Annotated in this window: 44 protein-coding genes and 1 pseudogene (2 of these 45 cut by a window edge); 25 read left to right on the top strand and 20 right to left on the bottom strand. The window is 48.7% G+C overall.

Translation table 11 applies throughout. The features are described from left to right. Nucleotides 1-1,696, top strand: the 3' portion of a protein-coding gene (prsT, locus tag G441_RS0110795) for an XrtA/PEP-CTERM system TPR-repeat protein PrsT (protein ID WP_026376366.1). It extends 1,076 nt beyond the left edge of the window; only the last 1,696 of its 2,772 coding nucleotides appear in the window; the start codon falls outside the window, past its left edge; it ends in the stop codon at nt 1,694-1,696. Between the two features lie 29 nt (nt 1,697-1,725). Here prsT and G441_RS0110790 read toward each other — a convergent pair whose 3' ends face one another. Beyond that, on the bottom strand, nt 1,726-2,556 hold the full coding sequence (locus G441_RS0110790; protein ID WP_026376365.1) for an ion transporter: 831 nt from the start codon (nt 2,554-2,556) through the stop codon (nt 1,726-1,728). 140 nt (nt 2,557-2,696) lie between these two features. Continuing rightward, nucleotides 2,697-4,016, bottom strand: a complete 1,320-nt coding sequence (tolC, locus tag G441_RS0110785) for an outer membrane channel protein TolC (protein WP_026376364.1) — start codon at nt 4,014-4,016, stop codon at nt 2,697-2,699. Between the two features lie 245 nt (nt 4,017-4,261). Between tolC and nudF the strand changes: the two genes are divergently transcribed. The 5 genes from nudF to parE all read left to right on the top strand — a co-directional run bounded on the left by nudF (nt 4,262) and on the right by parE (nt 8,636). After that, the gene (gene nudF / locus G441_RS0110780; protein WP_026376363.1) at nt 4,262-4,885 is read left to right on the top strand and encodes an ADP-ribose diphosphatase; all 624 of its coding nucleotides are present in this window, start codon (nt 4,262-4,264) and stop codon (nt 4,883-4,885) included. Further along, entirely contained in the window at nt 4,878-5,318 is a 441-nt protein-coding gene (locus G441_RS0110775) for a DUF1249 domain-containing protein (RefSeq protein ID WP_084407348.1), read from the top strand. Before nudF ends, G441_RS0110775 begins: the two co-directional genes overlap by 8 nt. Nucleotides 5,319-5,327: 9 nt before the next feature. Next, on the top strand, nt 5,328-6,077 hold the full coding sequence (locus G441_RS0110770; RefSeq protein WP_026376361.1) for a metallophosphoesterase family protein: 750 nt from the start codon (nt 5,328-5,330) through the stop codon (nt 6,075-6,077). A gap of 9 nt (nt 6,078-6,086) precedes the next feature. Then, the gene (locus tag G441_RS0110765; protein ID WP_026376360.1) at nt 6,087-6,671 is read left to right on the top strand and encodes a YqiA/YcfP family alpha/beta fold hydrolase; all 585 of its coding nucleotides are present in this window, start codon (nt 6,087-6,089) and stop codon (nt 6,669-6,671) included. A gap of 72 nt (nt 6,672-6,743) precedes the next feature. Beyond that, a complete protein-coding gene (gene parE / locus G441_RS0110760; protein WP_026376359.1) occupies nt 6,744-8,636 on the top strand; it encodes a DNA topoisomerase IV subunit B in 1,893 nt (630 codons plus the stop codon). 23 nt (nt 8,637-8,659) lie between these two features. Here the strand turns inward: parE and G441_RS0110755 are convergent, their stop codons facing one another. Together G441_RS0110755 and G441_RS0110750 are read right to left on the bottom strand one after the other, a co-directional pair. Next, on the bottom strand, nt 8,660-9,544 hold the full coding sequence (locus tag G441_RS0110755) for an ROK family protein (protein ID WP_026376358.1): 885 nt from the start codon (nt 9,542-9,544) through the stop codon (nt 8,660-8,662). 196 nt (nt 9,545-9,740) lie between these two features. Continuing rightward, complete coding sequence (locus G441_RS0110750) at nt 9,741-13,526, bottom strand: PKD domain-containing protein (RefSeq protein WP_026376357.1); 3,786 nt, start codon at nt 13,524-13,526, stop codon at nt 9,741-9,743. Nucleotides 13,527-13,828: 302 nt separating this feature from the next. Here G441_RS0110750 and G441_RS0110745 point away from each other — a divergent pair, with 302 nt between their 5' ends. After that, nucleotides 13,829-14,491, top strand: a complete 663-nt coding sequence (locus tag G441_RS0110745) for a hypothetical protein (protein ID WP_156896349.1) — start codon at nt 13,829-13,831, stop codon at nt 14,489-14,491. A 23-nt stretch (nt 14,492-14,514) separates the two neighbouring features. Continuing rightward, nucleotides 14,515-15,567 (top strand): flavin monoamine oxidase family protein, encoded by a 1,053-nt coding sequence (locus tag G441_RS18490; RefSeq protein ID WP_051275529.1) that lies wholly within the window; start codon nt 14,515-14,517, stop codon nt 15,565-15,567. Here the strand turns inward: G441_RS18490 and G441_RS18485 are convergent. The 4 genes from G441_RS18485 to putP form a co-directional block, all read right to left on the bottom strand. Beyond that, nucleotides 15,552-16,433, bottom strand: a complete 882-nt coding sequence (locus G441_RS18485) for a mechanosensitive ion channel family protein (RefSeq protein ID WP_051275527.1) — start codon at nt 16,431-16,433, stop codon at nt 15,552-15,554. The genes G441_RS18490 and G441_RS18485 overlap by 16 nt on opposite strands. Nucleotides 16,434-16,511: 78 nt before the next feature. Next, nucleotides 16,512-17,759, bottom strand: a complete 1,248-nt coding sequence (locus G441_RS0110730; protein WP_026376355.1) for a glutamate-5-semialdehyde dehydrogenase — start codon at nt 17,757-17,759, stop codon at nt 16,512-16,514. After that, nucleotides 17,756-18,862, bottom strand: a complete 1,107-nt coding sequence (gene proB / locus G441_RS0110725; protein WP_026376354.1) for a glutamate 5-kinase — start codon at nt 18,860-18,862, stop codon at nt 17,756-17,758. Before proB ends, G441_RS0110730 begins: the two co-directional genes overlap by 4 nt. Before the next feature lie 13 nt (nt 18,863-18,875). Then, a complete protein-coding gene (putP, locus tag G441_RS0110720) occupies nt 18,876-20,366 on the bottom strand; it encodes a sodium/proline symporter PutP (RefSeq protein WP_026376353.1) in 1,491 nt (496 codons plus the stop codon). 348 nt (nt 20,367-20,714) lie between these two features. On the opposite strand from putP, the gene G441_RS0110715 reads away from it, so the two are divergent. Then, nucleotides 20,715-21,200 (top strand): MarR family winged helix-turn-helix transcriptional regulator, encoded by a 486-nt coding sequence (locus G441_RS0110715; RefSeq protein ID WP_026376352.1) that lies wholly within the window; start codon nt 20,715-20,717, stop codon nt 21,198-21,200. 40 nt (nt 21,201-21,240) lie between these two features. On the opposite strand, the gene G441_RS0110710 is transcribed toward G441_RS0110715, so the two are convergent. The 3 genes from G441_RS0110710 to G441_RS18480 form a co-directional block, all read right to left on the bottom strand. Continuing rightward, entirely contained in the window at nt 21,241-22,323 is a 1,083-nt protein-coding gene (locus tag G441_RS0110710; protein WP_084407347.1) for a glycoside hydrolase family 17 protein, read from the bottom strand. Between the two features lie 102 nt (nt 22,324-22,425). Continuing rightward, complete coding sequence (locus tag G441_RS0110705) at nt 22,426-23,217, bottom strand: LytR/AlgR family response regulator transcription factor (protein WP_026376350.1); 792 nt, start codon at nt 23,215-23,217, stop codon at nt 22,426-22,428. 21 nt (nt 23,218-23,238) lie between these two features. Then, nucleotides 23,239-24,414: a sensor histidine kinase gene (locus G441_RS18480; protein WP_240485124.1), complete on the bottom strand. Its 1,176-nt coding sequence runs from the start codon at nt 24,412-24,414 to the stop codon at nt 23,239-23,241. A 228-nt stretch (nt 24,415-24,642) separates the two neighbouring features. Here G441_RS18480 and G441_RS0110695 point away from each other — a divergent pair, with 228 nt between their 5' ends. Continuing rightward, nucleotides 24,643-25,272: a peroxiredoxin-like family protein gene (locus G441_RS0110695; protein WP_026376348.1), complete on the top strand. Its 630-nt coding sequence runs from the start codon at nt 24,643-24,645 to the stop codon at nt 25,270-25,272. Nucleotides 25,273-25,309: 37 nt separating this feature from the next. Here G441_RS0110695 and G441_RS0110690 read toward each other — a convergent pair whose 3' ends face one another. From G441_RS0110690 to G441_RS0110675, 4 genes are read right to left on the bottom strand one after another with little or no spacing between them, the layout of a single operon-like run. After that, nucleotides 25,310-26,257 (bottom strand): glycosyl hydrolase family 17 protein, encoded by a 948-nt coding sequence (locus G441_RS0110690; protein ID WP_051275555.1) that lies wholly within the window; start codon nt 26,255-26,257, stop codon nt 25,310-25,312. Between the two features lies 1 nt (nt 26,258). Then, complete coding sequence (locus G441_RS0110685; protein ID WP_026376346.1) at nt 26,259-27,146, bottom strand: glycoside hydrolase family 17 protein; 888 nt, start codon at nt 27,144-27,146, stop codon at nt 26,259-26,261. A gap of 9 nt (nt 27,147-27,155) precedes the next feature. Continuing rightward, the gene (locus G441_RS0110680) at nt 27,156-30,641 is read right to left on the bottom strand and encodes a hypothetical protein (RefSeq protein WP_240485123.1); all 3,486 of its coding nucleotides are present in this window, start codon (nt 30,639-30,641) and stop codon (nt 27,156-27,158) included. Between the two features lie 29 nt (nt 30,642-30,670). Then, on the bottom strand, nt 30,671-32,098 hold the full coding sequence (locus tag G441_RS0110675) for a malectin domain-containing carbohydrate-binding protein (protein WP_026376344.1): 1,428 nt from the start codon (nt 32,096-32,098) through the stop codon (nt 30,671-30,673). Nucleotides 32,099-32,519: 421 nt separating this feature from the next. Between G441_RS0110675 and G441_RS18475 the strand changes: the two are divergent. The 6 genes and pseudogenes from G441_RS18475 to G441_RS0110640 form a co-directional block, all read left to right on the top strand. Then, nucleotides 32,520-35,201: pseudogene (locus G441_RS18475) on the top strand (family 16 glycosylhydrolase); the annotation flags it as partial. Between the two features lie 644 nt (nt 35,202-35,845). Next, nucleotides 35,846-38,842, top strand: a complete 2,997-nt coding sequence (locus G441_RS0110660) for a TonB-dependent receptor (protein WP_026376343.1) — start codon at nt 35,846-35,848, stop codon at nt 38,840-38,842. Between the two features lie 169 nt (nt 38,843-39,011). Beyond that, the gene (locus G441_RS0110655; RefSeq protein WP_026376342.1) at nt 39,012-41,234 is read left to right on the top strand and encodes a glycoside hydrolase family 3 N-terminal domain-containing protein; all 2,223 of its coding nucleotides are present in this window, start codon (nt 39,012-39,014) and stop codon (nt 41,232-41,234) included. After that, nucleotides 41,234-43,111, top strand: coding sequence for a glycoside hydrolase family 3 protein (locus tag G441_RS18470; RefSeq protein WP_051275525.1), 1,878 nt, complete (start codon nt 41,234-41,236; stop codon nt 43,109-43,111). Before G441_RS0110655 ends, G441_RS18470 begins: the two co-directional genes overlap by 1 nt. A gap of 48 nt (nt 43,112-43,159) precedes the next feature. Next, nucleotides 43,160-44,719, top strand: coding sequence for a sugar porter family MFS transporter (locus tag G441_RS0110645; protein WP_026376341.1), 1,560 nt, complete (start codon nt 43,160-43,162; stop codon nt 44,717-44,719). 208 nt (nt 44,720-44,927) lie between these two features. Beyond that, nucleotides 44,928-46,202 carry a YfiM family lipoprotein gene (locus G441_RS0110640; protein ID WP_026376340.1) on the top strand — a complete coding sequence of 425 codons (1,275 nt, stop codon included), beginning with the start codon at nt 44,928-44,930 and terminating at the stop codon, nt 46,200-46,202. 11 nt (nt 46,203-46,213) lie between these two features. Here the strand turns inward: G441_RS0110640 and G441_RS0110635 are convergent, their stop codons facing one another. Continuing rightward, nucleotides 46,214-46,555 (bottom strand): hypothetical protein, encoded by a 342-nt coding sequence (locus G441_RS0110635; protein ID WP_026376339.1) that lies wholly within the window; start codon nt 46,553-46,555, stop codon nt 46,214-46,216. A gap of 86 nt (nt 46,556-46,641) precedes the next feature. After that, the gene (locus G441_RS0110630) at nt 46,642-46,956 is read right to left on the bottom strand and encodes a hypothetical protein (protein ID WP_026376338.1); all 315 of its coding nucleotides are present in this window, start codon (nt 46,954-46,956) and stop codon (nt 46,642-46,644) included. A 133-nt stretch (nt 46,957-47,089) separates the two neighbouring features. Between G441_RS0110630 and G441_RS0110625 the strand changes: the two genes are divergently transcribed. Then, a complete protein-coding gene (locus G441_RS0110625; RefSeq protein WP_026376337.1) occupies nt 47,090-47,281 on the top strand; it encodes a hypothetical protein in 192 nt (63 codons plus the stop codon). Here G441_RS0110625 and epmB read toward each other — a convergent pair whose 3' ends face one another. After that, nucleotides 47,282-48,307 (bottom strand): EF-P beta-lysylation protein EpmB, encoded by a 1,026-nt coding sequence (epmB, locus tag G441_RS0110620; protein WP_026376336.1) that lies wholly within the window; start codon nt 48,305-48,307, stop codon nt 47,282-47,284. A gap of 42 nt (nt 48,308-48,349) precedes the next feature. On the opposite strand from epmB, the gene efp reads away from it, so the two are divergent. From efp to G441_RS18465, 3 genes are all read left to right on the top strand, one after another. Beyond that, nucleotides 48,350-48,919, top strand: a complete 570-nt coding sequence (efp, locus tag G441_RS0110615) for an elongation factor P (protein ID WP_026376335.1) — start codon at nt 48,350-48,352, stop codon at nt 48,917-48,919. Between the two features lie 60 nt (nt 48,920-48,979). Continuing rightward, nucleotides 48,980-49,954, top strand: coding sequence for an elongation factor P--(R)-beta-lysine ligase (gene epmA / locus G441_RS0110610; RefSeq protein WP_026376334.1), 975 nt, complete (start codon nt 48,980-48,982; stop codon nt 49,952-49,954). 276 nt (nt 49,955-50,230) lie between these two features. Beyond that, nucleotides 50,231-50,857: a hypothetical protein gene (locus tag G441_RS18465; protein ID WP_051275523.1), complete on the top strand. Its 627-nt coding sequence runs from the start codon at nt 50,231-50,233 to the stop codon at nt 50,855-50,857. A gap of 17 nt (nt 50,858-50,874) precedes the next feature. Here G441_RS18465 and G441_RS0110600 read toward each other — a convergent pair whose 3' ends face one another. After that, the gene (locus G441_RS0110600) at nt 50,875-52,281 is read right to left on the bottom strand and encodes an ATP-binding protein (protein ID WP_026376333.1); all 1,407 of its coding nucleotides are present in this window, start codon (nt 52,279-52,281) and stop codon (nt 50,875-50,877) included. After that, nucleotides 52,278-52,970, bottom strand: a complete 693-nt coding sequence (locus G441_RS0110595; RefSeq protein WP_026376332.1) for a response regulator transcription factor — start codon at nt 52,968-52,970, stop codon at nt 52,278-52,280. Before G441_RS0110595 ends, G441_RS0110600 begins: the two co-directional genes overlap by 4 nt. Nucleotides 52,971-53,113: 143 nt before the next feature. Between G441_RS0110595 and G441_RS0110590 the strand changes: the two genes are divergently transcribed. The 5 genes from G441_RS0110590 to G441_RS0110565 form a co-directional block, all read left to right on the top strand. Next, on the top strand, nt 53,114-53,773 hold the full coding sequence (locus G441_RS0110590; RefSeq protein ID WP_169726075.1) for a Spy/CpxP family protein refolding chaperone: 660 nt from the start codon (nt 53,114-53,116) through the stop codon (nt 53,771-53,773). A 110-nt stretch (nt 53,774-53,883) separates the two neighbouring features. Continuing rightward, the gene (locus G441_RS0110585; protein WP_240485122.1) at nt 53,884-55,113 is read left to right on the top strand and encodes a cytochrome-c peroxidase; all 1,230 of its coding nucleotides are present in this window, start codon (nt 53,884-53,886) and stop codon (nt 55,111-55,113) included. Between the two features lie 569 nt (nt 55,114-55,682). Then, entirely contained in the window at nt 55,683-55,820 is a 138-nt protein-coding gene (locus G441_RS19685) for a hypothetical protein (protein ID WP_156896348.1), read from the top strand. 128 nt (nt 55,821-55,948) lie between these two features. Then, nucleotides 55,949-57,229, top strand: coding sequence for an amidohydrolase family protein (locus G441_RS0110570; protein ID WP_084407345.1), 1,281 nt, complete (start codon nt 55,949-55,951; stop codon nt 57,227-57,229). A gap of 219 nt (nt 57,230-57,448) precedes the next feature. Next, a protein-coding gene (locus tag G441_RS0110565; RefSeq protein WP_026376327.1) for a type II toxin-antitoxin system Phd/YefM family antitoxin crosses the window boundary here: on the top strand, nt 57,449-57,671 show its 5' portion. The gene runs 35 nt beyond the window's last position; the window shows 223 of its 258 coding nt (coding positions 1-223); the start codon lies at nt 57,449-57,451; the stop codon falls past the right edge of the window.

Genomic DNA, 57,671 nt, shown 5'->3' with positions numbered 1-57,671 from the left:
CGTATTAGGCAGAATTGAGCAACTTGATCAGACTGATGCGCCGTTATTCTCGCGTGCAGGTTATGAGTTGCTGCGCAGTGGTGATGTCAAACAGGCACAGCAAGTCGTTGAACGGACCTCACAGATCAGTACGACGGCTGAAGATCTTACCCGTCTCGGGGTGTTGCAACTGTCACTGAACAATATTGAAGGGATTGTCAATCTTGAACAGGCAGTTGAGCAGGCACCAGAATCAGTGACTGCACAGTCGACACTGGCCACCGCTTATCTGGCGACCGAACAGTTAGATAAAGCGATGGAGCTGGCGCAGAGTTGGAAGCAATCTTCTCCTGACTCCGTGCGCCCTTATCTACTGGCAGGACAAGTCTATATGCGTCAGCAGAATTTCACTGCCGCAGAATCAGAGTTGAATGCAGCGCTTAACATGCAGCCAAACAATCCTGAAGTGCGTATGGGATTGGCTAATTTGGCATTACTGACAGAAGATCAGGCGTTGGCGCAGCAGCGGCTAAGTGATCTATTGAATGTACAAAGCGATTATGTGCCTGCCCTGGCGGCCAATTATCTGATCAAACGTGAACAAGGCCAGGCTGAAGCCGGTATTAAACCGATAGCTGACGTGCTGGCCAGAGACGCCAATAATGTTACCGTGCGCTTATTATTGGGTCGTATTTATTTGTTTGAAGGAAATGTGGCGCAGTCGCTAGCCACCCTCAACCCCATTAAGCCAGATAGCACAACGCCCTCAGCATATTGGCAGACCAGAGGGCAGGCGTTGTTACGAAGTAACGATATGGCCGCCGCTGAAACCCATTATGCAGCATGGTTGCAGGCTTATCCTCTGGATTTGGGTGCAACCCTGGGACAGCTTACGCTGTATGATAATCAGGGCGAGTTTGGTAAAGGGTTGGAGTTAACCCGCGCGTTTCTGGATAAACGCGACGATGTGCAGGTAGCGGTGTTACACACCTACTTTCTGGTCATGAATCAACAGGTTGAGGAAGCAAAAACCGCACTGAATAATCTCCCTGAACAAGCCCGTGCACTGCCCTTTGTCAGCGGTGTTGAGGCGCGTTTATTGATTCTGCAGAATAATTTCGAAGACGCCTTACCGAAGGCAAAAGTGGCGTTTGAGAATCTGCCCAACACCCGCAATTTAGTATTGTACGTGCTGGCAATGGACCGCACTGGTAATCAGGCGGACGCCATCACTATTCTGGAACGATTTGTTAGCGAGAATCCTAATGATATTCGCGCTGCGATGCTGTTGGCCGAACGTCAGATTGGCGTGGACACGCCAAGTGCGATTGCCAGTTACGAGAGAACGCTTGAACTCAACCGTAACAACTATGTAGTGCTGAATAATCTGGCATTCTTGTATTTGCAGGATGGAAAGGTTGATGAAGCGATGCAACTTGCCGAAGAGGCCGTTGCGATTCAACCCAACAATGTTGCTGCCGTCGATACGCTTGCGCAGGTTTACATTGCTGCGGGTGAGTTGGATAAAGCGGTGGATAGCTACGCCAGAGTGATGAATCAGCCTGTCGACAATGAAGAAATTTATCTGAACTACGTTGAAGCCTTGTTCAAAACAGGTAAATCACAGCAGGCTAATCGTCGACTGGAACAGCGCGAGTTCGCGCTGCCTGAGTCACAAACAAGGGCCGCTGCATTAAAGCAGCAATACGGCTCATAACTGCGGGTTGATATGATGTAAGCGACCGATTAAGCCCGGTCGCTTTTTTTATCCTGCTGCAAACTAGCCAACTGTGACTGGATTTGTTGTAACTGCAGCGTAATGTCTTTAAGGGTGGGCTCTTCATTGCCTTCCTGTGACAGTTTTTCTGCTCTGGCCTTTTCGTGTTCCTGTTCCATCACATTGACCACGATGCCAATCACCATATTCAGGAAGGCAAACGCGGACAGGAAAATAAAGGTTAAATAGAAAATCCAGCTGAGTGGATATACCTCCATGGTTTCATACATCACGTCAGTCCAGTCTTCAAACGTCATTACCCTGAACAGCGTGAGAAGGGCAAGCGCAATGTCACCCCACAGTACAGGGTTGATTTGACTGAAGAAGGTCGCACCGACTGCCGCGTAGATATAGAAAATGATAAACATTAGCAACATCACGTAACCGAGCTGGGGTAAGGCTTTAACCAGGGATACCAGCAATATGCGTAGCTCAGGAATGATAGATATCATCCTCAAGACCCTGAATACCCTCACCAAACGTGCAATGACTGCGGACTCACTATTATCGATGGGGATAATACTGACCAGTACAATCAGGGTGTCGAACACATTCCAGAAATTTTTGAAAAACTGTGACTTCTTCTCTTCGGCGACAAAGCGAATGGTGATTTCGGTTAGGAAAAACAGGGTGATGAAAAGATCCATCGCTTTCAGTGCCATCATTACGCTGGGCGGTTGCTCAAACGTCTTGGCACCAACCAGTACCGCACTCAACAGGATCACACCTATCACAAAAAGCTCAAACGCTTTATTCGAACGGATCTGAATAAATTTCTGTTGTAATGATGAAGCTTGCATGACGTTGTTGCTCAATAATTTGTAACGGCTGGCCGAAGCAGGATTATGGGTCCATTGCGACGTAATGCAACCTCATAGATGCTTAAAAACAGGCAAAAAAAACCGGCGAAACGCCGGTTCATGCAAAACCAGTTGAGCCGCTATTGTGCCGCGGCTAGTCCTTGGTTGATCGCGACTACGTCGCTTTCAGCTAGCGTTCCGGCAGCCTGCTTAAGACTCATCATATTAATGACATAGTTATAGCGAGCACGAGACAGGTTGCGACGGGCATCGAACAGGTTGCGGGTCGACTGCAACACATCCACTATGGTTCGGGTGCCGACTTCAAAACCTGCTTCAGTGGCCCGTAGCGCACTTTCCGCAGATACGACGGCCTGCTCAAACGCCTTGATGCTGGAAATGTTTGCTGTCACGTCGTAGTAGTTTGAACGCACGTTTCTGGTTGCCTGACGACGCAAACGTTCTCTGTCTTCACTGGCATTAACGAAATCAAAGCGTGCGGCTTCAGCATTGTTAGATACTCGTCCGCCCTGATAAAGCGGCAAACTCATTTCAACACCGATAAATTGCGTGTTCTCTCGAATGCCGTTGAGAAATGCCCGCGGATCGCCTGCTTCGATATTATTGATTGTGCGTTTGCCGGTGTTTAAACGACCGCTAAGGTCAAACGTCGGATAGTGACCAGAGGTCGCAATGTCAATGTCTTCTTTGGCAATATCTACAGCAATGTTGGCGACCAGTACCTGCAGGTTCTGCTCTTCCGCCATGCGTTGCCATTCGTTGATATCTGTCGGGCTGGGTGATGCTGTGCTAAAACGGCTGGTATCCAGTTTTTCAATGTCCGAATAATAGTTGCCGGTTATCTCGCGCAGCGCTTCTTTTGAAATTTCAACTGCATTGAATGCAGCAATTTCATTGGCAACCGCGGTATCATACTGTGCCTGGGCTTCATGTACACCTGTGATAGCTGTAAGGCCAACTTCAAAACGCTGTTTGGTTTGTTCCAACTGTCGCTCGATAGCGCGCTTTTCTGCCTGTGCAAATTCTAAATCGTCTTTTGCACGCAACACGTCAAAATATGCCTGAGTAACACGCAAAATCAGATTTTGTTTGGCCTGACCATAGGCGGCGTCGGCCTGATTAGCGACGAGTTCTGCACGATCATAGCCAGACCAGTTGGCAGCGCTCCAGATAGACTGGCGCAATGACAGCGTGGCGCCTTCATCGTCGAAATCAGCATCACCACGGGTGAGTCCATACGACATGGAAAGGGAGATTTGTGGCAACAGATTGGCACGGCTGATATCGACGGCCGATACCGCGGCATCACGACGGGCTTTGGCTTGCAGCGTGGTAGGATCGTTCTGTTGAGCTTCCTGATAAATTTGCAGTAAGTCTGCGCCTAGTGCGCTGGTGCTGCTGCCCAATGCAACGAGCAGCGCCAAAAGTGTTTTTTTCATGCGACGTTCCTTTAGTGAATGTGTGTCGATGATGGTTTCGTATTTGTTGTTGTTAAGTGTATAAAAATCAAGGCATAAAGCGCGACGTATTAGTCGTAACAGTGCTCGTTCAAGTGTAACAGAATATGTGTCCAGGCTGATTATTTTCACTGTTGTTGGGTGCGAATTACGCAGTTTGATTGAGAACCGACAGAATAAATGCCACTCTTTAACGCTATTTCGGCCGCTCAAGATCAGGACGTAAAGTGGAAAAAATACAGCAGTTTGGCAAACAAGACGCTGAAGTATTACACACGGAAACCCTGTTTCAGGGATTCTTTAAAATGGTCAAGTATCAGGTACGTCATCGTCTGTATGCCGGTGGGTGGAGCGATACCGTGGTTCGGGAGATTTTTGAACGCGGACATGCCGTTGCCGTTTTACCATATGACCCTGTGCTACGAGAGTTTGTGTTGATAGAGCAATTTCGGGTTGGCGCAATGGCAACGTCTGAGACGCCGTGGTTGCTGGAGGTAGTGGCCGGAATTATTGACCCCGGTGAGTCTCCTGAACAGGTATGTATGCGCGAAGCGCAAGAAGAGGCTGGGCTGGAATTACTCTCGTTGCACCATGCGCTGAGTTACCTTTCCAGTCCGGGAGGGACAACGGAGCGCTTACATATCTACATTGCCAGGGTAGATGCGAGCAACGCAGGCGGTATACATGGGCTGGAATACGAAAATGAAGATATACTGGTACATCGAATCAAGGAAAATGACGCCAGACAGCTGCTCGAATCGGGCAAAATCGATAACGCAGCCAGCGTGATTGCACTACAATGGTTTTTCTTGCACCGGCAGAATTTGATAAATGAGTGGAAGGTTGACTGAACGACAAGCTAAAAAATATGTACCAAACGTACCGGGGTTGCACGCCATATGCGACAGCAACTATGCCGGTTTGATGCGCTTGTTGCCCGACTGTGATACCGAAGATTTGAGTTATCGCTTCAGCGTCAACGACACCTTGCAGTTTCAGATTAAGATCATTGAGTCCAGCCGCTACACCAGTACCCTGGAAGTCACCCAGATTAATACGCTGAATAACCAGATACCAAATGCACAGATGCAGGTGCGTCTCTACCACGATGCAAAAATGGCCGAAGTGATAAGCAGCCAGCGGATATCGGCATTCAAGGCAAGCTATGCGTATCCTAATCGTAATATGCATCAAAAGAATGAAAAAGAAATGGTTAATGTGTTTCTGGCTGACTGGCTAAAATTCTGCTTATTACAACAGCGCACCACGGTCTCCCGCGTATAAACATTCTGCATGCAATCGATCACTATCGCGCAGCTTAGCGACTGCCACCTGTTTGAAGATGAGCAATATTGCGGATATGGCAACACCAACCCCTATCGCTCACTGCAGCAGGTCGTCTCTGTTATCAAACGCCATGTGCCTGACATGGTTCTGGTGACCGGGGATATTAGCGGTGATGACAGCCGTGACAGTTATGCGCATTTTCTGCATCTGATTGAGCAATGCGTATCGCTTAAAGATATGTATGTGATCGCCGGAAATCATGACCAGAATCCGTGGTTTGACCGTATGTTAGAACGCCATATACTCAATCAGGACAGACCTCTGCAGTTGCCTGGCTGGGTTTTACACGGTGTGGATAGTCGCTATCGCGGTACATTGGGGCAGGTGTCAGAAAATGCCATGCAGCGACTGATTAGCAGTATTAAAAATCTGCCAGAGTTGCGCCATTGTGTTGCCGTACACCATCACCCACTGGCCTGTCAGGGATGGATTGACAAGCACGCTTTGGTCAATGGTGAAGAGTTTATGAGCGGGCTGGCCACATGCCAGCAGGCAACTCTCGTGCTGCATGGACATGTACATATGCAACGCCAGCAGGCACATGCGCACCTTGAGGTGCTGGGTGTACCGTCCACCTGTTGGCAGTGGAGTAACAGCAAAGGTTTTGCTGTATCGGACGAGAAGCCCGGATTCAGGCTCATTACACTGTTTGAAGACGGGCGTTATAAAAGCGAAGTAATCAGACTATCTGAATAGGAGAAAATCTTGTCCACAGTCGTTGTCTACCTGCATGGCTTTCAGTCATCACCGCAGTCTGAAAAGGCGCAGCAGACGCTCGCGTATCTCTCCAGACACCATCCTGATATTGATGTACACATCCCTCAGCTAGCGCCTTACCCAGAAGTGGTAAAAGCCCAGCTATTGCAGCTTGTTGGTTCATTGAATGGTCAGGAGCTGCGCTTCATTGGAAGTTCGATGGGCGGTTTTTTAAGTACCTGGCTGGTTGAGCAGTTTGGTGGTAAAGCGGTACTGATTAACCCTGCAGTACGGCCGTTTGAACTGTTTAAAGACTATCTGGGTGAACATGAGAATCCGTATACTGGCGAACGCTTTACGCTCCAGGAAGCCCACATTGACCAGTTGAAAGCGATGTATTGCGAGACATTGCAAACGCCATCACGGTATAAGGTACTGCTGCAGACCGGCGACGAAACGTTGGACTATCGGCAGGCACAGGAAAAATATCAGGGTGGGGAGTTGATTATCGAGCAGGGCGGTGACCACAGTTTTCAGGATTATGCCCGGCATTTGCCCGACATCATGGCGTTTCTGGAAGTGACGAACGACTAAGGTCTTGCTAACATCATCCAAGTAGCTTGTTAGGCAAATAACGATAACCACAACTAAAGCGCCGTAGCCATTATGAGTAACCAATATACCGCTGATGCCATTGAGGTCCTGAACGGCCTTGAGCCAGTCAAACGCCGTCCCGGCATGTATACCGACACAACCCGTCCCAACCACCTTGGACAGGAAGTCATTGATAACAGTGTGGATGAGGCACTGGCCGGGCACGCATCGTCGATAAAAGTCGTGCTGCATGAAGATCAGAGTCTCGAGGTCATCGACGATGGCCGAGGTATGCCGGTAGATATCCACCCTGAAGAGGGTATTTCGGGTGTTGAATTAATCATGTCGAAGTTACATGCCGGTGGTAAGTTCTCGAACAAAAATTATCAGTTCTCAGGCGGTCTGCACGGTGTGGGTATCTCGGTTGTTAATGCGCTGTCTAGACGCGTAGAAGTTACCATTCGACGTGATAGTAACGTCTACCGTATTGCGTTTGAGAACGGTGACAAGGTAGAAGAATTAAATATTATCGATAGCTGCGGGCGTCGTAATACGGGCACTGCGGTGCGCTTCTGGCCAGATTCACAGTACTTTGACTCTGCTAAATTCTCCGTCAGTAAGATGAAGCACGTGTTGCGCGCCAAGGCCGTGCTGTGTCCGGGTTTGCGCATTCGTTTTGACGATAAAATCAATAAAGAGTCGACAGAATGGCATTATGAAGACGGTCTGCGTGATTATCTGTATCAGTCAGTCAAAGACTTCGAAACCTTGCCGCAGGATGAGCCATTTGTCGGCAAATTTTCAGGCAACCACGAAGAGGCCGATTGGGCTGTAATGTGGCTGCCAGAAGGTGGTGAGATGGTTACCGAAAGCTACGTCAATTTGATCCCCACAGCTCAAGGCGGGACCCACGTTAACGGGTTACGTCAGGGCCTGTTGGAATCTATGCGCGAGTTTTGCGAGTTTCGCAATCTGCTGCCCCGAGGCATCAAGCTGACCCCTGAGGACATCTGGGATCGCTGTAGCTATATTTTGTCGACTAAGATGCAGGATCCACAATTTGCCGGACAAACCAAAGAGCGTTTGTCTTCAAGACAGGCGGCAGCATTTGTTTCTGGCGTAGTAAAGGATGCGTTTAGCCTGTGGCTTAACCAGCACACCGATGTTGCCGAGCAACTCGCGGAAATGTGCATCAACAACGCGCAGCGACGTTTACGACAGAATAAGAAAGTGGCGCGCAAGAAGGTCACCCAAGGCCCGGCGTTACCGGGGAAACTGACTGACTGTTCGTCGCAGGATATCACTCAATCAGAACTGTTTCTGGTGGAAGGGGACTCGGCAGGAGGCAGCGCCAAGCAGGCCAGAGACAGAGAGTTTCAGGCTATCATGCCGCTCAGAGGAAAGATCCTCAATAGCTGGGAAGTGGACTCTTCACAGGTGCTGGCATCACAGGAAATCCACGATATTTCTGTGGCATTGGGCATTGACCCTGACAGTGAAGACTTAAGCGGTCTGCGCTATGGCAAAGTATGCATTTTGGCTGATGCCGACTCGGATGGTTTGCACATCGCCACGCTGTTGTGCGCACTGTTTGTCAGACATTTTAAATCCCTGGTTGAGCACGGCCATGTGTATGTGGCTATGCCACCTCTGTTTCGAATCGATGTCGGTAAAGAGGTGTTTTATGCGCTTGATGAAGGAGAGAAGCAGGGAATACTGGATCGCATCGAAGCAGAGAAAAAACGCGGTAAGGTCAATGTGCAGCGCTTCAAAGGGCTGGGTGAAATGAATCCACTGCAACTGCGTGAAACCACGATGGATCCCAACACTCGCAGGCTGGTGCAGCTTACCGTTTCAGATGCACAGGACATGATGGAACTGATGGATATGCTGCTTGCTAAAAAGCGGGCGTCGGATCGAAAAGACTGGCTCGAGACCAAGGGCAATCTGGCGGTCGTGGCATAGTGTGTTCAGGTGTAACGGTCATGTTACTGCTCCATCGCTAGCGCCAATGCACCCAAAAGGCCTGACTTATCTTTCAAAGCTGGCATGACGACAATGTCCTGAAACGATCTATGCTGTGGAAGGGTAATGTAACCAGCCAAGCTCTGTGCAAGATAGTGCTGAATGCTTTCAAGCAGAGAGCTCTGCTGCATGACGCCTCCACCGAGGATAATGCGTTGCGGACTGAATGAAAGCATCAGGTTATGGCATAGTCGGGCCAGGACCTTCGCTTCAACAACCCAGGCTTCGTGATCTGGTTGCAGAGACTCTGCTGAGCATTTCCAAATTTTTTTCATAGACGTCCCGGAGGCAAGACCTTCGACACAACAGCCATGGAACGGGCAGGTACCACCGATACCCTCTATCTCTCCTATCAACATGTGACCTATCTCTGGATGATTCAAACCATGCAAAGGACGACCATTTATAATGACGCCGCCTCCAACGCCTGTCCCCACAGTCACATAAATTGCGACATCACATGCCTTCGCAGCACCCCACTTGTATTCAGCAAGGGCTGCCGCGTTGACGTCCGTATCTATACTCACTGAACAACCAAGCTCGTCTTGTAAGATGTTCATGATAGGCGTATTTGACCAATGTGGCTTCGGCGTGTTTGCTATATACCCAAATTGTAATGAGTCAGGGTTGAGATCAAGCGGTCCAAAACAGCCAAGGCCCAATGATGTGAACTGATGGCCTTTTACTTTCTGTTGACTAAAAAAATCTACGACCTGTCCTAGGGTCTCATCAGGCGTTGATGTGGGAAATCGCTGCTCTGCTATGATGTTGCGTTCGGCATCTATAATTGCACAGTTAAACTTAGTGCCACCACCTTCAACGGCTGCATAGTATTGTCTTTCGCGCATGCGCTGCCTTTCAACCAGCATGTTATGCAGCGTGATAACTCGTGAACTCTATAAGCATAGGTGTTCTCAACACGCCTTTAACAAAACGTAAAGTGTCGGAGGAGCTATCATCATCCCTGTTCAAAAAAGCAGCCCTCAACATCGGAACGACGGTGTTAGCCGCCAGTGGCTAACACCATTGCGATATTTCAACTTTCTACGGGGCGCAATTTCCTTTGTTTGTTTCAGCAGCTGTCACCTCGAATGTGCCAGATGTATCACCTGATAATTCAAGATACTGACTGGTGGGGCTGTACAGTGCTGAAATAATTTCAAAATTGTATATCCCGTAGCTATAAATATTGAGCAAAAAGTAAGCTGTAAACTGCGCGGTCAGATAGCCTTGTAACACTACTGGTGAGCTACCTGGCGGGGTCACTTCCAATGTCAGATAAATATTGTTTGCGATAATCTGATTTAGTACCGCAAACGTGATGAGATATTCCAATATGCTGGGCGAGCTCTGGCCATGATCCGTATGATTAACGCAGTTTTCGACTTGCGTTGCCTCCAACACAGGAAGGGGAGTCTCTACGGTTCCATAATCGACCATGGTATAGCCAAGTCGGTCGTGCTGCTGATCAGTATATTCAACGCGTATATCGACATCGCTTTCCAAATCTGTTCCAGGTACTTCAAACTCAAGATACACGCCATCAGGAATGGGGGAGTCACTGTAAACTCTGATGCCGCCGCCTATGGTCTCTACCATCATGCCTTCAGGAAGATCATTTAAGAATGCCATGCTTGGCCAGCGCGGTTTTTGTAAGCCGTGTATAAACTCGAAATCGTAGATTGTGCCAACTAAATTATCAGGCAGGTCGAGTTGAAGTTTATATTGGTCTGTTTGGCCGTCTAGCTCTTGCCACAACGAGCTACTGTCGAATGTGGGTGTTTGCGTATGAGTCAGGCTGTTGCGCGAAAAGTTACGTGCATCGGCTTGCGCGTTATCGGCAGCAATTGCCGCTTCAACTGCCATATTCCAGCTCTCAGGATCAATACCGGTAAGGTTCGCAAAGAAGCTTAACTCAGCTACAGAGAAGTGCTCTTTCTTGGCTTGGTCGTACCCGAGGCTTCCGTGAGTTTCCTGCTCATTTGAGCCTGCAAAGTACGATTCGACGATCCCGTCTACATTGCTGGCAAAACCGCCACTAAAGCAGGTAATGTTCTGGAATAAAATATGGACACCTTTATCAGAAAGCGTTTTCAGCCAGGTGGCCATTTCATCATCCCAGAGGACTTCGTTGCCCCACAGATTAATGCCCTCATGGAATGCAACTTTGTCGGCCTTATCACCGTCCATGTTCCAATCAACGCCACCGTCAATTATATCAATGTAAAAATCACCATTAGTGTCGCGGCCGATTTCCGTCCAGGTGTCGCCGTTCTCTCGATCAATAACAAAGCGGACGCCATCCCACCTGAGTCGGACGTCATCGCTGCCATCACCATCCGTGTCCCAACTGTTGGTTCTATAGGCGACAGGATTGGCTGAGAGTTTGTCGGCAAAGTAAGAAATGGCAAAACCATAATCGCTGGTTAAACTTCCATCATTATTTAAATCGATACCAATATCAGTCTCGGGGAAAATATTACTGTCTCCTGCATCTACGCTGGATTTTAATTCCCACTTTCCAGACTCTCCGTTCGTGCCGGGAGTCCACTGATACAATCTGGAATCACCCGTACCAGTTTGGTTATACAGCCACAACTTGTCGCGAATTGTCTGTTTAGCAGCTGCATAAATGACTTTCTTGCGCGCATCTATTTTGAATGTATTCTCATCATATTGAAGTCCTTCTGTAGCTTCAGCACTGCCCGGAGTAGCAATACGAGCGCCGCGATAGCCTTCTTCTGGTGAGTACCCTGTGCCGTGGTCACTGACAAATATCGTCAAAGTGCAGCTGCCAGGCATATTTGCAGCCAACTCATCCAGGTAGGCTTTTATTTTGCTTTTACCTGCATCAGAGTCGACGATGTTACTGTTATTAACGTTTATTGTGCCGCCATTGTTGTAATACACACCTATCTGGTCGTCGCCAAATCCAAGCTCTTTGAGCTTTTTGAATCCCTCAGCGACACCATTCTGATACTCCTTGCTGTTATTCAGCGCGTCAATTCCTCCGCTGATGATCAAGGCACGGTCACAAGCCTGGGCCTGATTTGGTGTGACGTCGTTTACGTGGTAATACACCGGTGGCAAAGGTTGGATATGATTGTGAGTCGGGTGCGAGGCTCTGGAAGTACTATGATAATCATCATCGCCTGAACCCTGTACAGTATTCGGATCTACACTGGGGACGAACAAGTCAAAATCCCAGGTATCACGTGTCCTTGCCTCTTCTATTTGAGTGAACTTCTCCACGTTAATAAGAGGTATAGAGTCGTCAATACTAGTGTCATCAGTATCGGAATAGTTCGTCACTGTGCCGTAAACCATAATTAGACTTTCATTCCAGTCATCTGCAGGTAACACACCGGTGAGCACTGCTACGGAGTGATGATCAAAGCCTTCACGAACCGTTAACCGCAAGGGGTGATCGACAAGCATGCCTTCTATTGCCAGGTTGTATTCGCTATTACCGAAATAACCTACAACCCACACTTTCTCCCCAACGAAGTCATCTAACACAAGTGCGAGCTCGTGAACGAATATGGCAGTTTGTATTTCTGAAGCGGGGATAGAGTTGTCGATGATGGCGGTAACTTGCACATCTACTGAGTCAGTGTCACTTGCGCCTTCATTATCTGTGACAGTAAGTTCAAATGTAAGGGTTTCATCTTCGCTGATGTCAGGAGCAGTAAACGTCGGGTTTGCAACGGCTGAGTCAGAAAGTGTGACATCCGTTCCGCTCGTTTGCTGCCATTCGTAGCTATCAATATTCCCATCGTCATCACTACTTCCAGAGCCGTTTAACGTGACTTCTGATTGTTCATCAACTACCTGATCAACCCCTGCGTTCGCAGTGGGAGCATCATTAACTGGTGTAACAGTGATACTTACGCTGTCGCTCTCGCTCGCACCTTCGTTGTCGACTGCAGTCAACTCAAAGATTATTTCATCCACTACCGTCAACACCGGTGAAGTGAAAGTAGGATTTGTGATGCTCGTGTCAGATAAGGTTACCGTAGGACCATCGAGTTGATTCCAGTCGATGCTGGTTATTGAACCGTCACTATCACTTACCACCCCATCTAATGTTACCGTAGTCTGCTCGTTGACAGTCTGGTCGATACCTGCATCTACTGAAGGACTCGCATTGACCGGATTAACTGTCACTGAAACACTATCAACGCCACTTTCGCCCTCATTGTCGGTCACGGTCAAATCAAAGGTTAATGTTTCGGCTACCGTTAACGTCGGCGCGGTGAATGTCGGTTGAGAGTCTGATGCATCGCTTAATGCGACGTTACTACCACCAGTTTGCTGCCAGTTGTAATAATCAATGCTGCCGTCGTCGTCGCTACTTGCTGACCCGTCCAGTGTAACTAATGATTGTTCACTGACAGCCTGATCTGGCCCAGCTATGGCAATTGGTGGTGCGTTAACCGGGTTGACTGTAACATCTACACTGTCCGTGGAAGTATCTCCATCGTCATCAGTAACGGTTAATTCAAATGTTAATGTTTCAGCTACAGTAAGTGTTGGCGCTGTGAATGTAGACGTTGCGGCAGAGTCAGAGCCTAACGTGACCGAGCTTCCTGCCGTTTGACGCCATGAGTATGAAGATATCGTGCCATCACTGTCGTTACTTCCGCTACCATCGAGTGTTACTGTGGTCTGCTCATCAACATTTTGGTCGCTGCCAGCGTCAGCATTGGGCGCTACATTACTAGGTGGCGTGTCGTCGTCATCGTTGTTGTCATTATTACTGTCACTGCCGCAGGCGCTGAGGATAAAAACAAAAATAATTAGTGACAGTAGTTTGGCTAGTTTTGTCATAGTGATGGTCTCATTCAATCGAGGATTAACCAACACAACTGGCTATTGCATCCAAGCTTTAGTATCTCTAAAGCTTAGTAGAGCGTTGTCTCATTGCACAATTTTTTGTTTCTTGCCAGTAGCAAGAGTACGAATTTCATCCCGAAGATACTGACAAATTGTCAACGTCAACCTACGCTTATAGGGATACATCATTGCATGGATGAACTTCTCCAGAAACTATGGATACAGTGCGGATCATACTCAGCGGATTAATCTTGACGTTATGCGCTGAAAATATTCAGGCAAGAAAGCAGAATACAATGACTGACGACGTCGCTGTGCGCATCTATCTGGATTCTGTATCAAGAGATAGCTTTGAGTCTTCTCCGGATATTACGCCTTTTAAGCGATTGTCTGAGCTTATGAAACGCTCTGAACTCGATTATAAAATTATTTTTCTGCCATGGAACAGAGCTTTGGCTGAGGTGCAATCTGTTCCCAACAGTCTTATCTATCAGCTGCTTAGGACGGACCAGCGTGAGAACCAATACATCTGGATTATGCCTGCCACCGATATGGAACCTATGCTGCTGGTTGGGCGGTCCGGCATGACGTCAGACTTATTAAAGACAGAGGTGGTAGACGGTAGATTTTCCGCCGCGTGCTTCATGGGCTCAGCGCAGTGTGAGCAATTACTCGCATTTGGGTTTCGGGAAAGCAATTTACTGCGCACATCTCGCGTCGAACCCTTTCATTTAGAAAGCCTGCTGGTAGGTGAAAGAGTAGATTTTATTGCTGCATTTGAATCTTCGTTGCAGCAACCTCTTGCAGATATAAGTGATCTGCATGGGCAATATAGCAGTTATGCAATATTAGACGATTCTGTGGATTACCTGGCTGCAGCAAAAGGCATGGTTAAACCAACAATTATTCAGCGCCTTAAATTAGCGGCAGTTCGGCTCGGTAAGGACTCTGGCGAGTAATCCTTAACAACACGCTTTCAGGCATGCATAAAAAGACTCATGTAACCATCGTCGGTGCCGGTATCAGCGGCCTCTATCTGGCCTATTGTCTGCAACAGCGACAGGTCCCATTCACCTTACTTGAGATGCGAACCCGCACTGGGGGGCGCATCTATTCCCCCGGCGGCTATGATTTCGGTCCAGCGTGGTTCTGGCGTGGTCATAATCGCGTTATCGCATTGTTGAATGAGTTAGACATTGACTACTATCTTCAACAGGACGATGGCTTTGGTCTGTATCAAGCGCCCGACCGAATTCAACGTCTACCACAGGGATACACTGGCGAGGCGTTTAGGATTGCAGGCGGATGGCAGAGTGTAACTGATGCGCTGGCAAGGCAGATAGATAGCAACTCTGTTTATTTAGGATGCACAGTACGAGAAATTCACAAAGACGCAGAGCAATTTACGTTGCACATCGAACAAAGCGAGCAGGCAATGTTCGCAAGCCATGTTGCGCTAGCCATTCCCCCAAGGCTAATTGCTCAGAATGTGGCGTTTTCTCCGCCTCTATCTGATGCATATATTGATGAGCTTGCCAGCACCCCTACCTGGATGGGCAGTCATGCGAAGGCCATGATTCGTTACGACAAACCATTCTGGCGCGAAAAAGGCTTCAGCGGCACTGCCTTGAGCGCCACAGGTCCGTTAATGCAAATACACGATGCCTCCTTACCTGAGTCATCAGAAGCCGCATTATTCGGATTTATCGGTTTGTCTGCCGATGAGCGCAATACACTCGCTGAGCAACTTGAAGTGGCCATTGTTGAGCAACTCAGCAGCTTATTTGGTGATCACGCTAGACGGGTTAAGGCAGTTGAGATAGTTGATTGGAGTAATGAGACCGCCACGTCCGCAGTGAGCGACCGTGAGCCGCTCAATCACCATCCAGTTTATGGACTCAGTCAGACTGAGTTTTTCGATGGCAGGTTGCACTTTTGTGCAACCGAAACCGCCGACCACTATGGTGGCTTTGTGGAAGGTGCGCTGCAAGCATCCCTGCGCGCCTTTCAGCGCATTATTCAGGACACTGAATAAATCGGCTGCGCTGCCTGCGAGGATGGCGAAGGTTGATAAAGTCTCGCCATAACCTGTTGAGTGATCTGTTGTTGGATCCTGGCCGCTTCGTTAGTGGGGCAGAACATCGCAATAGTCAGCGTGGTTTTAGCATACTGGTTGGTGTCCAGCGCAACAACTGGATCGATAGCGATAAATTCAATATCCAGATGCCGTTCAATAAGTGATTTATAACGCTCAGCGATATCACGAAAATGTTCACAGCGCTCTTTGGCCAGCTGCTCAATCTGACGCAGATATTGAAAAACGGGTACAGAAGGCTCAAACGTCATCGTGAACTCATGCATGGTATAGCGGCGCAGGAAGTTCATGTTTTTCACGGTTTGTGTAACAAGCTGGCTGTTGGGTATATAAACATGCTTGCCCGTATAGTCCAATGTCTCTTCATCCACCTCAAGCAAGGCTGTTTTGGCCCAGTCAATGGTGACCACTTCGCCCATAATATTGCCTCGCAGATGGATCCAGTCTCCGACTCGAAACGGCTTGGCACCCAAATAGTAAATAAACCCAAGAAAGCACTGAATAAACTCTTTGGTGGCTAGCACAATAGCGACCGTAAATGCCGCAATAGAAATGGCAAAATGTTGCACTTCACTTGACCAAATCGCCAGTATCACCAACAAAATAAAGGCATTGGAAAGTTGTTTGAAGGTATTGATATGGTGACGTTTGTCTTCACCTTTCAGCTTGCTCCGGGCACGCATGCTGCGGGCGATAAGCTGATTTATTAGTATAAGCGATGCGATGACAACAAGTGTCGTGATCCCTTTGTAGTTAGTGGCGAGCTGAGCAACAACGTGAAGCTGTTGGGTGATTTCAGTTAACAATGTTCCTCCATGTTTTCATTCTGGCAGTAAAGCAAAACGGAGCCAGATGGCCCCGTTTATAATGTGTAATGTTGTCCGTTATGCGCGGATCTGTCCGGTGCCCGAGACCAGGAACTTCTCTGTTGTCAGAGATTCCAGCCCCATGGGACCATAAGCATGCAGCTTGGTTGTGGCGATACCTATTTCGGCGCCAAGACCAAGCTCCCCGCCGTCTGAGAAACGTGACGATGCATTCACCATCACCACAGACGCGTCAACACTACGCTGGAAGCGCTTGGCGGCAACATCATCTCTGGTGCAGATGACTTCAGTGTGGTTACTGCCAAACTGGGCAATATGCTTAATTGCACCATCCATATCCGGCACCGTGCGCACGGCAATTTCAAGATCCAGATACTCCTGACCGAAATCTTCGATGTTGTAGCGGGTCGCTTTATCGAAGTACGTGTGCGACTTATAGCAGGCGTTCACTTTCACGCCGTGCTCTTGCAATGCCTTCGCTGCCATAGGTAAAAAGTCACCGGCGATCGCTTCGTGAACAATCAGCCCCTCCAGTGCGTTACATACACCGGTGCGCTGTGTTTTACCGTTCACCAGCAGGTTCAGTGCGGTGTCCAGGTCTGCATCTTTGTCGACATACAAATGACACACCCCTTTGAAGTGCTGGATCACAGGGATTTTACTGTTATCCGTCACATACTGAATCAAACCCTCGCCACCGCGAGGAATGATCACGTCAATATGATCGCGCTGTTCCATGAGCTCCTGCATCAGCTTTCTGTCAGCATCGGGTACGACACTGATAAGCTCTGCTGGCAACTCGTGAACACGCAGTACGCTTTGCAAAATCTCGGCGATAACTTTACTGGTTTGCAGTGCTTCTTTACCACAGCGCAAAATGACTGCGTTACCTGATTTAAAACATAACGCGCCAGCGTCGGCGGTGACGTTTGGACGCGCCTCGTAAATCATACAGACAACACCGAGCGGAACCCGCATTTTACTGATATGCAGACCATTCGGACGCTCTTCCACTAAACGCTGCTGTCCAACTGGATCAGGCAGAGAGGCAATCTTCTCTATGCCCGCTGCCATCGCTTCTACGCGGTCTGTGTCCAGCGTCAGGCGGTCAATCATTGCTTCAGCAAGATTGTTTTTGGCTGCTTCGGCGACTTCTTTCTTGTTTGCTTCAAGAATGAATACGGTGTTTTCGCGCAGTGCAGCAGCCATGTCCAGCAGTACTTTGTTTTTAAACTCAGTGTCTGCGACAGACAGCACCTGGGCTGCCTGTGCTGCATCTTTAGATAGTTCTGTAATTAAACTCATGAATCCTCCAGTACTGCGATATTTTTATCTGAAATAATTGGGCCGGTCTTATCCTGGAACGCGCTGGCAAATTTCTCGTCGTCCTGTTCGGCCAAAAAGTTAAGCAAGCAACTGCTGTAATTCGACTTTGCTTTGGCGAGTTTGGTGCCATCATCTTTACGCACAAGAATAGTGTCGCCGACTGCAAAGTCCCCTTCGACTGACACAATCGATTCCGGTGTCAGCTGCTCAGTTTCTTCGTTCAATGCGGCATCAAAATCATTATTCACAATGACCGCGCCTTGCGCTTTGGATGTATGTGTCATCCAATGTACCGCTTCCTGCATAGGCTCATCATATGGCTGAAAGTGCGTGCCGGGGTTTTTGCCTTCCAGCAGCATATTGAACGAAAGCTCCGTAAAGCCATTGATAATGAACGTATTAATGCCATGTGAGGTGGCCTTCTCCGCGGCCTGAATTTTTGTTTTCATGCCACCGGTACCTACATCACTGGTGGCACCACCCGCCATGGCATAAATTTCATCATCAATTTCGTTTACCCACGACAACAAAGTTGCATCATCGTTGGTATGTGGGTTTTTATCGTACAAACCATCAACGTCAGAACAGATGATCAGCGCGTCAGCGTCGGCTGCGGCAGCCACCATGGCTGACAAATTGTCGTTGTCACCCACCTTCAGCTTGTCCGTAGTGATGGTGTCGTTTTCATTAATGATCGGCAAAATACCGTTGTCCAGCAGACTGAAAATAGTGTCTTTGACGCTCACGTAGCGGTCGCGATGACGCAGGTCAGCGTGGGTCAACAGTACCTGTGCTGATGGAAAGTCAAACAGCTTATCCCAGGTGGCCATCATTTCCGTTTGTCCGGCCGCTGCCATTGCTTTCTTTGTTGTGATATCTACCTTGTCAGTGTCGGGAAACAGGTGCTTACCTGCCGCCACGGAACCAGACGAGACCAATACCACCTGCACGCCCGCTGCACGACAGCGCACGATAAATTGCGCAATGCTGAGCAGGTAATGACTACTGCAGCCTTGTTGATTTGGGGCGATGAGCGCACTGCCCACTTTGACGACAATGCGCTTCCAGTTGTACTTATTCATTTGAATACCTTAATTATGAGCGGCTTTCCGCTAATACCTGATTTGTTTCGTCGACCATTGATGTAACAGGGTGCGCAGGTGTTTCGTCAAAATGTGACACCACCCAAATCACCACGCTGCTGACAATAAAGCCGGGAATAATTTCGTATATGACACTGGTCAGCGCTTTGCCGTCTGCCAGCACTGGCGCATAAATCCAGAACAACACCGTTGCTGCGCCAGAGATGATGCCGGCGATTGCCGCGCTGTGTGTCAGGTTGCGCTTGTACAGACTGAACAGTACCAGCGGCCCGAATGCGGCACCGAACCCTGCCCAGGCATTACTGACCAGTGATAAAATCGTATTGTTGCTGTCCAGGGCTAACAGTAGTGCCGCAATCGCAACACCTGCGACGCCCATACGGCCAATCATTACTGATTTCCTCGCTGACGGCGCTTTGCCAGAGGCAGCGCGATAGATGTCTTCAGTTAGCGAACTGGCTGAAACCAAAAGTTGCGAGGAAATCGTACTCATGATCGCAGCCAAAATGGCAGCCATTAAAAAACCACTGATAATCGGGTGGAACAACAGCTCCGAAAATATGATGAAGATCGTTTCAGGGTCAGCAACCTGCATATCAAACTTGTTGGCATACGCAACGCCCACCAGCCCAGTGCCTAATGCGCCGATGATGGTGACCGTCATCCAACTCATTCCGATATTGCGTGCAGCAGGGATGTCCTTGACTGAACGAATCGCCATGAAGCGTACGATAATGTGTGGCTGTCCAAAGTAACCCAGACCCCAGGCCAGACTCGACGCTACCGCGAGCAGAGTAAGCTCCTCAATAGACGACGAGAAACTTGGGATAGTCTGATAAGCACTTTGCATCATATCGCCGGTGCCGTTAAATGCCTGATAAGCAACCACGGGCACCAACACAAGCGCGATGAACATAATGCAGCCTTGCACGAAGTCAGTCATGCTGACTGCAAGAAATCCTCCCAGCAGGGTGTACGAGACAACGACTACCAGCGTTACGACCAGTCCTAGGTGATAACTCAGTCCAAACGCGGATTCGAACAGTTTACCGCCGGCAACCAGACCCGCCGACGTATACAAGGTAAAAAACAGCACGATGATCGCGGCTGAGATCATTCTCAGGCTACTGTTGTTGCGATCAAATCGCTTGGAAAAGAACTCCGGGATCGTCAGAGAGTCGTCAGCGACTTTAGTGAATACGCGCAGACGAGGCGCGACTACCAAATAGTTAACGAGTGCACCGAGTAACAAGCCGATCGCAATCAGTACTGCATCGAATCCCATTACAAACATGGCGCCGGGCAGACCCATTAGCATCCACCCACTCATGTCCGATGCACCTGCAGACAATGCAGTGACGTGAGGTGATACGTTACGACCGCCCAATATATAGTCAGACATGTTGCTGGTTGACTTCCTATATGCGAACACGCCGATGCCCAACATGACGAGAAAATACAATCCCAGTGAAAAATAATTCATAGCTTTTTCCTGAAGATGCCCTTGAGGCAATCAACTCCTTACGCTTTTTGTTAGGTTAGTAAAGATTTAGCTCTAATGAATACACTGCTAATAATTAGTGCACGAATGATATTATTGCTGATCTTGTAGTGGCACATCAAGTTTTAAGCGTAAAAATATCAATATACATATGTTTTTCGTAAAAATATCTTTCCAATATGATTAGTCATGCTAATTAAAATGGTCGATTATGGATAAATAATTGTCTATTATTGTAAGTAAAGCTAAATGTTAACACGAGGTTAATACGTGCTGGATGAAGTAAAAATGGTTGAGTTCGAACATTCAGGCGGCGAGCGAACGGACGCTATCCGAAAGTATGACGTCTTGCTCGTATCACTGCGTCGAGTGATACGAGCGATTGACTTACATTCAAAAAAGTTAAGCAAAGAGACCGGCCTGACTGGTCCGCAATTGATCGTAATGCAGGAGATTGCCGCGCACGACGGGCTGTTGGTAAAAGAAATTGCAGAGAACATTAACCTAAGCTCCGCAACCGTGACGAATATTCTAGATCGCCTTGAAACCAAGGGATTTGTTTACAGAGAGCGTCACACAACAGATAAGCGTAAAGTGAGCCTGCACCTCACCGAAAGTGGTGAAGATATTCTTAACGACTCACCTACGCCGTTGCAGTCGCACTTTATTGAGCGTTTTGACCGGCTTGAAGATTGGGAACAGACGCAGCTGATTGTCACCATGCAACGCATTGCCACTATGATGGATGCGGACCACATCGATGCTGCGCCATTACTGGAAGTAGGCTCGCTGCCAATCGCCTCATCCGCAAACTAGCGAAAAAGCTCTGCGCAGCGGCCTATGATAATTGTCGTGATTATTGTGCGTTGTGCTCAGCAAGTTGCTTGGCAACTTGTTTCGGTGAACGGTCAACAAAGAATAATCCCCAGTGCTTTTCAGCCCCGTTTGGATTGCCCGGATCACCTTTCCACGGTTCATCGAACGCTTCAAAAAATAGCACAGTAGTGTTAGTGCTGGCCGCCCAGTCCGCCAACTCATTGTAGTATCGGGTCTGATTTTCCTGATTGGCCTGTTCAGCAAATTCCGTCGCAGTGGTTGCCCAGCCCGCTTCCAGGATTGCAATGGGTTTATTCGGGAGTGCCTTACGTACGTCATGGATATTTTGAATGGTATAGCTAAGACCTTCATCTATCGGTTTGCTTTCCCACACCGGATAGGTGTGAATACCGAGAAAATCGACTTCTTTTGCTAACGGTGCGCCGTCCCTGATCCACCATTCATAATTATCCGCCACGGTGACCGGTTGTGAGGTAGCTTGTTTGACTTGACGCACATAAGCAATCACTGCGGGTAATGTCACCATATGGTCGTTCCAATCAACCAAGGCTTCATTGCCAACGTTAATCGCCACAATGATATCTTTATATTGATTAGCAAGGTCGATAGCCCGTGCGACTTCTTGCTGGTTCTTTATGATGTTTGCTGCCAGTTTGGGGGCGGGTATAGGCTCGTCAAGCCAGGGACAGCCTTCATGGTTACTCACTTCTGCGTCGAGCCAGATACCCTGCATGACTTTAATCGGCAGGTTATGTTTGGCGATGATTCGCAACGTGTCCTGACTATTCTGACCAGCATCATAAAGTCTTATTAGAGTGAATCCATGGTCGATAAGAATATTCAGATCTTCGAGAATTTGTTCATCGGTTGGGTTATTGGCACCGTTGCCGCGATCGGGATGTTGACCCTCACGAAAACCAGAGTAGGCAATGCCCATAACCTGCCCATTCATTAGGTCGGCTGGGGTTTGTTGATAAGTGGTTTTTGCCATGGTGAATCCTGCATGAGCACCCAGAAGAAGCGCCAGTCCTATAACGGATAGTGCGCGCCGCCATAGCACATGTGATGTGTTCACAATTGAGTGTTGAATACCGAGATTCATAATCGTCCTTATTGGTTTAACCGTGCTGACGATCACAGCCTAGTTTGTGTGTGTCTGTCAGAGGAATGCGCTGAAACGGGACAAGGGTGAGATAATCTGGTCTCAGGCGCCTTCATCTAGATAATGTTTGATGACTTCCCGATAATTGCGACTGACTTTGACTTTGTGATGCTCACCGAGGATCAGAAAAAACTCTCCCTTGGTGTGCGGAATGACCTTCTCTATATAGTTTAAATTTACAATAGTAGAGCGGTGAACACGCTTAAACAGGCTCGGATCTAAATCCGAAAGTAGCTCCTTTAGCGTGCTGCGTTTAATGTGTGTTTCACCATTGGCATGCACACACACATAGTCGCCTGCCGCTTCCAGCCATGCGATATCCTCCTGCTTCAGAAGGGTGATTTCCTCGCGGTCTCGGATCACAATCTTACGTGCACCGTTAGACGTGTCATCACCGCCATCTTGCTGATGAGACATGCTGTCGATAGCACCAATGATCCCAGGTTTATCCTGACCCCTTTCTCCCTGCGTTAGACGCACCTGTGCCCGCTCGACAGCTCGGTCAATACGCTCCTGATCGATGGGTTTGAGGATATAGTCGACCGCATGCAGGTCGAATGCAGTGATAGCATACTGTTCATAAGCGGTCGTGAATACCACCAATGGCAGCTCATCTGATTGTAACTCTTTGACCACTTCAAGTCCGTCAATGCCCGGCATCTCTATATCCAGAAACATCAGGTCTGCCTGAGTGGAAAGTGCTGTCTCAATGGCTTCTCTGCCGTTTTTGCACTGTGCAACTATCTCGATGTGAGGGTTTTTTTCGAGTTTAGATTTCAGTAGCCCGAGTGCAAGCGGCTCGTCATCAACAATTATGGTCTGGATAGTTGTCATCGTTATTATTGTCCAGTCGCGCTAATCTTGTGCAAAAGGTTGATAGGGTATTTTAATATAGGTCTGTAGGCCACCGTTCGGTGAAGTGTTCAGGTCAAATGTATAATTGTCGCCGTACACGACCTGCAGCCGCTCATCGGTATTTTTTAATCCTACACCACGCCCAATCACGCTTTGAAGTTTACTTTTACCTATCTTCACTCCGGGTCCAGAGTCGATAATGGTTACGCACAGCATGTTACCCTCAACTTTGGCTTGCAGAGAAATAGTGCCGCCATCTTCGCATTTTGCAATGGCATGTTTCATTGAGTTTTCAATAATGGGTTGTAGCAAAAGGCTAGGAATTTGCGCTAGACGAGCTTTGTCTTCCACGTCGAAATCCAGGTTTAATCGATCTTCAAAGCGGATTTTTTCAATCTGCAGATACAGATTAAGTGCATTTAATTCATTTTCTAAAGTGATTTTTGAGTTAGGAATGTTATCCAGAGAATGTCTTAAAAACTGACTCAGCTTAACGGTCATCAACTGTGCTTTTTCACTCTGTTCGCATTCGATTAGCGCATTAATGGCATTGAGTGTGTTACACAAAAAATGCGGGTTAAGCTGATATCGGAGCATTTTCATCTGGGCGTCACGCGCGGTGGCTTGCGCGCGCATTTTTTCCAATTGCTGCTCTCTTGCATCGGCCTCTGCGCGTAGCATAATGCGGTGCTCCGTCTGCAGCATATGGTAATACTGTACCCCATAAAACAGCGCCGCCCAGCTAATGAAGATGAAGATACTGCTGAAGTACCAGCCACCGAACTCGCCCCAGATATGGAACTCTCCGGTGAGCACCTCATACACCCACATCCGGGTAATGGTCCATAACGAGGAAACGACGGCGACTAATAGAAAGCTGATAACGGCTTTAAGAACGGGGGGCTGATGCCAAACCCGCAAAATACCGAATTGCACGACCAGCGAGAAGAGGAAGCCGACCGCGGATTCAATGACAATGGGCGCAACGTATGACCAGGAGGGTTTGTTGTACCACAGCGTCAGAGTAAAAAAACTGACGACCAGCAAAAATCCCCAAAAGCCTGCCTGCCAGTACCATATTGGCGCATCGGGTTCGGCAATGGGATCATCAATATTTCTAGCAACGCTAAGCTGTTTGCTATCAGACAGCATTATGTCCATGGCACGTAAGAACATTTTGTTAACATCTAAGATAGTATTGCATAATACTTTAGTGGGTAATAGATGTTCTAACGGCTTTAAGAATGCGCTAACCGAATGCTACGCAAGTGCGTCGCCCGTCTTATTCTGATGCCAAGCGCTTTGTCATGCTATCGCAAAAAGCATTGAAAGCATTTAATGACCTCGCCGGTCCATGCTCATACTCATACTCATACTCAGTAAGACACCATCCAGAGAACATTGATGAAAACGCTTATAGCTACCCTTTTAGTGCTATTTTTATGCTCAAACGCACACGCGCTAGATCGCACACAGATCGCTGACAGCGCAGATAACGTTACGCCTTTACTAAACGGGCAGAACATACCGAATACCACCCTTAAAACTGCTGATGGGTCGCCAGTAAGTCTACATGCGCTGACCATGCAAAAGCCCTCTATCGTTATTTTTTATCGGGGCGGGTGGTGCCCCTACTGTAATCGTCAGCTTGCAGAGCTTAAAGACATTGAGAACGAGCTGGTTGAATTAGGGTATCAGGTATTAGCGATTTCACCAGAGTCACCGACAAAACTGCAGGAGCAAAAGCTTGAAACCGAGTTTGCAGTCACCTTGTTGTCTGACGAGACATTACAAACGATTCGTGGTTTTGGCGTAGGGTTTTATGTGCCAAATGATACCCGTGACAAATATAAATCTAACTGGGACATATCACTGACCAGCGATAACACAGACAGAGCCGTATTACCCGCTCCTGCGGTCTTTATTGTAGATAAGGAAAATCTCATCCAGTTTAGCTATGTGAATCCGAATTATAAGGTACGCCCTTCGGCTGAACTGGTGTTGGAGGCTGCGCGGCTGACGTTGGCGAAGTAGGAGGATAGGTCCCCGCCCGCGCGGGGATGACTATTTTTTAGCTAAACAGTGTGTCCAGTACTGGTTTAGGCTGGCGATTTAATCGATAAATGCCCCAGTGCTTTTCCGGTTCAGCCGGATCATCAGAGCCTTTCCAAGACTCGTCAAACGCTTCAAACAGGAACGTCAATATACCCTGTTCCTGGCTCCAGTTAAGTAGCTGCTTGCAATACTCAGCCTGCCACTGCTCATTTGCAAACTCGGCGGGGAATCCTCTGCCATTGGCATTGGTTGACCATCCAGCCTCGGTGATAATGACAGGTTTATCCGGAAAGCGGTGCGCCACATCATGATAGTTGAGCTTGGTGTATTCAAGTGCGTCATAAATGGGACGTGATTCCCACAATGGATAGGTATGTAGCGCAATCCAGTCCAACTCATGGGCCAAAGCATCCAGGTCGCCCCGAGCCCATGGCACATAGTTTTCACAGAACGTGATAGGCGCATCGGTTTGCGCTTTCAACTCGCGAACAAAGCTCAGTAATCTGGACGTGCTGATTTTGTGATCGGTCCAGTCTACGGTTGCTTCGTTACCAACAGAAATACCCATCACATGCTCGCGATACTCTGTTGCCAGACGAATAACTCTCTGTAATTCGGCATCGTTGTGGCGCATGTTGGCCGCCAACTCGTGATCCGGATATTCCTGCAACCACGGACAGCCGGGGTTACTTTCCTCGGCGGCTATGTCCATACCCAATAAGACTTTAAAGTGCAGCTTCTCACGCTTTATCACTTCAAGCAACGTATGTGCATGAGGCCCCGCATCATAAACACGCAGGCACTGCCAGTCGTCTTTGAGCAAAAGCAGATCTTCGAGAATTTCAGAATAGCTGGGATAGATCCCCAACGCTGGATTCTGTCCATCACGGTAGCCTGAATAACAAATGGCCCGACCGTAGTTAGCGGGAGACAGCACCGTTTGGTTTTGAGTGTTATTTGTCATATTACTCATCCCAGTATTTCGGTTTGCCGTCTTTGTCCCACAAGCCCCAATAGGCGCCTACATCACCCTCTTTTTCGACTTTCCATGCTTCATCCAGCGCAGCGAAGTAGAATACTTCAACGCCAAGCTGATTGGCCCACTGATAAGTTTGCGTAAAGTAGCGGATCGCATTTTCTTCACTAGGAACGGCATTGCCTTCCGCTGTGCCTAGATTCGGCCAACCGGTCTCGCTGATGATCACCGGGCGTTCACCTGCTACCGCTTTGGCACGATAATACATGTCTTTCATGTACACATGGGCGTGTTCGATGGAATAGCCTTCCCAGAACGGATAACAGTTGGCGAATACCACATCACAGGCATCCGTGACTGCTCGGTGGTTTTCAAACAGGTAATAGGCATCGACGTAGCCTACCGGAACTCCCGGCGCTGCTTCTCTTACCCGATTCATATAGTCAATAAGCTGCTGTTCGGAAAGTTCTTCTCGAAGCAGTACCTCGTTGCCAACAGCGACAAGGTCAGCATAGCCCGCTTTGGCTAGCTCAATGCCCTTAGCCATTTCCAGCTCATTGTGCTCGAGATCTTCGTCCAGCCAGATGCCTACCATGGTTTTTAGGCCCATGCGTTTGGCAACCACCGGAATATGTTCGTTACCTTCAGTACAGGAAAACGAACGGATCCATCCTGTATGTTTGGCAATAATCGACAGGCGTTCTACAACCTGCTGTTCAGATAATTCTGTTCCTGGACCTTGTCCTTCAACATAGGGGCTGAAACACAGACCGTGAATGTTCTGTTTGATTAACTCACCCACCGTTTCACGACTGGGTGCTTTCTGATTGAGATAATCCTGATATCGACGAGAGTAAAGATTCGCTAACTTTGACATGCCAGTCTCCTACTTTGAACCTTTGAACAGCATGCCAGCCGGCACGACAACATTTATCTGACAAATGGCACCATCACGCTCAAATACGTGACGACTATCGGCTTCATCGAGCTGATTGCCATCAATGGAGCGATTTTCACCGTCTGCGGTAAACAAGGTTATAGCCAATTCGTCCGCATCATTATCCACAGTGTAAATCACCGGTACCTGACACCAACTAAAGCCAAGACTGCCGACAGGCATATCGATCTGTTGCCAGATATTGTCTACATCCAGATAACGGAATGGCGTTGGCTCGCTGGTAAACTCCTGTTCACGGAGCATAAACGGGTTCAGGGTGATCTTGCCCTGCTCGACAAAACAGCCGAGTTCGCGCATGCGTGCAATCAGCTCTTCTTTGACCTGACCGGTCATGCCAGGCTGCTGTGCGCCAGCGTGTTTCGGCGTGTGAGAATAAGGATCGGCCGGGAATGCCCCATATTCATCGGGCGTTTTATTAAAGCCGATTCCGTGCCTGACCTTGTAATACTGGTCGATTAGTTTTTGTGAGGTTGCAGTCATGCCTGCGTCGTTGACGCTATCTACGGCAATTTCCTGCACGGCAAGTAGTAGCTTAGAAACCATGTGCCAATATATGCAGCCCAGCCCTTCGAAGCCGAACATGCCGCCAGAACGGCCGGTGAAGGCGCGATGATTAAACACGCCTTCGTACATATCCAACAGGTCTTTCAATGCTTCATCGGTGGCCAGGTCAAGGTAATCCTCTTTAACCTGTGCCCATTTCTGACGCAACGCTGCAGCATTGGTTAGATCGCTATTGAAGCGATACTTGCCATGCTCGTCCAGTTTGACAAGACGGGTGTCGTGATTGGCCAACATTGCTTTGAGCAATGCAATGCGCTCGACGTCATCATTGCTGACTTGATTTTTATCCAGAAAACGCTGCTGTTCGCGGTCTGGATACAGCATGAACGTGTGCTGGTCCTCGCGATAGATGGCACTGTCAAACAGCGTGTCGATCACTTGCGCTGCATGTTCCGGACTCAGTGCCCGCGAGCTTAGTGCGGCAACCTGACCTTCCAGCATGTCGTACAAATGGCCGACAGACAGCGAGGACTCGTCAATAGCAAGCGTGTTGTAGGCATGATACAAACCGGTACTATCAAGGTTATGGTCAATACTGTGTGCAATCAGCTGTTGAGCAGGCGCCAGCATGTTAGCGATGGCATCAGACGATACCTCTACCTGTTTAAAGTCGCCTGAATGGTTATACATCGCCGCGCGATAATCACTGGCTACGCGACCCAATCGAGCAAGCGTATCGTATTGTAGCTGCGCTGAAGCTGGACCATCGTCCAACTGGCTTGCGGCATCAGTCAGGATGGATGCAGTGTCATGCAGCCATGTTGCTACTTCCTCGGTTAGCTGGAATGAACCTGATTTAGCTGAAGACAGCAAATTCTGCATAAAGCTGACATAGCGGTTCATGTAATACAGCGTCACCATGGACAGGCCCTGACCAACCAACGCATTGTTAGCATCATTCCATTCCGGACGCTGGGTGTTCAGCCAGATACCCCCATCAATCACTAGATTGCTGAGTTTGCTCAGCAGCGGTACCAGCAATTTTTCCATCAGGTTGACCTGATAAACCTGCTGCTCAGCGGTTAATAGCATCTTGCCGTCAGCACCGATGGTTTCAACCCGATGGTCAATCAGCTCGGCCAGTTCGTTATCGAACATCACGGTGTCTTTAGGGTTAGCAACCAGACCGTCAAAGTCTTTTATTCTGTATGGGACGTTAGCATAGCTGAACAACGGATGTGTCAGCAGGCTTGATAATAATCCCGGGTGGAAGTCAGCCGACTCTTCTAGCAGCTTGAGCAGATAGATAATCTGATGATCGCCCCAGTAGCCGATATAGCTCCATGGATCGTCTGGCTCCTCGACTTCCCAGTCAATTCCCTGTTTGGTAATGCGATAAGGGTTATAGCCGTCAACGGTAGAAGCATTCACAAATTTCGCGATCACTGATTCAATAAAATCAGGATAGCTGAGGAGCAGGGCTTCCCAGTTCTGGAAGATGTCTCGCCAGTTGCCCTGATAGGACAACAATGGATTGCCCAGCTCATCCTTCAGTTCGATAGCAAACTGATTCCACGGGCGGCTCGGATCACCGTGACGGCGACCGAAGGTGATGGGGAGATACTCATACACAATGCGCTGTAATTGCACATCGCCGGTCGATTCGGCAAAGCGGCGCACCTCATTGAAATTCAGTGTTTCCGGCAATGCGCTAATCGCATCGCGATGCGCAGCAAAGACTTTGCTGTTGAATATCTTTATTGTGCCAAGCAAATCTGCTCGGGATATGCGGTACTGGTCGGCGAAGATGCCGCCGCGCATTACGTTGAAAAGGGTATTCGCGTAGTGGTGTAGACCGACAATAGGCTCGCCAGTTGTCTGAAAGCCATCCGAAGCGGCCATGATACGCGCCAGCTTATCACTGCCTTCAGCACAGGATTGCTTTATCTGTTCTGCAACAGATGCTTTATCTTCTAACGCTTGTTTTAGCTCAACAACCTGTGCCTGATCCTGCTCAATATCAACGACAATATTCCAATCCTTGTCAGCGCCTGGCGCCAGAGTGAAATCGCTGGCGATGAAATATGCACCTCTGACACCACGACTGCTGTACTGTGTTTGCAGTGGTTTGTCTGCTTTGAACGCCGCGACGCAATCTGCATTCAGCAGCAATGCCTGGTGGTCTAAACCATAGCTGAAAACGGTGTTTGCCCGTAACGCTTCAACTGGCTCGGCACGATCGGTAATGGCTGAATAAAGCGTGTAGAGCGCCAGACCGGTACTATCGTCCAACTCCGTCCACTTATAAGCATCCACCAGATTACTTGAGGCGGTCTGGGTAAAGCGAGGCGTGCCCGCGGGCAGCACATTCTGCAGGCCGTCAAGCAACGACACATGCTTATCCGTATTGGACAAATTGCTTAACCGGCACTCGCGTACGATGCCGAATTCATCTGAGAATCGCCACATGTAGCGAAATGAAAGCTGTAAATCGTGATTAATCTCTTCAAAACACAGCACATTGCCCAACACGCTCTTATACAAATTACGAGTCAGGGAGAATCGGTCGTCATGTTCTCGATTGAAGGGCTCCCAACGCACGTTGGCACCATCTTGCGAGATGACCTTGAGTAACGTCCTGGGGCCAGTATGCAGCGTACTTTCATAAAGCTTATCAACGGTTACATAAGGAAATACTGCCGTTTCCGGTGATACGCGTCCCATTGTCAGGCCACCTTGCGACCCGGAAAAAAGCCAATGGTCCTGATCAGAGACAACGCTGATAAAAAACGGTGGCATTTGATCGACGTTAGTGATCTTGTAAAAAGATTCACCGTCGAGCTGTGTAAACACACCGCTTATCATGTGAGTCGTCTGGCTGTCAGTAGGACGTTGATTATTGTCCATCATAAATTACCTATTCAGTTAGCTGGCTACTGTTATTGTTGTTTTTCGGCCAATTGATAGATGCGCACATAGTCGACTTCCATCTGTACTGGGAAAATGGAGTCGTCGATAGGACCGCCTGCACGGCCCCATGCTCCGCCTATGGCAAGATTAAGAATGACGTGATACGGATGGTCGAAAGGCCATGCCTGCCATCCCGTTCCCTCATTCTTGTAGTAAAAATAGGGAACGTCGTTAAATAAAATAATGATGTAGTCTGGTGTCCACTCTAATGAGTATTCGTGGAAAGCCTCATCTACATTGCGGCCCTCAAGGCTAGCTTTGCGTTGCTGCCAGTTACGCCAGTAGTAGGCTTTGTTATGAACGGTGCCGTGCAATCTTTGCATGTCGTAACCGACGTGCTCGAGGATATCTATTTCGCCAGAATTGGGCCAGGCATCACATGTTGCGCTGCCTTGCCAGTCGGCACCTTGTTCACAACTTGACGCATATTTGAATGGGTCTGAAGGCAACATCCAGGCCGCCGCCCAGGTTCCCTGACCGGCAGGGACGCGTACGCTGATATCCACCTTGCCGTACAAGAAGTCACCGGTGCCCATATTGTGCAGGCGAGCTGACGTGTACTCAGCATTATCGTATTGTTCTTTGTGCGCTTCGATAATCAGACGCCCGTCTTCGACGCGGGCATTTTTCAAGCGGTCCGTGTAGGCCTGATCTTCATCATTTACTTTGCGCGCAGGCCAGATGTTGTAGCGCCATTTGCTCTCGTCTGGCTTACCTTCATAGTCGAACTCGTCGCTCCATACCAGTTGCCAGTCCCTTGGGTCATCTTCTATGCGGCGCACGACCAATGCATGCAGCAGTGGTGTATTGACGCTACCATCCAACAAAATGTCCAGTTGGTTGTCTGCGACATTGACGTTTGTCACGGATCGAGAAAGCTCTGATAGTATTTTGCCGTCACGAGCGAGACGCACATCTAAATCATCGATGACGGTCTCACCCTCTGCGACAACATCAAACACGCGGTCGCCAACATCTGTGGACTCTGGCTCTGCAAATTTGAAGGTGACCGCATAGGTGCCATTGTCGACTGGAATCGACAGTGACAGTTGTCCGTTGTTATCCCCGAGTCTGTAGGTTTCAAATAACGTTGGGTCCTGGCTGCCGAGGATATCTGAAGACTGGTTTTTCTGGTATGGAAGGTCGAATGTGTCTGCCTGATAGACTATGCCATCGCTGCCCTCGTATACGGGGCCGCCAAAATTAATGGCTGCGACCACGCCTGACACATACGGGTCATAATCTGGTTGCTCAGGCTGAGGTGTCGCCTCAATAACATATTGTTTAACTGATGCCTCGCTGGTGTCTTGTGACGGTTGCTGGGCAGGGTTGCACGCGGTCAATGTGATAAATGAAGCACTCACCAATAGTGATGAAAATAAACGGTTTGCGTGCATGTTAGTTCCCCTGTTACATAGTTGTTATCGGCCTTACCGTGCTCGCACAGTCGTAGGGCAATGTCACGACGCGCGGGAATAACTACGCAAAACTAGACAAATTGGCCATCTTTACAACTTAAACAAGACAAGACGGACTTCCACCGCGACTAACCGTTCATCGACCTGACTGAGGGTGACAAACTGTCCATAAGCCCTTTGCAAACAGCGTGTTAACAAGGATCACAGCCTATTGTCCGCTTTATCTCTCACAGATCCCGCCTTAACGCATTTGCAACATCTTTTCTAACAACTGTGTTACATCTGATATTCGCTAAAGTCGCGCGTCATGTTTATGGCGTCGATGTTAACGGGGACACGATTGAAGAGCACAACAACATCACGGCCACTCTTCAATACGGACATTTTTTCGGAGAACACCATGGTCAAACCAAGCGTTAAGTCGCTGTCACAACTTTTCTCAGCAAGCGCACTGTCGCTGGCATTACTGGGATGCGGTGGAGATATTACTGCCGACACTGACACAGATGCTGTCAATCCCGCTGTGCCTGTCAGTGATTGGCAACTAGTCTGGAGTGATGAGTTCGATGGCGATGAAATAGACACGAGCAACTGGAATTTTGAAGAGAACTGCCAGGGCGGCGGAAACAATGAGAAGCAGTGTTACACTGCAGATCCTTCAAATGCCTATGTTAGCGATGGCATGCTAAACATCGTTGCTCGACCTGCCGAGCCTGACTCACAACCATTGCCATACACGTCGGCCCGTCTGACCACGCAGGGTAAACAAGAGTTTACTTATGGCCGCATTGAAATGCGCGCCCAACTGCCGAGCGGACAGGGTACCTGGCCAGCATTCTGGATGCTGAACAGTGAAATCGATGGAGTGGGTAGCGATCGCTGGCCTATCAAAGGCGAAATTGACATCATGGAAGCGGTGAACCTTGGTGAGCCAAAGCCTGATGGCGGTGTTCAAACTGATATTTTCGGTACGCTGTATTACGGTAATCCGTTCCCTAACCAGAGCAACACAGGTCGCGGATACACGCCTCCTGATGGTGTCAATCCTGCTGACGGATTCCATACTTACGCTATTGAATGGCAGGAAGGTGAAATTCGCTGGTACATGGATGATTATTTGTATGCTACACAGCGTCAGTCAACAGTACGCTATAACAGCCAGGGCGAGGCTATTGGTCTGAGTCATAAAGGCTGGTTTATGCCTGGTTTCGATCCAATTACCGGTGAAGAAACAAACTTCTACACTGCTGCGCCATTTAATGAAGACTTCTACGTTATTCTGAATCTGGCCGTGGGCGGTGATTTCCCAGAAAACTTCAACCGTGGTGGCGTTGACCCAGCGGTATTTGAAGAAGGTCAAAAGTTCGTCATTGACTACGTACGTGTTTACGAATGTTCTGTTGACCCTGTAACAGGCAAAGGTTGTGACACCGTGCGCGGTGGCTATGCTAACGACTATGAGGCGGGTGCACCAGATACCGCAAGCTCTGGCTCATTGCTAGAAGGTGAAGCGCCTTCTCCGACGCCTCCTGCACCACCTGTTGCACAGCCTCTGACCATTTTTGACGATGGCGAAAACCCAGATTGGCCTTTATGGGACTGCTGTGGTGGTACTACGCCTGAAGTCGTGATGGACGACGCTGTACATGGCGCTGTGGCTGAATTCCAGATCCTGGATAACGCCGGAACGGTGCTAGGTTTCAACAGCCGTCTTGGTGAATCAGGTGAACCCTTCAATGCAGGCGGTTTCCTTGATAACGGCAATTTGTCGTTTGAGATGAAAGTGGTCAATCCTCCAACGGCTGCAACAACATGGTTGCTGAAAGTCGAGGCAGATGGCAATACATCATTCGCGGAAGTGCCGCTGAATACTTCTTTAGAAGGTCAGGACCCAGTTGCTGGTGAATGGCAAACTTATACATTCCCAATTAAAGACCTGTCAGATGCGGGTCTGGATGTGGGCGCAATTGACGTAATTATGATCTTCCCAGCCTGGGCAACCGGTGAGGGAGCACAATATCGCGTCGACAACGTTAAGATTGGTGCGGACGAATTCAGCTTCCCAAGTCTGGTGCTGTTTGAAGATGGTGAAAACCCAGAGTGGCCTCTGTGGGATTGCTGCGGTGGTACCACACCAGCGCAAGTCGAAGATGATGCAGAACATGGCACGGTTGCTGAGTTCCAGATTAACGACAATAACGGTACGGTCCTTGGTTTCTATAGCCGTGACGCCGGCCAGCCGTTTGACGCTTCAGCACTGCTAACCGAAGGTGTGTTTGAATTCGAAATGAAGGTGGTCAATCCACCAACAGCAGACACTACCTGGTTGATCAAGCTTGAAGCGGGCGGCAATACCTCGTTTGCTGAAGTACCAGTAACAACAAGCGTACAGGGCGAAGCACCTCGTGTTGGCGAGTGGCAGACCTACACCTTCCCGCTGATTGATTTGTCAGATGCTGGGCTAGACGTAAGTGAAATTGACGTCGTGATGATCTTCCCTGCCTGGGCAACGGGTGAGGGTGCGGTTTATCGCGTCGACAATGCCAAGATTTACAACCCTAATGCGTCTGGTGGCCCAAGCGGTCCACTGCTGGAAGTCTTTGCTGACGGTCCAAACGAAGGCTGGCCTCTGTGGGATTGCTGTGGTGGCACAACACCAGAAGTGGTGATGGATGATGCCGAACACGGTGCAGTGGCTGAATTCCAGATTCTGGATAACAACGGTACGGTACTGGGTTTCTTCAGCCGTGACGCTGGCGAACCTTTCAATGCCAACTCTATTCTGACCACGGGTGTATTCCAGTTCGAGATGAAGGTAGTTAATCCTCCGACGTCTGACACCACTTGGTTGATGAAAATAGAAGCGGACGGCAATACATCTTTTGCAGAACTGCCTCTTAGCAGCAGCCAGGAAGGTGTTGCCCCAGTCGTTGGTGAATGGCAGACCTATACATGGTCACTACTTGACCTGTCAGATGCTGGCCTGGACGTTGGTGCCATCGACGTCATTATGATGTTCCCGGCCTGGGCTACAGGTGAAGGTGCGGTGTATCGCGTCGACAATGTATACATCGGTAATCCGTCTGATATCAGCGGTGACAGCAGCGGCGGCGGAAGCGAGGCAGCACTGACTCTGTTTGCTGACCAGGTTAACGAAGGCTGGCCACTGTGGGATTGCTGTGGTGGCACTACGCCGACTGTTGAAATGGACGATGCTGAACACGGTGCAACGGCTGAATTCCAGATTCTGGATAACGCTGGCACAGTGCTGGGCTTCTTCAGCCGCGATGCAGGCGAACCGTTTAACGCAGAAGACATGCTGACAACTGGAGTATTCCAGTTTGAAATGAAAGTAGTCAGCATGCCAGATGCGGCAGATACGCCTTGGTTGCTGAAGATTGAAGCAGACGGCAATACGTCATTTGCTGAAGTTAATCTCAACACGAGCATCGAAGGCCATGTTCCAGTCGAAGGTGAATGGCAGACCTACACGTTTGACCTGCTTTCACTGTTTGACGCTGGCCTTGATTTAAGCGCTATTGATGTAGTGATGGTCTTCCCCGCGTGGGGTACGGGTGGCGGTGCTGTGTACCGTCTGGATAACGTGGTGTTCAAAGAACAGTAAACCACAGACCTGAAAACGGTGTCCCGGCTCACTGCTGAATTGCAGTAGGCAGTGAGCAACCTCCGGGACGGGGAAGAAATTAGACATTGAGTAGGTCAAGAATGAGACACACTAACTTTTTGAAAAATCGCTTATCAGTAGCCATTTCCATGCTGCTAAGCACAACGGTACTTGCACCTGTGCATGCCCAAGAGGCGCAAGCTGACGGTGCCGGTGAGGTTGAAGTTATTGAAATCCAGGGTATCCGAGGCAGTTTGGCTCGTTCCCAGGACATTAAACGCGGTTCAACAGGTGTGGTTGACGCCATCTCGGCGGAAGAAATGGGTAAATTCCCGGACACCAACCTGGCAGAATCTCTACAACGTATAACTGGTGTATCGGTAAGCCGTGCCAACAACGAAGGTAGCCAAATCACGGTACGTGGTTTTGGTCCTGAGTTTAACCTGGTGACCTTAAACGGTCGTCAGATGGCAGGTACTGGTTTTACCCGTTCATTTAATTTTGAAAACTTGTCTTCTGAGGGCGTGAAAACCCTTGAGATTTACAAGTCTGCGCGCGCAGATGTGCCCACTGGCGGTCTGGGGGCAACGGTTAATATCATCACTAACCGACCTATCGCCAGCCCGGGTGAAAAGTATACCTTTATGGCGAAAGGCATCCACGATACGTCAAATGAGACGGGAGAAGATGTAACGCCAGAATTTGCCGGTCTATACAGCAACACCTTTGCTGATGACATGTTCGGTGTATCAGTCAACTTCTCTTACCATCGTCGAGACTTCCAGCGTCAGGGCGCTAATGTGCGTTCATGGCAGCTGAATCCAAGCTTCTCTGGTGAACAGGATGTGATTGATAACCGTCCAACTGACGGCAATGGTAATCCGGCAGAGATTTTCTGGATACCGAATGCAGAAGGTGTGCTGGAGCCAACTGCCGCGATGTTCTTCCCACAGGAAATCAGTTTCAATATTGATGATCTGCAGCGAGAGCGTGTAAACGGAATGGTAACGCTGCAGTTTGCACCAACAGACGACTTGATTTTCACTGTTGATCACACCATAAGTGACACCTTAACAACCAATGATTCACTTGGTTGGGGTCTGTGGAATGGTTCGTTTGGCGGAAACGCTAACGCCTATGAACTGGATGAAAACGGCACAGCCATTTACTACAACTCATCAGGTGATGACGGTTCGTTCACTCGCTTCAGAGAAACCGGCGAAGTCGATTCTAAGGCCACAGGCATTAACATCGAATGGTTTGCTACAGATTCATTGAATTTCCGCTTTGATGCACACACGTCCAAAACCAATACCGATAACGGATTGGATAAGGGACTGGGTGCGCAAGCTCGCGTAATTCTGGGTTCACCAAATCTGTTCGATAAGGAATACTTTTTCCGCACAGGTGATATTCCGGGCTTTAACATCAACTGGGCTAACGGTAGCCAGGAAATCAGCGCAAACGAGATTGGTACCAACTTCAGTATCTTTACCAGAACACCAGGTGAGTCTGAAGTCACTCAATATCAGTTTGACGGTGAGTGGATGCCAGATATCGGTTATGGCTTGACCAACGTAAGGTTCGGTGCCGCATGGACAGAGCAGTCTCTGTCTGGCTCCGGTGGCTCGAACAACGCTGAAGCTCCTGGGTTCGGTACTGGCGTATTCGCAGAAATCTTCCCAGACAGCATGTTTACCCGTGTTGATTTGAGCGATTTCATGGACGAGTTCTCATTCGCAAACGGCGGTGTTGCACCTGGTTATACCTACACCTTTAACCTGGATGAAGCGTTCACTCGTCAGGCAGCATATCTCACTGCAGATGTGGTCGGAAGCGACGTATATGAAGTGGGTTCATTTGGTCCTGAGAACTTCCCAGTTAACCGTATCGACGAAGAAACGTTGAGTCTTTACGTGTCTACATCATGGGAATTTGAGATTAGCGACTACTATGTCGACGTGAACCTGGGTCTACGTTATGAAGAAACAGACGTTGTCAGTCCTGCCAAGAGTCGTGTTCCAGAGTTAGTTTACTGGGCCAGTGGCTCTGAGTGGATTACACAATTTGCCAGCGGTGGTGAGGTTCAGGAAGTTGAATTCACTGGTAACTACGATCTGCTGTTGCCAATGCTCGACATAAAACTGGATATCACTGACGAACTGGTAGGTCGCTTCTCAACCGGTCAGACGATCACTCGTCCGACACTGGGTAACATGCTTGGCTTCCTTGCCCTTACGCCATCACCGAAGATTGGCTCAAGAACAGGTAGTCGTGGTAACCCTAACCTGAAGCCGTTTAAATCTACTAACTTGGATCTTTCACTGGAATATTACTATGACGATGCCAGCTATGCGGCCATCGGTCTGTTCTGGAAAGATGTAGAAGACTGGATTGATAACACTCAGGTCACTACCACGTTCGAAGGTCTGCATGACGTTTACCTCGGCGGGCGTTGGAACGCAGCAGTGACAGCGATTGAAGGGCGCGGCGAGCAGGCAACTGACGCAGCAATCTTTGCAGAGATTGTCGCTAACGGCGTTGGCATCGGTGAAAACAATCGCATCCTGCCTGATCCTGCAACAGACCCGCTGATCGAGTGGACCATCAGTTCTCCAGAAAACGTTGGCTCTCGTAAGGTGAACGGTTTGGAATTCGCAGTGCAGCACGTGTTCGGTGATTCAGGCTTCGGTACCGGGTTCAACATGACCTTGGTAGACGGTGACGTTGAGTATGACAACTATATTCTCGCCGCACAGGCCATTCTGCCTGGCTTGAGTAACTCTGCTAACTGGCAGGGCTTCTATGAGAAAGATGGTCTGTCCGTTAAGCTGACTGCAGCATGGCGTGATGAGTACCTGATAGCTCAAGGTCAGCCAGATACCAGTGATGCACCACCACAGTATTTCGAAGAATATCTGCAGTGGGATCTGAGCGTGAACTATGACGTGACAGACAACCTGACTGTGTTCTTCGAGGGCATCAACCTGACCAATGAGACTGAACGTCGATTCGGTCGCTTTGAGCGTCAGTTCCTGAGCGCCGCTCAATATGGTCCAAGGTATGCGCTTGGTGTGAGATATTCATTCTCTGAGTGATATCTGTAAAAGTGATAAAAGCCGCCCAGTGAAGGGCGGCTTTTTACACTCGATCTAACAACCTGTCATAGCGTTAAAAATAACAATAAAAAACAGCATCCCTACAACAACGTCGTAACAGCAACGAACCGCACCTGCGTGCAGGTGATATAGAGAGACACTGAGACAGATGAGCGCGTTATTTGCGCCTGACAGCGATGCGATGCAACGTGCATTGGCGCTGCTGGCTGACATGTCATTTGAAGAAAAGCTGGGCCAGATGAACCAGGTTAATGGCGATGGTGGCCATATATCCGGTGATCTCGCGCAGGCTATTCGAGAAGGTCGTGTCGGTTCCGTTATCAACGAAGTCAACCCTGACATTATCGTGCAGTTACAGCGCATTGCGGTGCACGAAAGTCGATGTGGCATTCCCTTATTAATTGGCCGGGACGTGATCCACGGCTTCAAAACCATTTTTCCTATTCCGTTAGGGTTAGCCTCCAGCTGGTGCCCAGACACCATCGAGTCTGCTGCCCGAATCAGTGCGCTTGAAGCGTCAGAGATTGGCATCAACTGGACGTTCTCTCCCATGATTGATATCTGCCGCGACCCGAGGTGGGGGAGAGTGGCTGAGTGTTTTGGCGAAGACCCTGTGCTCTGTTCCACATTGGCAGTCGCCATGGTTAAGGGCTATCAAACTGACGATCTGGCTAGTCAGGGTGCCATCGCCGCCTGCGCCAAGCATTTTGTGGGTTATGGTGCCTCTGAAAGTGGCCGAGACTACAACACCACCAACATCAGCGAGCATGATTTACGCAATGTGCACATGCCATCCTTCCATGCTGCCAGCAACAATAACGTCGCGACATTTATGACCTCATTTAGCGATGTTAACGGCGAACCCGTTAGCGCAAATAAATGGTTACTGACTGACGTATTAAAAGATGAGTGGCATTTCGGCGGGCTGGTGGTCAGTGACTGGGCATCTGTGCATCAGTTAACCGTGCATGGTATCGCCGGTTGTGACCGTCATGCCGCTGAGCTGGCTATTAATGCCGGTGTGGATATGGAGATGGTCAGCGCGACCTTTATTAGCTACGGCCATCAGTTAATTCACGAAAATAAAGTACAGCAGCAGCGAATCGACCAGGCTGTGGCACGGATTCTGGCGGTTAAGTTCGCGCTGGGGTTATTTGATCAGGGTGTGACTAATCTGCCAGCACCCAAACATAACCTCGCTGCACATCTCGACGCGTCACGAGTGTGTGCGGAAAAGAGTTGTGTGCTGCTTAAAAATCAATCACATACATTGCCTTTGAATACCGACAAATTAAATTCTGTCGCGCTGCTTGGCATGTTGGCAGATGATGATTACGAGCAGCTGGGTACCTGGATTTTTGATGGAGATATCACCCGCAGCTGTACCTTGCATCAGGGGCTGCGCAACGTACTTCCTGACCACGTCGCCATTAATTATCACAAGGTTTTCGATAACACTCGTGATTGCGACACAAAACATATTCCTGATGCGATTACTCTGGCATCAGCAAGCGATGCGGTGATTGTATGCGTAGGCGAGGAAGCCATTCTGTCTGGCGAGGCGCATTGTCGCGCAGAGTTGGGGTTGCCAGGTGCACAACAACAGCTGATTAATGCGCTTTCTGAGCATCTGAGCAGTAAAGGCGTTCCGCTGATATTGGTGGTCATGGCAGGCCGTCCTCTGGCCATTGAATCAGCCGTGCAACAGGTTGATGCATTATTGTATGCCTGGCACCCGGGATCGATGGGCGGGGCGGCCATAGCCAATTTGCTGGTGGGCAACGCGGTACCTTCCGGCAAATTACCCATTACCTTCCCGCGTAAAGTGGGGCAAATTCCCATTTATCATTCCGTTAAACCGGGCGGTCGACCGGTTAATCGAGACAATTTTGTGCATATGGATGCCTTTCCGATGCGCGCTGAGCAAACGTCTCTGGGTATGTCGTCTTCACACATGGATACCGATTTTACGCCGCTATTTCCGTTTGGGTTCGGTCTTTCCTACACCCACTTCGCCTATCACGACGTGATTCTGGATAACCTGTTACTACATACAGGCGATACGCTTGGGGTCAGCCTAGCTGTGACCAACCAGGGACACGTTGCTGGCGATGAGGTGGTGCAGCTGTATATCCGCGATCATGTGGCCAGTGCAACACGACCAGTCAGAGAGCTTAAAGCATTTCAACGCGTTTCATTGCAGCCAGGAGAGACACAACGGGTTAAATTTCATTTGCCCGCCGATGAGCTGGCCTTTTTTGATGCCAGAGGGAAACGCTGTCTGGAGCCAGGCACATTCACGTTGTGGGTGGGCGGAGATAGCAATGCTGCATTGTGTGCAGACTTTGAACTGGTAGGAGAGGTGGCCTGATGCGTGCCGCTCGGATGCAATATTACCGTAAACAGGCAAAAGTACTGCTCAGACAGCTGACCCTTGAGCAGAAAGTGGGGCAGATGATCCTGGCCGATCACACTACCTGTTCGCCACGGGATGTGCATGACTTTCACCTTGGTGCAGTAATGAGTTCTGCCGGTTCGTGTCCGGGGGATAACCAGATTGAAGACTGGTTAACATTACAGGATGCACTATGGAGTGCGTCAACGCAGCGCGAAGACGCCCTTACTGCCATTCCACTTTTATATGGACTGGATGCGATTCACGGCAATGCTAACGTCAGCGGCGCAACCATCTTCCCGCACAATATCGGTTTGGGTGCTACGCAATGTGATGCAGATATTGAGCGTGTCGCCAAAGTGACGGCAGATGAGGTAAGAGCCATTGGTGCGAATTGGATATTTGGACCCAACCTGGCCATTGCGCAGCATTATCACTGGGGGCGGACCTATGAAAGCGTCTCTGAAAAGCCCGATGTAGTAGCAAGGTTCGCCGATACCTACATCAGAGCCATGAATAAAGAGCGGCTGCAATATCCGATTCTGGCGTGTGCTAAACACTGGGTAGGCGATGGCGCGACCGAATACGGTATCGAACAGGGTGACGCGCGGATGTCGCTGGCAGAGCTGGAACAGCACATGCGTCCCTTTATCGCTGCGATTGACGCAGGGGCGTTAAGTATCATGGTCTCCTTCAGCAGTTGGAATGGTGACAAGTGTCACGCTCATGAGTTCCTTGTTACTGAGTACCTGAAGCAGCAACTTGATTATCAGGGCTTTGTGCTGTCGGATATGCAGGGTATCAACTTTGTCGATGACGACTTTTACACAGCGGTCGGACAAAGCGTCAACGCGGGCATTGATATGTTTATGATGCCGCAAAACTGGCGGATTTTCCGCGACCATCTGCTGCGTCATATTGAACTTGGGACTATATCCATGGGCCGCATCAACGATGCGGTGGAACGGATCCTGACCGCCAAAGTAGCGATGAACTTGTTTGAGCAGCAGCGTCCCAGCTGTCGTAGTCTGACCTATCGGGATAAGTTTGGTAGTGCAGAGCATCGTCAGCTAGCGCGTCGGGTGGCAACAGACTCTTGCGTGTTAGTTAAGAATAACCCAGGCACATTACCTATATCTGTACACAAACGGGTATTAGTCACGGGTAAGAACGCTAACCATGCTGGTAGCCAGTGTGGCGGGTTTACGCTTGAATGGCAGGGGGTTGAAGATAACCGCCCATTACCCGGCGTCACCACGCTTTGGCAAGGCATCAAAGACAAATTCGATACTGCTCAGCTGGTGTCTGAAGCTCAGCTGTCAGACGTTAAAGGCGACGATTATGATGTTGCTGTGGTAGTCGTTGGTGAGAGACCTTACGCGGAAGGGTTAGGCGATATTCGTTATAGCGACAGGATATTGATAGAAGCCGGTAGCAAGATCAAAGGGGAGGTCACCATACAGCCACCCTATGGTCGCAGTCTGGTTTTGTCTGAGTTGCACTCTGAAGATTTGGCTACCATCAATACACTAAAGCAAAAAGGCATGACAGTAATAACCGTTTTAATTACCGGCAGACCACTGGTGATTGACGCTGAATACGATGCGTCAGATGCGCTGGTTGTTGCCTGGCTGCCGGGCTCTGAAGGTGGCGCCGTCGCTGATTTATTGTCGGGCTGCGCTGATTTTACCGGCAGGTTGTCATTTAGCTGGCCGAGCCTGCGCCCGGCATTGGAAAATACTGGCACGCAGAGGTTTAATAAGCCTGCCTACTATGTTGTGTGGCCACCTGGTTACGGTTATGGATATCAACTGACCATGCCCCCGGACAGCGCGGCTATGGTCGCGAAATAATACTTTTCATAAAAATAACGTCATCTTCAATGGCGATGAAGGAATACTATGCTTGAGAATAAGCGAACACTTTATTACACACTGATTGTGTCACTGGGCGGATTTATCTTTGGTTTTGACGCGTCGGTGATATCAGGTGCCGTAGGCTTTGTTGCCAATGAATTTGAGCTGACAGCCTGGCAGCAGGGATTTGTCGTAAGCTCACCCACACTGGGTGGCATTATTGCAACCTTCACCGCAGGCGCTATATGCGATGCGATAGGACGGCGTAAAACACTCATTATTATTGCCTTTCTGTATCTGATTTCAGCGTTGGCATCAGCATTGGCAGTTGATTACTGGATGCTGATTGCGGCCCGTTTCATAGGCGGTATGGCATTCTGCTCACTAATGATTGCGCCGATTTACATTGCCGAAATCAGTGCACCAGAACATCGCGGTAAAATGGTATCAGTGAACCAGTTTAATATCGTACTGGGTTTCTCTGTCTCGTATTTCAGTAACTATTACTTATTGCAATTTAGCCAGAGCGGTTTGCCACTGGTGGCTGAGTTGGGACTTGATCAGCAACTGTGGCGATGGATGCTGGGCATGGAGATTGTCCCGGCGCTGTTGTGGTTTGTATTGTTGTTTACCATTCCGCGTAGCCCGCGCTGGTTGATGATGAAGGGATACCAGCAGGAAGCGGAGAATACCTTGGCACGGTTATTTACTACTGGCCAGATGACAGAACAGTTGGCACAAATACGGGCGTCGGTGGGGCAAAAGCAGGAAGCGCTGATGACGCGCCTGAAATTTTTATTCAGTCACAGGATGCGCTTCCCTATCTTTATTGGTCTTATTGTCGGTATTGCACAGCAGGTAACCGGCATCAACGTGATCTTTTTCTATGCTCCCACTATTTTTGAACAAAGTGGGGTGGGCACTAATGCCGCCTTTATGCAGGCCGTGTGGATAGGTATTGTCAATGTGGTATTTACCGTTGTGGCAATGGCGACTATCGACAGATTTGGCAGAAAACCATTACTCATTATTGGCTTAAGTGGCGTGATTATCAGTATGACAGTATGCGCCTGGGGCTTTAAGCAAGCTACCTATAGCCTTGATGATTCAGCCATTTCGGCAGTAGTTGCCAAGTATGATGGTCTGGAAGCGCGCCAGTTTGCCACTGTGAAAGACGTGCAGTTTGATTCTGACGTTGCATTCAAGAATGCCATGATTGGGGTATTAGGCGACAAGCAGTTCAATCAGTATCAAAGCGATATTTTGGCTGAGGCTAGCCAAATTAACGCCAAGCTTATTCTGTTTGGCATCATCGCGTTCGTCGCGTCTTTTGCGATGTCGCTAGGGCCGGTCATGTGGGTGATGTTCTCTGAAATCTTCCCCAACCATATACGCGGCATCGCCATCTCAGCGGTTGGTGTGGTAAACAGTCTGGTTAGCTTCCTTGTGCAACTGGTGTTTCCATGGGAGTTGGCAAACCTGGGCGCGGCACTGACGTTCATGAGTTATGGCGCATTTGCCTTTATCGGTCTGGTGCTGGTGTTGAAATATCTGCCCGAAACAAAGGGCAAGAGTCTTGAAGAGTTGGAGCAGAAGCTCGTATAAGTTCGCAAAGTGCCGGCACCTCCAGCAAATATTTGCTGATTTTGGCTGGTATTCACTCCTCAGGTAAAATACTCTCACAATTGGAAGCCTGAGCTGATAAGCACAGGCTGTTTGTTGTTTGTCTGTAACTTTTTTCAACCTATGTGTACGCTAGCGTCCCTTTTCATTTCCCGTTTTATTATGGTTTCCTGCAGGACCAAGTGTGTCTATGTTTAGGTTACTGTTCCTTATTTTTGTGGCATTGGTGGCACTTTCGGTTACTGCCATTTTTCTGGCTGTTGAAAAAGTACCTCATGTCGTCGTTGACAGTAGTCAGCAGATTGAAAGTGCTGACTCGGTTAGTGCACTACTGACACAAGTGCGTAATACAGTGCGGGATAGGCACCGCAGTCAGACACTGTTTATCACCCGAGAGCAACTCAACAGCCTCGCTGGCGTGCTACAGAGAGCGCGACCTGACATTGTTTCCCAGGTCTCTTTGTATCAGGACAGTGCCATAGTCAAACTCAGCTATCAGTTACCAGCGCCATTGACGGGACGTTTTCTGAATATCAGCATTCCCATTCTGGCAGCGGATAAGCTGGTGCTAGGGGCTGTCGATCTCGGCAGTCTGACGCTGCCAGGTGATTGGGTATTGCGGGCACTGACCTGGTTTGGCGACTGGTATACAAACAGCAGTATTGCCACCCAAAGTCTTCAACAAATCCGCTCGATTGATTTTGATGAGGCGCAGGCGAGGGTGCAAGTTGGGCCTGTCGATACGCTAATTCAAGCCCTTAAGGCGTCGACAAATGGCTTGGGCAGCGACGCTAACGAAGAGCTGCGTAAACGCACAGCACATTACGTCAGCTATCTGAATCGTTTACCACCTGAATTTAGTCTACAAGAACGAAGTCTGGCGGATTATATGCAAAAAGTGATGGCTGAAGCATATCGCCGCACGCAAGAGGGAGAAGTGGTCAGGGAAAATGAAGCAGCGCTATTAGCGTTAGCGATTTACGCTGGCAATCACCGTTTTGCCAGCTTTGTCGGGAACGTTCAACATTCTCCGGATAAAGCCGCTCGCCCACTGCGCTGGCCGGTATTGGCAGGACGTCAGGATTTGTCTTTGCACTTCCTTTATTCACTGGCAATAAAGCTGTTGTCAGAGCAGGGGATCAGTGTGGCTATTGGTGAGTTCAAGGAGCTGATGGACAGATCCCCAAGCGGCAGCGGCTATAGTTTTGTGGATATGGCAGCAGACCTTGCTGGTGTCGAGCTGGCACTGGTAGCCACAGATCCTGTCACCGCACCACTGGTGCAGGAGCGACTGGCTCTCGGTCAGTCGGAAGTGGTATTTTTCCCAGATATCAATGGGCTACCTGAAGGTCTGGATAAACAAGGTTTCGCTGAACGATTCGGCGCAGTGGATAGCCCGGAGTACAGGGCTATGATGGAAGATATCCGCCAGCGTATACTACGTTTGCCGTTGTATTCGTCTTGACGGTGAAAGCGTTACAGCATTTTTTCTATTGAGCGGTATAACTCTGTCGCTTCTTCTGCACTTAAGTTGTTACGCTGTGCCGCTCCTACTGAGCTGCTAACCCGCACGTAATCATTTGTGCTGGTGTCGGCATCATCATCGTCAGTGCTCTGGCGTTGCTCTAAGCTTTCGCGACGCTGCTGCTGGATCTGCTCATTTTGCTGCAAAATGCGCGCCTGCGGTGACAATTCAACGTCCGGTTGATTCGCTCTGCCAATACCAAAGGCGTTTACCTCATTCGCTTGCGCAGTAGAGGCTGTTGATGTTGTTCTGATTGTATTGTTCAGCGTGTCGCTGACCGGACGAATATCCATCTCACCCTCCCACTAAACAAAATGGATATACCAGTAATTATGGTTATTGTTGGCTAAAAAACAAGCGCTTTGCGATTCGCCCCAGCTTATTGCTGTTTAACCACCTCATCGAATTGCGCCAGTGTACGTAACATCAATTCGATTTTTTTCACCAGCGCCGGTAGTTTTTCTTTGACATCCTGCTCCGGCTGGGTAGACAGAGACGCGACTTCCATTGCCAGCTCTTCTACATAGGGCTTGAATTGCTTTGCCTGCGTCGTAAAGCCTGCGTCTTCGCTGAAGATAACTTTGAACTTACCTTTACCTGTGCGCTGCAATTGTTCAATCGCAGCGTCAGCGTCTATCGATTTGCGATAGATGGTTTGCATATTGTCGGTGAGAGTGGAAAAAAGCTGCTGCACAGCGGGCCTCCGGAAAAAGATAAAAAATGTTTTAAAAAAAGCTAAAGAAGGCTTAAGTCCGGTCGATAACAAACCGAAGGCGGGCAATTTTGCCTGTTTTTTAACTTTGCAACAAGCAACTAAGGTAATTGGTATGGAACTACAAGGTCCTGGACCCTCTGGAACGTCCGACGCGACGCTAGCGACCAAGTCCCTGCAGCTGGCTAAACAGCAGCAGGAACAGGAAGGTCAGGCGACGCTTCAGCTGCTCGAATCAGCGGCTGGCGTACCAACTGCAACTTCTGATGATCCATCTAAAGGGTCGATCATCAATACATACGCCTAATCAGGTGTGAAGTTGTAGGTCTACCGGTGTCTTGCCGGGTTGGCCACCAATCTCTCGGACGAGTTTGGGAACCAAATAGCCCGGCTGACGCCGAATTACGTCGGCCATGATCTCTCTGGCACGATGTTCGTCCACATCAAAATGCGCGGCACCACTGACTTTATCAAGCATATGCAGGTAGTAAGGCAAAACGTCTGCCTCAAATAACGCCTCATGCAATGCAACCAGGTCATTGGCGCTGTCATTTATCCCCTTTAACAATACTGCTTGATTAAGCAACGTCACACCTGCATCACGTAATGAAGCCAGACTGTTCTTTAGCTCAGCATTTATTTCATTTGCGTGGTTGATATGTAGCACCATGATAGGTTTCAGCCGCGAGCGAGTAAGCCAGCTCAATAACGCAGTAGTGACCCGCGATGGAAGTACCACGGGGAGTCTGGTGTGAATTCGCAGTCGCGTCAGGTGAGGTATGTCAGCGAGACGAGTGGTCATCCATTCCAGGTGGTTATCGTCTGCCATTAACGGATCACCGCCTGAGTATATGACTTCGTTCACTTCTTGATGAGTCCTGATGTAATCGAAGACTGGCTCCCAGCTGCGCTTATTGAGCTGATGCTCAGCGTAAGGAAAATGACGTCTGAAACAATATCGGCAGTTCACCGCACATCCGGTTCTTACCATTAACAGCACGCGACTGGCATATTTATGCAACAAGCCTTTTTGCGGGGCGCTCTGCTCTTGCACTGGATCTGACGAAAACCCGTTCACCTCCAAAAATTCATCACGGTGGGGCATCACCTGTCTGAGCAAAGGGTCGTCCCAATTGCCTTTTTGCATCCGTTGTACGAAAGAGCGAGGCACGCGCATAGGGAATAATCGTCGAGCCTCGCTATCTTGCTGATGAGCTGTTTGAGAGAGTTCGAGGTATTCCAACAGCTCTTTAGGTGTCGTAAAGCCCTGGGCTAACTCTTTTTGCCAGTTCTGCTCTACAGTCACGAGGTTTTTCTGTATTATCTGCGCCAACGTTTTTCCCAGTCTAGACAGTCATTAAAGTTACGGTGAATTATGGCGAATTTCAGCACCAATGAATTTAAAGCGGGCCTTAAAATAATGCTCGACGGTGAACCTTGCAACATTCTTGAAAACGAATATGTAAAACCCGGTAAAGGACAGGCGTTTAACCGCGTCAAAATTCGTAAACTGATTTCCGGCAAAGTGCTGGAAAAGACCTTCCGTTCAGGCGAGAGCGTAGAAGGTGCAGACGTATTAGATACTGAACTTGCCTATCTGTATAACGATGGTGAGTTCTATCACTTCATGAATAATGAAACATTTGAGCAAATTGCTGCCGACGCGAAAGCCGTGGGTGAAAATGCCAAATGGCTGGTAGAAAATGACGTGTGCACAATCACGTTGTGGAACGGTAACCCAATTGTTGTGACACCGCCTAACTTTGTCGAACTTGAAATCACGGAAACCGATCCTGGATTGAAAGGTGACACAGCGGGCACGGGCGGTAAGCCGGCCACATTAACTACGGGTGCCGTTGTGCGTGTTCCTCTGTTCGTTCAGACCGGCGAAGTGGTAAAGGTTGATACCCGCAGCGGTGAGTACGTGTCCCGCGCTCAGAAGTAAGTCATGTTCGGCCGTCTTTTGAGGCGGCCCCATCTCTCCACAGCCTCTGTATAACGCGTTATGTCTAATCGACAATATAGTGCTCCGGATGCCAGTGTCGCGACGTTGGCAAAACGCGCCTTTTTTCTGTCTGAGATCAGAGCCTTTTTTGCCCGGCAGGGCGTGATGGAAGTAGAAACACCATTACTTTGCTCCGCCGCGGGCACAGACCCGCATTTACAACCGTTTAGTACCACCTTTATTGGGCCAGATGCTGCACAGGGGCGCACCCTGTATCTGCAAACTTCTCCGGAATACGCAATGAAGCGTCTGCTGGTGGCAGGCAGTGGTCCTATTTATCAAATCTGCAAAGCATTCCGTAATGAAGAGGCAGGCAGAGTACATAATCCCGAATTTACCATGCTGGAATGGTATCGTCCTGGCTTTGACCATTTTCAATTAATGGATGAACTGGATGAATTAGTGCAAACATTGCTTGCGGTGAGCAGTGCAGAACGCATGACTTATCAACAGGCGTTTGTTAGCTATTTATCCGTTGATCCACTCGTGGCTACGCAAAGCGATCTTGCTAATGTTGCGAGCAAACTGGGCTTTGATGACTGGGTTCACGATGAAGACGCAGATACCCTGATGCACCTGCTATTTAGTCATCACGTTGAGCCCAATATTGGCCAGACCCGCCCCTGTTTCATCTATGACTTCCCTGCGTCACAAGCCGCGCTTGCAAGGATATCTGCCAATGACCCCAGGGTATGTGAGCGCTTTGAGCTGTATTTTAAAGGTCTCGAACTTGCCAACGGATTTCACGAACTAAGCAATGCGGATGAACAGCTACGCCGATTTGAACAAGATAACCATAAGCGGCGGCAGGCAGGGAAACCCGAGCTGCCGATTGATGAGTATTTTATTGCAGCACTGCGTCGCGGTTTGTCTGATTGCTCTGGCGTCGCGGTGGGTGTAGACAGGCTGTTTATGCTACAAGAAAACGCACAACAGATTAGGGATGTGCTGGCGTTTTCTTATTACTCCTGCTGAGAAAGTCATGCCATCCAATGGCGCGCTAATTTCAAAACCTTAGCCGTTTGTCGGCGTCTTTATAGGCTTCTGATAGATTGGTCTAGCTGGTATTGGACGTGGACGAGCATACTGTGTTTTCACTGCGAACTCCTAAACCGAACCAAATAATGACGTGTTATGCTGTCTCATGTTCAACAGCGAGTTTGAGATTACAGTATTGTTTTTACAAAATCCTTACCTAAGTTCAACGCTGCGTTTACCTCGCTGATTCATAAATGAAAATAGTTTTTGCCTATGCTGATTTCGTCTGACCACTATCTGGTTGCCTATGGCAGTTTACTTAGCATTCATAGCCGACAACATTTTTCAGGAGTTACGGCACCGACACTTCCTGTCTCAGTGCGTGGATGGCGCAGAGCATGGATAACGCGCTCTAGCGGCGAGAGGCAGACTTATGTCGGTGCGTTGGCTGATAACAATGGTATGTTTAATGCCGCCATTATTCCTGTCAGTCTCAACCCATCTTTGCATAAGAGGGAGCAGGATTATGAATTTGTTGCAGTCGCGCATGAACAACTTGAGTTGCATGTTGATGAGGCCCATCATGCCAGCATTTCGGGCAGGCTCAGGGACGCAAAAGTATGGATTTGCCAGAGTAGGGAGGCCCAGTTGGCAGAATGGGATTTTCCGATTTACCAGTCTTATGTCGATACCTGCCTATCAGGCTGTCTGGAATCGGGTGTAGAAGACTTTGCCGCACGCTTTGTTCAGTCTACGGCGCATTGGGATACTCACCTGGTAAACGATCGCGCTGCACCAAAATATCCGCGTGCAGCGCCGCTAAAGCCAGATTTTGCGCGTATGATTGATGAGGTAATGGAAAAGTTCGGTGTTGAGCATCATCACGTCAATATGGATTGATACTGACCAAGTCGGGCTTAACGTTCCCGTTCAATACTCAAACTTACATCTATGCGCAGCCCACCTAATGAACTGCTGTGCGATGCTTTTATCTCTCCACCGTGTGCATAAATAGCCCGCGCAGCGATAGCAAGCCCGAGCCCAGCGCCACCTGAATCGCGATCTCGGGCCTCGCTTGTACGGTAAAACGGCGTGAATAATTTAGTGAGGTGCGCATCTGCCACACCGGGACCGTCATCTTCAATAATGACCTGCCAGTGGACTTCATTGTCCTTAACAGTGCGCAATTTTACTTTTTCATGTGCGTATTTGATGGCGTTGCGCAGGATGTTTTCCAATGCACTCGCGATCAACACAGGATCACCGTAAAGGAGAACGCTTTCCCCCTCGTTGTGATTGAAGTTTTTGTGCGCGGCGTCCGCCTCAAATGCGGCATCCTGAAGAATTTGGCTCAGCATGTCGTTACTCTGGAAATGCTCGAATCGCAGAGATTGCTGATTTTCCAGGCGTGCTAATGCCAGTAGTTGTCCGAGCATGGTATCCAACTGGTTCGCTTCTTTGCTGATCCGTTTACACAAAGGATGTGCTTCACCGAATTCATTTTCTGCTAACGTTACGGCAAATTGCATGCGGGTTAACGGCGAGCGCAGTTCATGCGAAATATCAGAAATCATGCGTTTTTGACGCTCCATCATGTCTTCCAGATGCGTCGCCATTACATTAAATTCGCGCGCAAGCTGCCCTATTTCATCACTTCGCAGTGCCGTCTTTATATCTTTAGCTTGCAAATTCCCGGCGCCCATCTGTCGCGCGTGGCGACCTAGGGCAGTCAGTGGCATCACCAGTGAGCGTGCCAGCAAAAAACAAGGCAGTGCGCTGAGCAGTAGGGCAATGCTGAGCAACGCCAATGGGTATTGATCGCGTACCTCACGTAACGGATTGGGAGGAACCATGCGACCCAGAAACAGACTATATTCCTCGCCGTTATAGAAGACCGCTGTGACTGGTCCTATAAATTCAAAATGGCGGAGCCGCAGTGCCACCACTTCATCGCTGGCGTTAGCGCGGACGAATATCGTATTTTCACCGATGTCTCGCAGGGGAATACCACTGATCAACTGATTGTCGCGCTGACGAAGTAGTACAAACAGCTGTCGATTACGTTTGCCGAAGCGCTCCAAAGCGCGTGTCAGGTCACGAGCTTGCGATAAAAGCATAGGTAGCCGGGTCAGCAGTGGTTGGCTTTCTTGCAACCAGCGTTGCTGGTTTTCATTGAGTTCAGTAATCGTGCCTTGCTGATTTCGAGCAATCTCACGGGTGGTGAAGGCCGTCACAGTAACGACTAATATCAGCGTGACCCAGAACCACAGAAAAATTCGGCCAAATAAGTGTTTGGCTGGGTTAAGTTGAAGTAACCAGTTCACTGTAGTGATTCCAGAAATAGGTAACCAGAGCCACGCACGGTACGAATAAGCTCTGTGCTTGAAGTGTCACTCAGCTTCTTCCTTAAGTTACTGATATGCATGTCAATACTGCGATCAAACGGTGCCAGTTTTCTGCCCAGTACCTGCTCGCTGATAACCTCTTTACTGACCAGGGTGCCAGCACGTTGCATCAACAGTTGCAGCGTTGCAAACTCGGTGCCGGTAAGCATCACCTGCTTACCTTCACAACTCACAGACTGACGGCTCGGGTCCAGAATGACAGACGGGCTAGATAGAACCTGTGGCGTATTAACGGCTGTTAACAGTGCCTGGCGACGCAGTAATGCTTTGATGCGAGCCGCTAACTCCCTCGGATTGAAGGGTTTGGGTAAATAGTCATCAGCACCCATTTCCAGACCAAGGATACGATCTAAGTCATCCCCTCTGGCGGTTAGCATGAGCACTGGGGTGATAACGTCGGGCCGAAGCTGACGTAAAACGTCAAAACCGTCCAGTTTTGGCATCATTACATCCAGTAAAATCAAATCATAGCTTCGCGCCCTCGCCATACTTAGTCCAAGCTCACCATCTAACGCATGGGTAATCTCGTATCCCTGAGGGCCGAGAAATTCGGTTACCAGTGTCGCCAGTTCGCGATCGTCATCAATGAGTAAAATGTGAGAGGTCATACATTCTCCTTGCTGACTACTCTAGCGCGTATTTGTCTTTCGAAGTAGCGAATCTACGCGGTCTTTACACAAGCTTTACATAGCCTTTGCGTTAGTTTGCATTCAGTTCGCTAGGATACTGATAAACCCAAATGGAGAAGCCCATGAGAAAATCAGTAGTAGTCATAGTGTGCACTGTCTTTGCATCGATAACGCTGAATGTTATCGCGCATGAGGGGAAGCGACCTGGTGCGCAGATGCGTGAGGTAGTAAAGCAGTTAAGTTTGTCTGATCTTCAAAAACGACAACTTCGCGAGATCATGCAAACAGAGCGGCATGACAACCGCGAAGAACGACGACACAGCCGAGATGAGATGCGCGACATCATGCGTTCGTTAGCCACCACTCTCGATAGCGACAGCTTTAATGAAACAGAAATAAGGGAACTGTTAGAACGGCGTGAGAGATTGTCTGCAGAAATGAAGTGGCAGCGAGCAGAGCGTCAGTACAGGTTATACGAGGTGCTGGACGACAATCAACGACAGGCTTTAAACGCTATCATGACTGTGAAGCGCAATGCGCGTAAGGATCGCATAGCGGAACATGTTGAGGTACATCCCCATTGGGAGGAAAGAATGTTGGCTAACTCTTCTGTCATGCAGGCTTTTCTCACAGCAGAGCAACAGTTGATTGGTACCGGTGATTTTAGTCGGGAAGCCTGGGAATCACTCTATCTACAGCACCGACAGGCGTTTATCGATTCAGCCGTTGAGATGGCAAGGCAGCGATTTGAAACACTCCAGTCATCTGCTACTCGCCATTAAGGCAAATCTTCCGAATACCTGACTCTGAAGCTCATTGAGTCAGGTAACCCCTCTCAAATTAAGTGCGAAAAATACACTCTGCATTTAACGTTTCGAAGGAGCAACGCGTCGTGAATCACTCCCTTAAATTACTTTTCACATGTTTATCGTTATCTATGGTGCTGCTCGTATCGGGATGCGGCGGAGACGGGCTGAATGATGACGTTGTTATTACGCAATCGTCGACAGGACAGGGAGGACAACAGCAGCCAACTCAGTCCTCGGTTTTAGATTTGCCCAGTACGTCTTTTGACTATGAGTCACTCAATCTGCCTGACCATTTTACTGTGAATGTCCCTGGACAGAGATTGCCTACATCGGTCAACGGACTAGACAACACGCCGGCAAATAATCCGGTTACCAATGATGGCGCAACCTTAGGTCGCGTGCTTTTCTATGACAAAAATCTAAGTGCTAATGGCACGGTTTCCTGTGCTTCCTGTCATAAGCAGGCACTAGGGTTTTCAGATGATGCAGTATTGAGTATGGGGTTTGAAGGAGGCAGGACTGCAAGACATTCAATGACACTCATTAATGCCAGGTATTATCAACGTGGCCGGTTCTTTTGGGATGAAAGAGCAATGACGTTAGAGCAACAGGTGCTTATACCCTTTCAGGATCCGGTAGAAATGGGGATGACGCTAGATCAACTTGTGTCTGTAGTTGAAGAGCAAGAGTACTACCCAGAATTATTTGAAAATGCATTTGGCTCGAGTCAGGTCACTGCAGACAGGATTGCTATGGCGTTAGCTCAGTTTGTGCGAAGTATTGTCAGTTACAGCAGCAAATATGATACGGGACGCGCCTTATCAAATGCGCCAGGCGACAATTTCCCAAATTTCACAGATGAAGAGAACATAGGCAAAGGCTTATTTTTCAGAACGATCCCGAACGGCGGCGGCGCTTGCTTTGGCTGTCACACCACGGAAGCCTTTGTCAGTGCCAATCCTGGGCCCCAAAACAACGGGTTGGATAGTGTGACCACTGATGAAGGCGCGGGTGCGGTATTTGATAATCCTATTTTTGAAGGACGGTTTAAAACCACAAGTCTACGTAACATTGAGCTCACTGCGCCTTATATGCATGACGGACGTTTTAACACTCTGGAAGAAGTAGTCGAACATTACAATAGTGGCATTCAGCCTCATCCAACGTTATCACCGGCTCTAACAGACGCTAATGGCAACCCGGTGCGGTTGAACCTGACCGAAGCGGAAAAAGATGCTCTGGTAGCATTTCTGAAAACGCTTACTGATGAAACCGTAAGCACTGAACCGAAATGGAGCGACCCGTTCAACTAACTGTGGGTGGGCATCACAGCGTCTTTAAGGATATATACAATGAGAGTCGTTAAGGCACAAACGGCGGTTGTCTTGCGAAGATAAGAAACCGTCTCTACTGCGAGGGTTGTAGTCTGCTGAAGACAACCAGCAGATGTTCCTCTTCGCACCTATGAAAATCATGCAGTTTTAGCAATGTTTGGCCTCTCTTTCTTAATTTTACTCCTTTGTTTATATATTGGATGCGTGGTTGCTACTGCCGTTTATTATGGCCGACAGTACAAGCGTGGAATCCTAAATAAGAGCGAGTTTTTAAATATCGTATTTAAGGGGCTATATCCTGCACGTTGGCAACGGGAACAGTTTTAAATACATGAGCTATGTCAATTCTCACCACATTCCAGCCACTTAGTATGAAAGGAATCTGATGGATAATACCTCTTTCTTTCCCGTTCTAGTAATCCTCGCTGCTGTGCACGGGGTGTTGGCCGCTGCCTACATGCGTATGGAGAAGTCCATTTCTGCATTAAAGCAAGTGACAAAATTTGAGAAACGGGCTTTAGAAAAAGGCAAAGCATATGGAAAGCTACATGGGTCTTGTAGCTTTTTTGCCAATCGCAGGGCCCATTGTCGGATTGGCGATAGCTCGCGGTATAGAACCAGGTATTCCGGAAAAAGGATTACAGGCAAATAGCGGTGGAGATAATTGTGACCCAGATGGAGAATAGTCAATCTCCAGACTCTGGCAACTCCACCGAAGATACAAATATGACATTACTTAATCCCTACAGAGCTAATATTCAAGATGTTTGCCCTCGATTGAAACGAGCTCTCTAATTAGTAATAAAGGACTGATATGAAGACGATAACGTCGCCACTGATAGTGTTTTTCTGCGCACTTAGCTTATTTATTTCGTTGCCTTCCCACTCCAATAATCTCAATAAAACACTTTTGATGAATGTAAACATCATTGATGTTGAAAACGAAGTTGTAATGGAGGGGTATTCCCTATTAATTGAAGGCGACAGGATCAAATCGATCACCAATATTCATGATGCGCTACCAGATGACATTGGACTTCGACTCAATCTAAATGGGCATTATGTGCTGCCTGGGCTATTTGATATGCACGTCCATTTAGCGACCTCCCCCTCATCATACGATAATATCGCTGATGTAAAACGTAGGCTGTCATTTCTAGCAAAAGGGGGCATTACTGGTGTACGTGACATGGCAGGTGATGTTAGACAATTGGGTTACTTATCCAGACAAGCTCTTCTAGACGAAATTACGTCACCAAACATTTACTATTCCGCACTGATGTCAGGCATCTCATTCTTTGATGACCCCAGAACTCATTCATCTTCTCGAGGTTTAACCCCTGGAGAAATACCCTGGATGCGAGCTGTGAATGAACAGACGGACTTTGACTTGATTGTTGCCCAAGCGGCTGGTAGTGGCGCAAGTGGCATTAAGTTGTATGCTGACTTGGAAAGTCACATAGCGCGTGCGATCCTAGAGGCTGCAGAAGCGCAACAAGTTCCTACGTGGGGTCATGCTGCTGTTATCCCTGTTTTACCTCATGAACTAGTCTCAGCTGGAATAGACAGTGTCTCTCATGCCACTTTACTTGCATGGAGCTCAACAAACGAAAAACCAAAATCTGGGAAAGAACGTTATACCGATTTTGAAATAGATTTGGACGCTCCTGTGTTCAAAGCGCTTATCAATGATATGGCATCTAAACAAGTCTTCTTGGATCCAACATTGACAACATTTAAAGACCATAAATCAAAGCATGTTTATTCTAACGGCATAAGAGCAGCAAAAGCCGCGCATGAATCTGGAGTACTTTTTGTGGTGGGTACAGATTCATGGGTTGATTATTATGGCGACACACCTCCTTTGATTGAAGAGATGCTAGCATTGAATACTGAAGTTGGTCTGACCCCAATGGAAACCATACAGGCTGCAACTATCAATTCTGCCAAGCTGCTAAAAATTAATGCTCATACAGGTTCCATCGAGGAAGGTAAAAAGGCAGATTTAATCGTTGTAAGTGGCAACCCTCTAGAAAACCTAAACCAACTTAAGTCGGTTAAATTGACATACAAGAACGGCAATAGAATTCACTAGCATATTTTTAGAGAGATGTTGCAACTAAAAAGTCTACAAAAGCTGCCCAAGCGCCCTTTAAAAAGGACATCCTTCAAAACCGGTTTTGGCGCCTCGCTGAAGAAGACAAAGCCATTCAGGCTTGATAATTTAGTTGTTTGGCAACTAGCGCCACGTTCCGGTCTCATCGACTCAATATAACTATTGCAAATAGTGCAGTGACACAATAGTATCACTTTTATGAAAACAGAACTTGTCACCACATTGAAAAGACAGGCTACAAAAATATTAGCCGACCTTCACGAATCGAAAGAACCTGTGTTAATTACTGAGCACGGCCAACCGTCTGCTTACCTCTTGGATGTTGAGGATTACGAACAAATGCAGAATAGAATGAGCATTTTAGAGGGTATTGCTCGTGGTGAAAGAGCCGTATTTGAAGGCAGAGTATATTCTGATTCGG

This window comes from Aestuariibacter salexigens DSM 15300 (assembly GCF_000429145.1).
GTDB classification, from domain to species: domain Bacteria; phylum Pseudomonadota; class Gammaproteobacteria; order Enterobacterales; family Alteromonadaceae; genus Aestuariibacter; species Aestuariibacter salexigens.
This window is presented reverse-complemented; position numbering and strand designations above follow the sequence as displayed.

Bases quoted from the DNA above. Each gene is read 5' to 3' on its own strand.
- G441_RS0110790 (WP_026376365.1), bottom strand. From the start codon at position 2,556: ATGCAAGCTTCATCATTACAACAGAAATTTATTCAGATCCGTTCGAAT.
- tolC (WP_026376364.1), bottom strand. From the start codon at position 4,016: ATGAAAAAAACACTTTTGGCGCTGCTCGTTGCATTGGGCAGCAGCACC.
- G441_RS0110770 (WP_026376361.1), top strand. From the start codon at position 5,328: ATGCAATCGATCACTATCGCGCAGCTTAGCGACTGCCACCTGTTTGAA.
- parE (WP_026376359.1), top strand. From the start codon at position 6,744: ATGAGTAACCAATATACCGCTGATGCCATTGAGGTCCTGAACGGCCTT.
- G441_RS0110755 (WP_026376358.1), bottom strand. From the start codon at position 9,544: ATGCGCGAAAGACAATACTATGCAGCCGTTGAAGGTGGTGGCACTAAG.
- G441_RS0110750 (WP_026376357.1), bottom strand. From the start codon at position 13,526: ATGACAAAACTAGCCAAACTACTGTCACTAATTATTTTTGTTTTTATC.
- G441_RS0110745 (WP_156896349.1), top strand. From the start codon at position 13,829: ATGACTGACGACGTCGCTGTGCGCATCTATCTGGATTCTGTATCAAGA.
- G441_RS18490 (WP_051275529.1), top strand. From the start codon at position 14,515: ATGCATAAAAAGACTCATGTAACCATCGTCGGTGCCGGTATCAGCGGC.
- G441_RS0110730 (WP_026376355.1), bottom strand. From the start codon at position 17,759: ATGAGTTTAATTACAGAACTATCTAAAGATGCAGCACAGGCAGCCCAG.
- proB (WP_026376354.1), bottom strand. From the start codon at position 18,862: ATGAATAAGTACAACTGGAAGCGCATTGTCGTCAAAGTGGGCAGTGCG.
- putP (WP_026376353.1), bottom strand. From the start codon at position 20,366: ATGAATTATTTTTCACTGGGATTGTATTTTCTCGTCATGTTGGGCATC.
- G441_RS0110710 (WP_084407347.1), bottom strand. From the start codon at position 22,323: ATGAATCTCGGTATTCAACACTCAATTGTGAACACATCACATGTGCTA.
- G441_RS0110705 (WP_026376350.1), bottom strand. From the start codon at position 23,217: ATGACAACTATCCAGACCATAATTGTTGATGACGAGCCGCTTGCACTC.
- G441_RS18480 (WP_240485124.1), bottom strand. From the start codon at position 24,414: ATGTTCTTACGTGCCATGGACATAATGCTGTCTGATAGCAAACAGCTT.
- G441_RS0110695 (WP_026376348.1), top strand. From the start codon at position 24,643: ATGAAAACGCTTATAGCTACCCTTTTAGTGCTATTTTTATGCTCAAAC.
- G441_RS0110690 (WP_051275555.1), bottom strand. From the start codon at position 26,257: ATGACAAATAACACTCAAAACCAAACGGTGCTGTCTCCCGCTAACTAC.
- G441_RS0110685 (WP_026376346.1), bottom strand. From the start codon at position 27,146: ATGTCAAAGTTAGCGAATCTTTACTCTCGTCGATATCAGGATTATCTC.
- G441_RS0110680 (WP_240485123.1), bottom strand. From the start codon at position 30,641: ATGATGGACAATAATCAACGTCCTACTGACAGCCAGACGACTCACATG.
- G441_RS0110675 (WP_026376344.1), bottom strand. From the start codon at position 32,098: ATGCACGCAAACCGTTTATTTTCATCACTATTGGTGAGTGCTTCATTT.
- G441_RS0110660 (WP_026376343.1), top strand. From the start codon at position 35,846: ATGAGACACACTAACTTTTTGAAAAATCGCTTATCAGTAGCCATTTCC.
- G441_RS0110655 (WP_026376342.1), top strand. From the start codon at position 39,012: ATGAGCGCGTTATTTGCGCCTGACAGCGATGCGATGCAACGTGCATTG.
- G441_RS18470 (WP_051275525.1), top strand. From the start codon at position 41,234: ATGCGTGCCGCTCGGATGCAATATTACCGTAAACAGGCAAAAGTACTG.
- G441_RS0110645 (WP_026376341.1), top strand. From the start codon at position 43,160: ATGCTTGAGAATAAGCGAACACTTTATTACACACTGATTGTGTCACTG.
- G441_RS0110640 (WP_026376340.1), top strand. From the start codon at position 44,928: ATGTTTAGGTTACTGTTCCTTATTTTTGTGGCATTGGTGGCACTTTCG.
- G441_RS0110635 (WP_026376339.1), bottom strand. From the start codon at position 46,555: ATGGATATTCGTCCGGTCAGCGACACGCTGAACAATACAATCAGAACA.
- G441_RS0110625 (WP_026376337.1), top strand. From the start codon at position 47,090: ATGGAACTACAAGGTCCTGGACCCTCTGGAACGTCCGACGCGACGCTA.
- efp (WP_026376335.1), top strand. From the start codon at position 48,350: ATGGCGAATTTCAGCACCAATGAATTTAAAGCGGGCCTTAAAATAATG.
- epmA (WP_026376334.1), top strand. From the start codon at position 48,980: ATGTCTAATCGACAATATAGTGCTCCGGATGCCAGTGTCGCGACGTTG.
- G441_RS18465 (WP_051275523.1), top strand. From the start codon at position 50,231: ATGCTGATTTCGTCTGACCACTATCTGGTTGCCTATGGCAGTTTACTT.
- G441_RS0110595 (WP_026376332.1), bottom strand. From the start codon at position 52,970: ATGACCTCTCACATTTTACTCATTGATGACGATCGCGAACTGGCGACA.
- G441_RS0110590 (WP_169726075.1), top strand. From the start codon at position 53,114: ATGAGAAAATCAGTAGTAGTCATAGTGTGCACTGTCTTTGCATCGATA.
- G441_RS19685 (WP_156896348.1), top strand. From the start codon at position 55,683: ATGGGTCTTGTAGCTTTTTTGCCAATCGCAGGGCCCATTGTCGGATTG.
- G441_RS0110570 (WP_084407345.1), top strand. From the start codon at position 55,949: ATGAAGACGATAACGTCGCCACTGATAGTGTTTTTCTGCGCACTTAGC.